The organism is Actinoplanes sp. M2I2 (assembly GCF_023544445.1).
In the GTDB taxonomy this organism is placed as follows: Bacteria; Actinomycetota; Actinomycetes; order Mycobacteriales; family Micromonosporaceae; genus Actinoplanes.
Genome location: NZ_JALPVJ010000009.1, coordinates 227,575 through 284,273, shown reverse-complemented (window position 1 = coordinate 284,273; position 56,699 = coordinate 227,575). Strand labels below are relative to the sequence as shown.

Sequence of the window (56,699 nt, the reverse complement as noted above, 5' to 3'; positions counted from 1 at the left end):
GCTTCCTGAAGGAGAAGCGTCATGGAGCCCATCACGCGGGGCATCACGCCCGCTCAACGTACCGTGCCACCTCTCAGCCGGCGACGGCTGCTGGCCGCCGCCCTGACCGTGCCGCTGCTCCTCGGCGCCGCGGCCTGCGGCGGGGACGACGAGGGCGGCAGCGGCGGCAAGACCGAGCTGTCGATCTACTGGTGGGGCGCCGAGAAGCGCGCCGAACTGACCGACCAGGCACTCGCCCTCTACACCCAGAAAAACCCGGACGTCACGTTCAAGAAGACCTGGCAGGGAAACCAGGGCTACTTCGACAAGCTGGCCACGCTCACCGCCGGCGGCAACGCGCCCGACATCTTCCAGATCGACGACAACTACATCTCCGAGTACGCCGGCCGCGGCGTCACCCTCGACCTGACCGAGTACACCGGCAACGGCAAGCTCGACGTCAGCAAGTTCCCCGAGAGCCTGCTCAAGTACGGCGAGGTCGACGGCAAGCTGGCCGGCATCGCCATGGGCGAGAACACGCAGGGCCTGGTCTACGACAAGACCCTGCTCAGCAAGAACAAGCTGCCCGAGCCCAAGACCGGCATGAGCTGGGAGGAGTTCATCGACTGGGCGGCGAACGTCTCCAAGACCGCCAATCTGCCCGGCACCCAGGACGCCAGCGCGGTCTACCAGGCGCTCTGGGTCTACCTGCGGCAGGGCGGCAAGGACCTGTACGCCGGCAAGCAGCTGGGCTTCGACGAGGCCGACATCACCAAGTGGTTCGCGCTCTGGAAGGGCGCACGGGACAAGGGCGCCACCCCGACGCCGGATGTCATCCACGAGGGCAACGCCAGCGACGTCAGCAAGCAGCTGGTCGCCACGGGCAAGGCCGGCACGTCGTGGGTGTGGGCCAACCAGATGCCCGAGCTCAAGAAGAGCACCGACAGCGAGCTGGGCGTCATCGCGTACCCGGGTGACCCGAGCGCGCAGTGGGCCCGGGCCTCGATGTACTTCTCGGCGTTCCGCGGCAGCAAGCACAAGGACGTGGCCGTCGACGTCATCAACTTCCTGGCCAACGACCCCGAGGCCGGCAAGATCCTGGGCACCGACCGCGGCCTGCCGCCCAACCTCGACGTCCGCAAGCAGGTCGCCGACACGGTGTCCGACCCCAACATGAAGCAGACCATCGCGGTGCAGGACGAGCTGGGGAAGAAGTTCGGCCCCAACCCGCCGACCGTGCCGCCGCAGGGTCACAGCAAGGTCCGCTCCGAGCTGGTCCGGGTGGCCGAAGAGGTCGTCTACGGCCGTCAGACGCCGGAACAGGGCGCGGCCTCCTTCGTCACCGCCGCCAAGGCAGCCATCGGGCAGAGCTGAGCACCGAAGTGACCATGGCACAGATGCCGGTCCGTCCGACCGACCCGGCCTCCGCCGCCCCCGCCGCCCCCGACGACCGGGGGCCGGGGCGGCGGGTCCGCCGGCGTCGCGAGAACCTGGCCGGGTACGTCTTCCTCTCCCCGTGGCTGCTGGGCCTGATCGGGATCACGGCGATCCCGATGCTGATCTCGCTGTACCTGAGCTTCACGGACTACAGCCCGCTGATCCCGCTGACCGAGGCGAACTGGATCGGCCTCGACAACTACCGCCGCATGTTCACCGCCGACCAGTCGTACTGGCACGCCGTACAGGTGACGGTGACCTTCGCCCTGGTGGCCGTGCCGCTCAAGCTGGCCGCCGCGCTCGCCGTCGCGATGCTGCTCAACCGCACCATGCGCGGCATCTCGGTGTTCCGGGGTCTGTTCTACCTGCCGTCCCTGCTCGGCGGCAGCGTCGCGCTGGCGATCGTGTGGGTCAGCATGTTCAACCGCGACGGCGCCTTCAACTCGTTCCTGGCGCTGTTCGGCATCGAAGGCCTGCCCTGGGTCAACGACCCCGACTGGGCGCTGTCCACCCTGATCCTGCTGGCCGTCTGGCAGTTCGGCGCGCCGATGGTGATCTTCCTGGCCGGGCTCAAACAGGTGCCGGTCGAGCTGTACGAGGCAGCCTCGGTCGACGGCGCGAGCGGGTGGCGCAAGTTCGTGCACATCACCCTGCCGATGCTGTCGCCGGTCATCTTCTTCAACCTGGTGCTCGAGACGATCAACGGCTTCCAGGGCTTCACGTCGGCGTTCGTGCTCTCCAACGGCACCGGCGGACCGGTCGACTCCACGCTCATGTACACGCTCAACCTCTACATCGCCGGCTTCGTCGACCTGGACATGGGCTACGCGTCCGCGATGGCGTGGGTCTTCCTCCTGGTGATCGGCGCGATCACGGTGCTGCTGTTCAACACGGGCCGCTTCTGGGTCCACTACTCCGACAACGAGGAGCGGTGATGCGACAAGGCGCGGTGATGCGACAAGGCGCGGTGATGCGACAAGGCGCGGTGACGGTCACGCGGGGTCAGGCTCTGCGCCTGGGCGCCCTGCTGCTGATCCTCGCGGTGGTGCTCTATCCGCTGGTGTGGATGGTCGGCACGTCGTTCAAGTCGCCGCAGGAGATCGTCAACAACATCGGGCTGATCCCGCGCACCTTCACGCCCGGCAACTTCAGCGACGGCTGGAACAAGTTCGACGTCGGCTTCGGCCGGTTCTTCGTCAACAGCGCGCTGGTCTCACTGATGACCGTGGTCGGCAACTCGGTCTCGTGCCTGCTGGCCGCCTACGCCCTGGGCCGGCTGCGGTTCCGATTGCGCGGGGTGTGGTTCGCCCTCATGATCGGCACGCTGCTGCTGCCCGGTCACGTGCTGATCATCCCGCAGTACATCCTGTTCCGCAGCCTCGGCTGGGTCGGCGGCGACTGGCCCTACCTGCCCCTGCTGGTGCCGCAGTTCCTGGCCACCGAGGCGTTCTTCGTCTTCCTCATCGTCCAGTTCATGCGCGGCATCCCCCGCGAACTCGACGAGGCCGCGGTCATCGACGGCGCCTCGCCCTACAGCATCTTCCGGCACGTGATCCTGCCGCTCTCCCGGCCGGCCCTGGTGACCACCGCGATCTTCTCATTCATCTGGACCTGGAACGACTTCTTCCGCCAACTGGTCTTCCTGTCCGACCTGAAGGACTACACCGCACCCGTGGCCCTGACCCTGTTCATCGACTCCAGCAGCGAAAGCGCAGTCGGCCCCATGTTCGCGATGTCCCTGCTGTCCCTGATCCCGGTGTTCCTGTTCTTCATAGCCTTCCAGCGCCTGCTCGTAGAGGGCATCAACACCAGCGGCCTGAAGGGCTGACGCCGTGCCTCCCCACGCCGTTGCGCACGACGACCCGACGATGACCCCGGCCGCCACCGTCAGACCCGGGGTCGACTGGCGCGACTCACTGCGACTCGCCGCCGACCTGGCCCTGCTCGGCGTCCTGGTCGTCCTGGCCTGCGCCCCGATCGTCACAGCCGGAGCAGCCTGCGGCACCGCCAGCGCCGCGGTGCACCGGCTGCTGACGATCGGACGGTGGCCGACCGCAGCCGAATGCTGGACCGACTTCCGCACCCGCCTGGCGCCCGGCCTGCTGTCCGGCCCACTGGTCCTCGCCGTCGGCTGGCTGGTGGCCGTCGACGTCGCCGCACTACGCCGCGGCGCAGTGCCAGGCGGCGCCCTCATGATCGCAGCCGTGCTCCTGATCGCGGCCGCAGCCGCCGGTTTCGCCGCGCTGGCAGCCGGCCTGGCCGGACAGTCCTCCGCCCATCCCGTACGCCGAGCGGCCGCTCTGGTCGCCGCCAGACCATCCGCCTTGGCCGCGACAACCGGCGTGGTCCTGGTCGCGGTGACCCTGGCCGCCTTCATCCACCCGGCCCTCGTACCGGTGCTGGCCGGCTACACCCTTTTCGCCGTGCATGCGGTTTTGCGGCGCCCACGGATGCGGTCGGAGGGCTGACGTCGCGTGGTGGCTCTGCTGGGGTTGCGGGTGCTGGGGTCGGAGGGCTGACGTTGCGCGACCTCTTCGGAACTCGCCCGGCGCGCCGTCACCCCGTCGGCCGCGGTGGCTCTGTGAGCGGTGGCCGGTGGTGGGTTTCGGTGGGCTGACGTCGGCGCTGGCTCCTCTGGAGAGTTGCCGGTGGTGCGTTTCGGTGGGCTGACGTCAGCGTTAGCTCGTTTGGAGAGTTGCCGGTGGTGGGTTTCGGCCGGCTGACGTCGGCGCTGGCTCCTGTGGAGAGCTGGCGGTGGTAGGTCTCGGCGGGCTGACGTCGGGCGGTCGCTCGTGTGGAGAGAGTGACGGGGTTGGGGTCTCAGCAGGCTGGTGCCCGCGGAACGCTGGTGCGGAGGACTCTGCGTGGTTGAGATTTCGGCTAACCGGAAGTCGAACCTGAGGCTTGGGCGCAGCCGGCGGCCGGAATGTCCTGGGCAAGCTCAGGGTGGACGTCCGTGAGCATGGCCGCCGGCGCTGTAGGCGTTCGGGAGGCTGATGTCGGGAGGGCGCTCGAAACCGGGCCGCGAGTGGCGAAATCGGGTTCGTGGTCTCCCGATGGCTGTTGGCGTCAGATCTATTGGCGTCAGATCTATTGGCGTCAGAGCTCTTGTCGTCTGGCGTCATGGCTATGGCGTCTGGCGTCATCACTATTGGCGTCGGTGGTAGAGGTTGCGGCGGGGTGTTCGCGTGGGGTCGACGGTTGGTGGAGGAATGAAGTCGGGATGTCGGTCGGCGCCGAGGCGGATCTGCCAGCCGGCGGTGGGGTGGTGCACGAGACGGTGATGGCGGCGGCAGAGCAGCACCATATTGTCCAAGTTCGTCGGGCCGCCGGCGGTCCAGCCGACGATGTGATGGGCGTCGGTCCAGCGGGGTGGCCGATCGCAGTCGGGGAAAGCGCAGCCCCGGTCACGGATGTGCAGGGCGCGGCGTAAGGCTCCGGTGGCCAGCCGGCGGGTGCGTCCGGCGTCCAGGATCTGTCCGTCGCCGCCGAGGACGATCGGCAGGACGCGGGCATCGCAGGCGAGCCTGCGGGCAGTGTCGCGGCTCAGGCGCCGGCCGGTGTCGGTGATCGCGGAGCCGAGGTTCCGGGTCAGCGGATCGTAGGCGACGGTGACAGCCAACTGGGGTGGCTCACCGCCGTCCTCGGGCAACTGTCCGGTGCGGAGCGCCAGCCGGCACACGTCGATCAGAGCGTCGGCACGCCGCTGAGCCGCCGTCCGGTCGTCGCCCGGCGTCGGGGCGCACAGCGGGTGCAAGGCGGCTTCCACCGTGGCGACATCTTCGGCTCCCAGGAACCCCGAGACTCGGACCAGTCCGTCGACCGGCAGGGACAAGGTGACACCGCGACGCTGGTGGGCGCGTGCTTCCTGACGGGCCGAGGTGGCTTCGTCGGCTCGGTCCGCCAGCTCCGGGGCGACGTGGACGAGGATGCGTTCGCCGATCCGGCGTAGCTGGTAGGCCGGAAGCCGGCCGGCCATGTCGATCATCGTGGTCTCGGCCTGCCGGGCGATCTGGGCGGCGTCGACCAGGCTGACCTCGTCGAGGCCGCTGATCTCGGCGGGCAACGCGGCGACCGTCGTCGAGATCACGGCGGCCTGGCGAAGGTCGATGAAGCCGTCGAGGACCGCCTGCTCCAGCGTGGGATGGTGAGTCAGCGCGGCAGCGTGTTCGGTGAGCTCGCGGGCCGGGTGCGGGTCGATCCGCAGCGTGCTGCGCAACCACGCAGCCATCTTGCGGTGGCCTTGCGTCGCGGGCAGGCCTCGGGTGCCCGCCTGCTGCACCAGCCGGGCCTGCAGTGCTGCGGCGGCCTGCTCCAGGCGGTGAGCCGTACGCAGAAGATCGGTGATCTCATCGTCGGCGAGCGGCCACAATGGGGCCGCGGCGAGCTTCGCCGCTTCCTCAGTCAGTCGCTGCACGTCTTCCATCACACGACCATCTTCGAACACACGTACGACAAGTTCCGGCCAGCGATGGCGACTGGCGAGATCCACATCCGCCATTTGAAAAGCCGACATCGCGGGGGCCCGTGGGGTACGCCGACCATGGGGCTTGCGGCGCGCCGACCATGGGGCTTGCGGCGCGCCGACCATGGGGCGTGCTGTGCTCCGATCAGGCAGCGCTGCGGTGCGCCGGTCAAGGGCGTGCGGTGCGCCGATCCGGCAGCCGTGCGGTGCGCCGGTGCAGGGGCGTGTGGTGCTCCGATCAGGCAGCGCTGCGGTGCGCCGGTCAAGGGCGTGCGGTGCGCCGATCCGGCAGCCGTGCGGTGCGCCGGTGCAGGGGCGTGTGGTGCGCCGATCAGGCAGCGCTGCGGTGCGCCGGTCAAGGGCGTGCGGTGCGCCGATCCGGCAGCCGTGCGGTGCGCCGGTGCAGGGGCGTGTGGTGCGCCGGTCAGCGGGCCGTGCCATGCGCCGGCGAGGGGCCGTGCGGTGCGCTGACCATTGGGCCGCTCTCGTGTCGCAACACCACCGAGGGACTTTTCATGGGCAGGCCTACGAGTCGTATGGTTCGGCACCGTGTCGTCGGCGGCATTGCCTTGCGTCAGGAGGCTGCCGCCTCATCTCGCGGCCCGGGCTCAGTGATGCCTCGCTCTGCCGGTCGAGGTGGTGTCGGCTCCGTGATGAGGAATCGGGGCGACACGTCCCTGCGTGGCAACGGATGCCAAGTGGGATCGCGGTGAGCACCGCCTGGAGGATCTGCAGTGGCTGCTCCGCCTCGACGGGCCCGCCGCCTGTTCCACGATCAGAACGGGGACACCTCCGCGATGGCCGGGCCACCAAGCAGCAGTACGAGGGCGTACGCGGGACCGAGCCAGCCCCTACGGTCGGCCTCACGCATCGTCGGCGGGTGATCGGGCGACTACGCCGCAGGTGCGCACTGGAGTTGGCCCTCATCGGCGACCAAAGTGCCAAGCATGCCGACTCGTCACGCCGACCCGATCGGGCACCGTACAGATCAGCGGCCTCAGATGGAGCTGATGCTGCGTCAGCTCCCGGCTCAGCACCGGGATGTCCTCGTCGCGACCTACTTCAGCCACCGGACGACACACGAGGCGGCGCGACTGCTCGGCCTGTCCCCGGAGGCGGCGAAGTTCCGCGTCTATCAGGCTATGCGGGCGCTCTCCGACATGCTTTCCGAGCGCGGCCCGGCACCGGTCCGGTCCCCAAAGCCAGCCTCGTCACACCGACGTGATCGATCGCCCCGGAGTCTTTCGGCCTGGTGGTGAACAGCGGGAGGCCGTGGCCCGTGGGCCTGCCCCGCCCGAATCGGTGCGGGCGGGGCGGCGGCTCCCACGGAAGGAGCGGTGGTCATTCCGTGGCGTCGACGAAATTGATCGCGGCCGCGGCGAACAGCGGGGACATGAACACGTTGTAGTGGGTCAGACCCGGCAGGATGGCGAGCGCGTGCCCGCCCTTGGGCCGGCCCTCGCCCATCCAACCGCCGTCGCGCTGGCCGCCGTCGAGCAGCGCAAACACCTCGACGAAGTGGCTCGGCGGGCACATGTCGGCGTCGGCGGCGAGGATCAGCGTCGGCACCTGGAGGTTACGGACCTCTTCGGTGTAGTCGTAGTCCTTCGCCATCGCCTCGCCGATCTTGCCGAGCAGGCGGGGGAAGTCCTCCGGCCGGGGAGCGACCCGCTGGTACAGCTCGTACATCGGGGTTTCTTTCATGAATTCCGCGGCCTCCGGGCCCACCTGGCCCTGCTGCTCGAGGATCTCGGGGTACGTCGCGCTGCGCCGGATGCCGGCCGAACCGGCGACCAGCCGGCCGACCTTCCCGGGGTGGCGGATGGCGAGCTGCAGGGCGACCCCGCCGCCGAGCGAATACCCGACGACATCGGGCTTGTCGAGGCCCAGGTGATCGATGAGCGCGGCCACGTCGTCGGCCATGAACCGGATGTCGAGCGGCCGGTCGATGTCGGCGGTGCGGCCGTGTCCCTGCAGGTCGACCAGGATGACCCGGTGGCCCGCGGCGAACTCGCCGATGATCGGGCCGAACATCTCGCCCGAGCCGAGCCCGCCGTGCACCAGGATCAGCGGACGCCCCTGGCCGTGCGACTCGTAGTAGAGGTTGATCCCGTTGACCTCGGCGTACTCGCCGTTCCCGAGGCTGTCAGCGGTCCAGTTCGTCATCGTGAGCTCCTGTGAGGTCTCGTTCCTGTGCGACAGCCTTAAGACCGGGCCCGCCCGGCGGACTCATCGGCGTGACGGAAGGTTTTTCTTGTCGTACCCCTCCACTAGGTTCGGACAGGTGAGCGACGTAGTGATCCCGATCGAGTCCCAGCTGGAGACGTTCCGCCCCGAGCTGACCGGTTACTGCTACCGGATGCTCGGCTCCGCCTTCGAGGCCGAGGACGCCGTCCAGGACACCCTCGTGCGCGCGTGGAAAAGCTATGAGGGCTTCGAGGGTCGCTCGGCCCTGCGGTCCTGGCTCTACCGCATCGCCACGAACGTCTGCCTCACGATGCTGGGCAGCGCCCAGCGGCGGGCCCGGCCGATGGATTTCGGCGGGCCCGGCGACGGCCACGCGACGCATCCGGGGGAGCCACGGCCCGACGAGATCTGGGTCGGTCCGGTGCCCGACGGGCGGGTGCTCACGGCGGTCGCCGACCCGGCCCAGGTGGTCGCCGACCGCGAGTCGATCCGGCTGGCCTTCGTCGCCGCGCTGCAACACCTGCCGGCCAAACAGCGGGCCGTGCTGATCCTGCGCGAAGTGCTCGCCTGGTCGGCCCAGGAGGTGGCCGATCTGCTCGAGACGTCGGTGCCGAGCGTCAACAGCGCCCTGCAGCGTGCCCGGGCCACGATCGCCGCCACCGACAAGGGCGCCCAGGTGCTCGAGCCTTCGGACGACGAGCAGAAAAAGCTGCTGGCCCGCTACGTCCAGGCCTTCGAGGCGTACGACCTCACGGCGCTCACCGCCCTGCTGCATGAAGACGCGACGCTGTCGATGCCCCCGCTGCCGTTGTGGCTGCGCGGCACCGGCGACATCACCGCCTGGATGTCGGGCACGGGCGCCGGCTGCGAAGGGTCGCGCCTTCTTCCGGTCGTGGCCAACGGGTTGCCGGCCTTCGCACAGTACCGGCCGAATCCGTCCGGGCCCGGCCATGTGCCGTGGGCGCTGATAGTCCTCGAGATCTCGGACGGCCGGATCACCGGGATCAACAACTTCCTCGACACCGCGCGGCTGTTCCCGCTCTTCGGCCTGCCCGCCCAGCTCACTCCGGAGGACTGACGCCGCTGGTGCTCGTTCACCGCCCGCGCTCGAAAGCTGCGGAACGGCGATCGCTGCTGAGCGGGTGGCGGCGGCCTTCGATCCGCCGGTGCCGCCGGTGCCTCGGGTGTCGCGGGTGTCGCGGGTGTCGCCGGTGCCGCGGGTGCGGCCGGTGCCGCGGGTGCGGCCGGTGCCGCGGGTGCGGCCGGTGCCGCGGGTGCGGCCGGGGACAGGGGAGTGCGGCCGGGAGGCGGATGCCGCCGGTGCGGGCCGGGGCGGCTATGTGGGCGGCGGTGGGGCAGCGCTGGCCTGCGGGGCGGTGGTTTGCGGGGTGGCGGTGGCTTGTCGGGTGGCGGCCTGCTGGGCGGCGGCGAAGAAGCCGCCCAGCCCCATCAGGCTGAACAGGTCGATCAGTTCGGGGCGGGCGCCGCGCACGGTGAGGCGCCAGCCGTGGCGGCCGGCGGTCAGGCGCAGCCGGGCGAGGGCCTCCACGGTGACCACGTCGGGGCGGGCCGCGGACACGTCGCAGACCACCTCGCTCGAGGGCGGCTGGTGGCCGGCCCGATCGACCTGCTGCCGATCGGGACGGGCACGCAGCAGGTCGGCGAGGCCCGAGCACAGGCACGGGATGTCCGCGCGGGTCACCTCCGCGCCGACGGCGAACAGGACCGTCATGTCAGCTTGGACTCGGCGAGCCCGTCGAACTCATCGCAACGTCAGCCGGATCGCCCGCGCGCCGTTGCGCCATGCGCGGTTCAGGTCGTCGACGTTCGGGTTGCCGCCCGCGTCCAGGCCGATCTTGTTGAACCTGGCGAAGCTGTGGTTGGCCCGGGCCAGGACGGCGTAGTCGGCCACCACCTCGTCCTCGGCGGCGTGGACCCGTACGCCGGCGGTCTTGATCTTGCCGAGGTGGCAGACCTCGAGCTGATCGCCGGTGCGCAGGTTGCGAGCCCAGGCGAACGGCGTGCCGATCAGCAGCGTGCCGTCGTGCCGCACGTAGGCGACCGGGATCGAGTAACGCTTGCCGGAGCGGCGGCCGATCACATAGAGCGTGATCAGGGAGCGGCCGATGCCGCGGGCAAGCACCGGCGTGCGCAGCAGACCGCGCGCGATGACGTTGACCACGCCCTGCGCGGCCATGGTGCGGGGTTGCTCCTCGGCCATCTCAACTCCTCGGCCATCCCAGCTCATCGGCCATCCCAGCTCATCGGCCATCCCAGCTCAACGGCCATCCCAGCTCATCGGCCATCCGGCTCACGCCTCCATCGGCCTTCCCGACCGTACCGCCTCGGCCACGGGGCTGCGGACTGTCCCGTTCCGGTCGGTTTTTGCAGTGGGTTCCGATTCCGGAGCTCCGGCCGGGCGGGCGGGCCTGCCGGTCGTACAGGTAGGCGATTTAGGGTGGTCGAATGAGCGAGCGAGTGACCAACTGGGCCGGCAACGTCGTCTTCGGCGCGAAGAGCGTGCGCCGGCCCGCCTCGGTGACCGAGGTGCAGGAGATCGTGGCCGAGGGTGGGCCGATCAAGGTCCTGGGCAGCGGCCACTCCTTCAACCGGATGGCCGACACCGACGGCACCCTGCTGTCGCTGGCCGAGCTGCCCCGGCTCGCCGAGATCAGCGCCGACCGCAAGTCCGTACGGGTCGACGGCGGCATCCGCTACGGCGTGCTTGCCGCCCACCTGTACGACAACGGCCTGGCCTTGCACAACACGGCCTCGCTGCCGCACATCTCGGTGGCCGGCGCGGTCGCCACCGCCACGCACGGCTCGGGCGTCCGCAACCGCAACCTGGCCACCGCCGTCTCGGCGATCGAGTTCATCGACGGCTCCGGCAAGCTGGTCACGCTGTCCCGTGGCGACGCCGACTTCCCGGGCGCGGTGGTCGGCCTGGGCGCGCTCGGCGTGGTCGTCGCCCTGACGCTCGACGTCGTGCCCGCCTTCGAGCTGCGGCAGTACGTCTACGACAACGTGCCGCGGGCCTCGGTCGAGCAGCACCTGCACGAGATGCTGGCCGACGGCTACAGCGTCAGCCTCTTCACCAACTGGACGAGCGTCGACATCAGCCACGCCTGGCTCAAGCGCACCGAGCCGATGACCGGCGACTGGTACGGCGCTTACCTGGCCGACGGTCCGCGCCACCCCGTGCCGGGCATGCCGGCCATGAACAGCACCGAGCAGGGCGGCGTCCCGGGCCCGTGGCACGAGCGGCTGCCGCACTTCCGGATGGAGTTCACCCCGTCGAGCGGCGAGGAGCTCCAGTCCGAGTACCACGTCGCCCGCGAGGACGGCCTGGCCGCCATCGACGCCGTGGCCGCGATCCGGCAGCGCGTTGCCCCGGTGCTCCAGGTCTGCGAGCTCCGCACCATCAAGGGCGACGACCTGTGGCTGAGCCCGAACTACCAGCGCGACAGCATGGCCCTGCACTTCACCTGGATCGCCGACACCGAGGAGGTGCTGCCGGTGGTGGCCGAGCTGGAGCAGAGCCTCGCGCCGCTGTCCCCGCGGGCCCACCTGGGCAAGGTCTTCACCCAGACGCCCGAGACGATCCGGGCGAGCTACGAGCACTTCGGTGACTTCCAGGAGCTCGTACGCCGTTACGACCCGGCCGGCACGTTCCGCAACCCGTGGCTGGCCGCGATCCTGGGCTTCTGACCGGTCGCCTGCGGGGCCGAGCGCAGCGGCAGCGCCGTCAGCAGCGGTCGCGCCGGACGACGTGCGCGTCGACCAGCGCGAGGAAGGCCTCGGCGGCCGACCCGGTTGCCGGCGACAGGCCGACGAACGGTTCGTCGGCCACGGCGGCCGGGGAGACGCTCGGCGCCGAGGCGAGAGGATGCCCGGCGGGCACGAGCAGGCGCGGCTGGAACGTGGCGAGGCCGTGCACGTGCAGCCCTGGAATCCTCGTCGAGGGGACGCCGACGAAGGCCAGGTCGAGCGTGTGCGCGCGCTGGTCGGCCAGCAGGCCGTCGGTGCCGGTCGCGGCCACGTTGAGGCTGAGCCGCACGACCCCGCCTGACCTGCTGTTTCGTCGAGGGTCGAGAAAGATCGTCTTAAGTGTTGCTTAAGCGGTCAACTCTCATGGGAGCGCTCCCGTATGGAAGGCCGAAGCCAATTTCGGTCCCCCGTCGCGGAAGGCGCAGCCCCAATGTACAGAGCCCGGTACAACAAGTCCCGCACGACCTCGCGCCGCTGGCAGATCGGTGCGGTCGTGGGGGTCGCGGTCGTCATCACCGGCGTCGGCCTGGGCGTCGCCTCGGCCGCGGAGGCGACGCCCACCGTGAACTGTCCGCAGCTGACCGCCCTGCCGGCCGTGCCCGCGCAGGCCCAGGCCGAGGTGCAGCGCAACCTCGAACTGCTCAACACGCAGATCGCCGAGGCCGACAACCGGCTGCGGACGTCGGTCGGTCAGGGCGGTGCCAACTTCGTCCAGAACGCGATTCTCGGGCCGCTGAAGGACAAGCGGTTCGCGACGATCAACCGGATCGAGACGGCGATCGGCCGCAACGCGGCCAAGCCCGACCTGAACGCCGAAGGTCTTTCGACCTGTTCGCTCAACCAGGACGGTGGCTCCTCGGCGCAGCAGCCGGTCGACGTGCCGTCCACTGGCGACAACGCCGGCGGTGGCGACAACGCAGGCGGCGCGGCGGTGCCGACGGTGAACTGCCCGTCGGTCGATAACCTGCCGGCCGTGCCGGCCCAGGCGCAGGCCGAGGTGCAGCGCAACCTGGAATTGCTCAACACGCAGATCGCCGAGGCCGACAACCGGCTGCGGACGTCGGTCGGTCAGGGCGGCGCCAACTTCATCCAGAACGCGATTCTCGGGCCGCTGAAGGACAAGCGGTTCGCCACGATCAACCGGATCGAGACGGCGATCGGCCGCAACGCGGCCAAGCCCGACCTGAACGCCGAAGGCCTGTCGACGTGCTCGCTCAACGAGAACGGCGGGAACGGCGAGGGCGGCGAGAACGGCGAGGGCGGCGAAGCCCCGGCCGAGCAGCCGACCGAGGTGCCCGGTGCAGGCGGCGAAGGTGACGGCGCGGCCGGCGGCGGCAACGTGGCCCTGCCGACCGTGAACTGCCCGTCGGTGGACAACCTGCCGGCCGTACCGGCCCAGGCGCAGGCCGAGGTGGACCGCAACCTCGCCCTGCTCGACACGCAGATCGCCGAGGCGAACAACCGCATCGCGTCGAGCGTCGGCCAGGGTGGCCCGAACTTCATCCGCAACGCGATCCTTGGCCCGCTGGAGGACAAGCGGTTCGCGACCATCAACCGGATCGAGACGGCGATCGGCCGCAACGCCGCGAAGCCGGACCTCGACGCCGAGGGCCTGGCCCCCTGCGACCTTCGGCAGTAAACCCTTCCCCTCAGGCAGGCGCGCGTCCGGACCCCCACCCGGGCGCGCGTCTTCCTGGTTCCGGTCCAGCCCCCGCCGCACCGCGATCTTGCAGGAAATTGGCAGGAGTCACGCGCGTCACGACGACGCATTTGTGTCACCCGTCAGGGGTAGCTTCGCGCCATGCCCGCCGATGCTCCAGACGCGAAGCCGTCGCAGCGCCCCCACCCGTGGAAGGTGGAGGGTGTGCCACCCACCCCCGCACCCGGTGGCCCGAAAAGGCCGCGTTCGTCCTGGATTCGATTCGGCGGCATGCTCGTCGTGCTGCTGGCCCTCAACTGGATCATCTCGTCGTTCTTCCTGGCGCCGCCCGAGCGCTCCCCGGTGTCGTACACGTTCTTCCTGAGCCAGGTCCAGGGCAACAACGTCGCCGAGATCACCTCGACCGCCGACACCATCGAGGGCCAGTTCAAAAAGGAAGTGGCCTACACGCCGACCGGTGACACCAAGTCCGAGCAGGTCGAGCGTTTCACCACGCAGCGGCCCTCGTTCGCCGACGACGACCTGTTCTCGTCGCTGCAGGCCGACAACGTGCCGGTCAACGCCAACCCGCCGGACGCGCCCGCGCCCATCTGGCAGCAGCTGCTGATCGGCTTCGGGCCGACGATCCTGCTGGTCGCCCTGTTCATCTGGATCAGCCGGCGCATGGCCGGCGCCGCGGGCGGGGGTGGCGTGCTGGGCAGCTTCGGCAAGTCCCGGGCCAAGCTCTACCAGCCCGAGGGCGGGCCGCGGACGACCTTCGCCGACGTCGCGGGCATCCAGGAGGTCGAGCAGGAGGTCACCGAGATCGTCGACTTCCTGCGCGAGCCCGACAAATACCGCAAGCTCGGCGCGCAGATCCCGCACGGCGTGCTGCTCTCCGGCCCGCCCGGCACGGGCAAGACGCTGCTGGCCCGCGCGGTCGCCGGCGAGGCCCAGGTGCCCTTCTTCTCGATCTCGGCGTCCGAGTTCATCGAGGCCATCGTCGGCGTCGGCGCCAGCCGCGTCCGTGACCTGTTCGACCAGGCCAAAAAGGTGGCGCCCTCGATCATCTTCATCGACGAGCTCGACGCGATCGGCCGGGCCCGGGGCAGCGCCCAGTCGCTCGGCGGCAACGACGAACGCGAACAGACGCTCAACCAGATCCTGACCGAGATGGACGGCTTCACGGGCAGCGAGGGCGTGGTCGTGCTGGCCGCCACCAACCGCTCCGAGGTCCTCGACCCGGCGCTGCTGCGCCCCGGCCGCTTCGACCGCCGCGTCGTGGTGAGCCCGCCCGACCTGGCCGGGCGTCACGCCATCCTCGTCGTGCACACCCGCGGTGTGCCGGTTGCCCCGGGCGTCGACCTCGACGGCATCGCCGCGTCCACGCCGGGCATGGTCGGAGCCGACCTGAAGAACTTGGTGAACGAGGCCGCTCTGCTGGCCGCCCGCCGCGGTCACAGCCAGGTGCAGAACAACGACTTCACCGACGCGCTCGAGAAGATCGTGCTGGGCACGGTCCGCGGCCTGATGCTGACCCCCGACGAGAAGGAGCGCACGGCGTTCCACGAGTCGGGGCACGCCCTGCTGGGCATGCTGACCCCGGGGGCCGACCCCGTCCGCAAGATCTCGATCATCCCGCGCGGCCAAGCCTTGGGCGTCACCTTCCAGAGCCCGTCAAGCGACCGGTACGGCTACTCGGCGATCTATCTGCGGGGGCGCATCATCGGGGCGCTGGGTGGGCGGGCCGCCGAGGAGGTGGTGTTCGGCGACATGACGACGGGTGCGGAGAGCGACCTCGACCAGGTCAGCAACATCGCCCGCCAGATGGTCGGCCGGTGGGGCATGTCCGACGCCATCGGGCCGGTCACGGTGCTGCCGCCGCCCGGGCAGGAGTCCCCGTTCGGGCTGGACGGCGTGGCTCCGGCCACCCGGGAGCTGGTCGATTCCGAGGTTCGCAAGATCGTGGAGGAGTGCTACACCGAGGCTCTGTCCTTGTTGCGCTCGCATCGGCCTCAGCTCGACAGCCTGGCCCATCGGTTGCTGCAGACCGAGACCCTGGACGAGGCGGACGCGTACGCCGCGGCCGGCATCAGCCCGTCCGAGGCTCCGGGGGCGGTTGCTCGGGGTGAGGCGCCGGGGTCTGCTCCGGCTCCGGGTATTCCTCATCCGGTCGCTACCGACGCTGCGTCTGCTAACGGGGTTGCTGCTTCCTCCTGAGGTGGGGTGGACGGTCGCTCGTCGGTCCTGCGCCTGGGGATGATCTTGGCTGGGTGGGGTTGCGGCGGCTTGGTGGGTTGGGGTTTGTTGCGGTGGACGGGCGGGCCCGGGGCCCCCCACCCTGCCCGTAAACCCACATTGGGCGGTGCTGGGCCCCCCCCGGCCCCGCCCTTGGGGGCGAGCAGGTGACGGCTTGTCGTTGGCTCACCGGCTGCTGGGTGCGTGATTGTGGCGGCGGTCACCTTGGCGGGTGTGGGGTCTGGCTGCCGCGCTGTGGTCGGGGGACTGTGGGGCGGCTTGGGCGGGCGGGCCTTTGTGGTGGGTTGCGGGAGCAGGACCGTGCCGGTTGCGGTCAGTACGTCGCGGTTGTGAGTCGGTCGAGCCGGTCTTCGACCTGCGGTCGGCGGCGTCGGCTCCTTGCTGGTCAGCGGAGGTTGAGCTCGCCGGGATGCGAGCGGAGCGGGATGGTCTGCGGATCGAACGGGTGCTGCTGATTGCACTGCACGGCGTCACCGGTGTGAAGCGGGGCGGGGAACCGGGACCGTTCTGGTCGCCGAGATGGGCGTCCGGTAAGCGTTCGGTTCCGAGTGAATTCGCCGGGTGCGGACTGGCGTGGCTTGAGCGACAACGCGTGGGTGGCCATCGTGACGATCGGAGTCGCCGTCGCTTCATGCGCGGGCCGGGTGGCGTGCGGATCGCTGGACAGGAACTGGGCTGGCGCCCGCTTCGGCGTGGGCGCATCTTGCGGGCCTCGCCGTGGCTGCCGTGGCCGCCGTGGCTGACGGGCATGGCTGGCGTGGCCGGGGTGGCCCGAGGGCATGGCTGGCGGGCGGGGCCGGCGGGGCCGATGGGCGCTGGCTGGCGGGCGGGGCCTGCGGGGCCGATGGGCGCTGGCTGGCGGGCGGGGCCCGCGGGGCCGATGGGCGCTGGCTGGCGGGCGTTGCCGGCGGGGCCGATGGGCGTGGCTTCAGGCGTGGCCACACGTGGTTGGGTGGCTTGGGTGGTGGGCGGCCGGCGTGGATGGGACAGGCCTCTTCGGCTGCTGTGGGTGTTCGGCGTCCGGGTCGGTCGTCGGGGGAGATCGGGGCGGTGACTGAGGCCGGAGCCGGGCAGGGTGGGGGTATGGGCGTGGAGGGAACGGTGGGCGGGGGGATGCACGCGCTGCCGGCTGACAGTCATGTGCACAGTGAATGGTCTTGGGATACGTGGGTGGGAGATATGGAGGGCACCTGCGCGCGGGCGGTGGAGATCGGGCTGCCGGCGGTGGCGTTCACCGAGCACGTCGACCACGTTGTCTGGACGGCGGATCGGGGGACTCTGGAGGCCAGCCGGGAGGTTCGGGCCTTTGCCGATGCGGCGGGGCGGGTCAGGGCGCCGGTGTTCGACGCGGCTGGGTATCTCGCGGGGGTCGAGCGCTGCCGGGAGCGCTTTCCCGGGCTGCGGGTGCTGAGCGGTGTCGAGATCGGTGAGCCGCATCTGCATGCTGAGGCTGTTGCGAGGATTTTGGGGGCTGGGCGGTTCGATCGGGTGCTCGGGTCGCTGCACGGGTTGCCGGTGGGGGTCACCTTCTACGAACCGCCGGGTCTGTTCGAGCACTACGGGCGGGATGCGGCGCTGCGGCGTTATCTGGGGCAGGTTCCGGCTGTCATCGCGGGGAGCGCGGTGTTCGAGGTGTTCGCGCACATCGACTACCCGGTGCGGGCCTGGCCGGTCGATGCCGAGCCGTTCGACCCGTGGGCGTTCGAGGAGGAGTTTCGTCTTGCCCTCGGGGCGATCGCCGCGGGTGATCGCGTTCTCGAGGTCAATACGCGCGTGCCGTTGCACCCGGAGATCCTCCGGTGGTGGCGCGAGGAGGGCGGCCGGGCCATCTCCTTCGGCAGTGACGCGCACCTGCCGGCGGCTCTGGCCACCGGGTTCCGGGAGGCCGCGCACGTGGCCGAAGCGCACGGCTTCCGCCCTAGCCGGCGGCCCGAGGACTACTGGATCTGCTGAGGGCCGGCGGTCGCCTACCGGTTTCCGGCGGCCGGTACGCCGGCCCCGCACCGGCCGGGACAGGGATGCGGCATCGCGCCCCTGTCGGCTGAATGCCCGGCCGAGTTGTCGGAGCGCGGCGCTCGGTGGGGTGTTGTCGGGTGCCGCGAGCGTGCGCCGGCTGGATGCCCGCCCCGGGTGTTGACGTGCGGCGTTCGGTCGGGTGTGGCGAGCGTGCTGGCTCGATGCCCACCCTGAGCGTTGGAGCGCGGCGTTCGGTCGGGTGTTGTGGGGTGCGGTGAGCGTGTGGGAGGCCCCCGGCGGCGATGCCGGGGGCCTCGGGGTGGTGGGGTGGGTCAGTGGCGGCCGGCCAGTTCGGGCTCGGGGGTCGGTGGGGCGGTTACCTCGGGGGCCTCGTGGCGGCCTCGGGGGCGCAGGAAGCGCGGCGCCCACCAGTTGGCCTGGCCCAGCAGTGTCATGGCGGAGGGCAGGACCACGGCGCGGATGATCGTCGCGTCCAGGAGGATCGCGGCGGCCAGGCCGATGCCCAGCTGTTTCATGTCGATGGTGGACAGGGTGGCGAAGATCGAGAACACGGCGACCATGACCAGGGCGGCGCTGCTGACGGTGCCGGCCGAGCCGGTGATGCCTTCGGCTACCGCCTCGCGGGTGGGGACGCCGCGCTGGACCGCCTCGCGGATCCGGGAGACCACGAAGACGTGGTAGTCCATGGACAGGCCGAACAGGACCACGAACAGGAACAGCGGTAGCCAGCTGACGATCGCGTCCATCGACGTGAAGCCCAGCGGACCCTCGGCCCAGCTGCCCTGGAAGACCAGCACCAGCAGGCCGTACGCGGCGCCGACGGACAGCAGGTTGAGCAGGATCGAGGTCAGCGCGACCACGACCGAGCGGAACGTCCAGGCCATCACCAGGAACGTGAGCACCAGCACGAACCCGGCCACCAGCGGCAGCTTCTTCCAGACGTGTTCGGCGTAGTCCTCGCTCGCGGCCACGCTGCCGCCGACGGCGTAGTCGAGACCGTTCAGCGCGGCCGGCGCCAGGGTGGTGCGGAGCTCGTGCAGGGAGTCGGCCGCCTCGTCGCTGCGGGAGGTGAACGGTGTCGCCAGGTCGAGCACGGTCACCGTCTTGTCGGGGGAGACCTCGATGTCGGGGCCGGTCTGCTCGGGCGGGGCGAACAGGCGGTTGCCCCGGGTGCTCTCGGCCAGGTCGGTGAGCGCGGCCTTGACGTCGCCGGCCGACGTGGCGGCGGCCTTCACGACGACCGTGTGGTTGGTGCCGTTGCTGGGGTACGCCGGGGCGAGCCGGTCGTAGGCCTGCATGGCCGGCGTGGTGCGGGGGAGGTCCTCCGTACCGGGGAACTTGAGCTTCATGCCGAGCGCCGGGGCGGCCAGGGTCAGCAGCGCGAGCACGCTGACCAGCAGGGTCGCCGCGGGCCAGCGCAGCGCCGGGTGCAGCACGGCCCGCCAGAAGCGGGAGCCGGACGCGCCGTCGGGACGGCGGGCGGTGAGGCGCCACAGGAACGGCACGCGGGGGCGGTCGACCCAGCGGCCCAGCTTGGCCAGGATCGCCGGCAGCACGGACAGCGAGCCCAGCACGGCCACGGCGACCACCAGGATGGAGCCCACGGCGAGCGACGAGAACGTGGTGTCGCCGGCCAGGAACAGCCCGGCCATGGCGATGATGACCGCCGTGCCGCTGACCACGACCGCGTGCCCGGACGTCTCGGCGGCTATCTCCACCGCGTCGACGTGGCCGCGGCCCTTGGCGCGTTCCTCCCGTTCCCGGCGTACGTAGAAGAGCGAGTAGTCGACGCCCACCGCCATGCCGATCAGCAGGATGACCGGGGCGGTGGTGTCGGTCGAGGGCACCAGGTGCGAGGCCAGCGTGGAGAGGCCCATCGCGGCGGCCACCGACGACAGCGCCAGCAGCACGGGCACGCCGGCGGCGATCAGCGCGCCGAAGACCACGATGAGGATGGCCAGGGTGACCGGCAGGCTGAGCAGTTCGGCCCGCTTGAAGTCGTCGCCGAGGGTGTCGTCGAGGGCCTTGGTGATCGACGGTTCGCCGACCTGTTCGACCCGCAGCTCGGGATGGGACTCCTGGACCCGGGCCGTCGCCGCGCGCAGCGGCTCGACGCGGTCCGAGGCGGTCTCGGGATCGCCGGCCATGGTGATCGGCACGAGCAGCGCCGAGCCGTCGTTGGCCGGGATCGGCTTGCCCACCGAGGCGACACCGGTGACCGACCGTAGCGTGGTGGTGGCGTCGGCCGCGGCGCGCTGGGCGGCCGCGGTGTCGAGCCGGCCGGAACGGGCGGTGATCAGAACGTTGTCGACGGCGGGCTGGTCGGCGAACCCGCCCTCGTCGATCATCACGTACGCGCGGCCGGCCTCGCCGATCGCGTCGTCCTGGGCGGTGGCCTCCTGCAGGCCGGCCGCGTTGCCGCCCAGGAAACACACCGCCACGAAGACCACCCAGAGCGCGATCGCGCGCCACGGATGTTCGGCGCTCCAGCGCGCCATGCGTACCGTCACCGGTCGCCTGCCCATCAGTTCCCCCCAAGCCCGAATCCTGTGTCGAACCTGAAACTAGGCAGGCAAGCAGCTGGGAACATCCGGGCCGGACCCCGGTCGTACCCGGACCCGGGAACGGGGCCGGAGCGTCGGAAAGGTGACGCGGGAAGCGGGGAAAAGCCGCGCACGCCGTCAAATGGCCTCCGCGACACTCAGGGTTCACCCGGGGTCTTCCCCGATTCGCCGGGGTTGATCGATCGGTCTAGGTTGTCCGAATGGGACAGAGGAAGAGATCGATTCTCGCCGCGTCCGGGGTGGTCGCCGCCGTGCTGTTCGGGTTCGCCGGGCCGGCCGGCGCGATCGCCAACGGTGAACAGGTCAAGCCCGGTCGGTACGCCTTCTCGGTCAAGCTGACGATGACCGGCATCCCGACGGCCGACGGCGGCAAGCGCAACAGCGCCTGCTCCGGTGCGCTGATCGCCCCGCAGTGGGTAATCACCGCGGGGCACTGCTTCCGGGACGCGAGCGGCGTCCGGGTCGAGCGCCCGGTCGCCGACTCGACGATCGCGACCGTCGGCCGCACCGACCTCACGAACACGAAGCGTGGTCATGAGGTCGAGATCGTCGCGGTCCGGCAGTCGACGACCGCCGATGTGTCGCTGGCCAAGCTGGCCGAGCCGATCCGGGACGTCCGCCCGATCCGGGTCGGCCGGACGGCGCCCGAGGCCGGGGACATCCTGCGGCTCACCGGCTACGGCTCCACGACCAGCACCAGCCCGGCGCCGGTGACCTGGCTGCGCACCGGAAAGATGGAGGTGGTCGGGCTCACCGACTCGGTCACGCAGCTGAAGGGCAACTCGCCGCAGGCGGACACCACCCCGTGCCCGTACGACTCGGGGGGCCCGTTCTTCGTCGAGCGGGGCCGCAAGGGCCCGGCGCTGGTCGCGATCGTCAGCAACGGCCCGTCGTGCCCGCACACCGAGATCGAGAGCGCGGCCCGGGTGGACAACCTCGCCGGGTGGGTCACTGAGGTCACTCGCTGAGGAAGAGCACGGAGAGGTTCGACGGCCGGTTACGGGGAAACCCGTAGCCGGCCGCTCCGTCTGCGGTAGGCCTGAAGGAAGCACCTGAAGGACGTCAACGCCCACTGTGAGGACCGCCACGGTCGGTCGCCGACCAGTCTGGTCCCTCACCGACTAGTCTGGTCCCCATGCCGCGGCCCACCAAGCAGCAGATCGACGACGAGATCCTCGAAGCCGCCGCGACCCTGTTCGCCCGGCACGGCTTCAAGGAGACCTCGATCCAGCGCATCGCCGACGCGGTGGGCTACTCCAAGACGGGCCTGTTGCACCGCTACCCGACCAAGGAGTCGCTGCAGCAGGCGGTGATCGACCGGGTCCGGCGCGACATCCGCGAGATCGCCGACGAGGTCTCCGCCCTCGCGCCCGGCCCGGTCCGCGACCGCGCGGTGATCACCAGCGTGGCCCGGCTCGCCGCGGACGGCCCGGGCACGGTGGCCCTGCTGCTCACCGGTCTGGCCAACTCGCTCGACAGCGAGTTCGGCGCGGCCATGGAGAGCATCGGCGAGCCGGTCTTCGAGGCCTTCGCGGTCGACCCCGAGGCCGATCCGGTCCGCGCCATCCGGGTGGTCGGCGCGCTCGGCGCCCTCGCCGTGGCCGGAGTCGCGCTGCGCGAGAAACCTCTCGGCGCGGACATCGGCGACCTCATCGACGTCAGTTATGACGCGCTCGGCCACGGGCGCGAGGCCCCTCAGCAGTAAGGAAACGACGGACATGGCAACGTTGCTGCACCGCTTGGGACTGGGCGCGGTACGCCACAAGGCGCTCGTCATGGTCGCCTGGCTGGTGGCCGTGATCGCTCTGGGCGCCGGCGCCGCCACGCTCTCGGGCACGATGGTCAACTCCTTCTCGATCCCGGGGCAGGAGTCGACCAAGGCGCTCGAGCTGATGGAGGAGCGGTTCGGCGCCGCCTCGGCCGGCGCGACCGCCCAGGTGGTCATGGAGGCCCCCGGCACCGGCCGGATCACCGACCAGGCGAGCGCGGCCCAGGTCGCCGCAGTCGTGGCGAGGCTTCAGAAGCTGCCCGGCGTGGTCGCGGCCAGCAACCCGCTCGACCCCAAGGCGCCGGCCGTGTCGCAGGACCAGCGGGCCGCGTACAGCACGGTGACCTACGGCGTCCAGGCGTCGGAGATCACCGTCGAGGAGCGTGAGGCGCTGACCGCCGTGGTCGACGAGTCCCGGTCGGCCGGGCTGATCGTCGAGGCGCGCGGCGAGGCGACCCAGGAGTCCGGGGCCGACATCGGCGGCACGGGCGAGATCCTCGGTGTCGTCGTGGCCCTGGTCGTGCTGGCCATCACGTACGGCTCGCTCGTGCTCGCGGGCATGAACCTGCTGACCGCCCTGGCCGGCGTGGCGATCGGCGCCCTCGGCATCACCACGCTGAGCGGCTTCACCGAGCTGCAGTCGACCACCCCGATCCTCGCGATCATGCTCGGCCTCGCGGTCGGCATCGACTACGCGCTGTTCATCGTCACCCGGTTCCGTCAGGAGCTGCGCCGCGGCCTGCCGGTGCCCGAGGCGGTCGCGCTCGCGGTCGGCACGGCCGGCTCGGCCGTGGTCACCGCCGGCCTGACCGTCGTGATCGCGCTGGCCGGCCTGTCCGTCGCCGGCATCCCGTTCCTGACCGAGATGGGTCTGGCCGCGGCCGGCACCATCGTCTTCGCCGTGCTGGTGGCCATCACGCTGGTGCCCGCGTTCCTCGGGGCCGTCGGCCTGCGGGCGCTGCCCCGCAAGGAGCGGGGCAACCCGGTCGCCACCCAGAAGAAGGACCGCGGCTTCTACCGCGGCTGGGCCCACATGGTGACCCACCAGCGGGTGCTCAGCCTGATCGTCGCGGTGGCGGCGCTGGCCGTGATCGCGATCCCGTTCTTCTCGATGCAGACCACGCTCATCCAGCGGCCGGCCGAGGGCAGCAGCCAGGAGAAGGCCGACCAGATCATCAGCGAGCGCTTCGGCCCGGGCTTCGCCGGCCCGCTGCTGGTGCTGGTGGACGGCTCCGGCGCCCCGGCGTACGCGGCGTCCGTACGGGAGAAGGTCGCCACCCTGCCGGATGTCGCCTTCGTGGCGCAGCCCCAGGTCAGCCAGGGTCAGAACGCCGCCCTGATCACGATCATCCCGGGCTCCGGTCCCGAGGACACGGCCACGATCGACCTGGTGCACGCCATCCGCGACGACGTGGCCGACGGCCCGGGCGCCGAGGTCTACGTCACCGGGCAGACCGCGGTCAGCATCGACGTGTCGGAGAAACTCGACCAGGCGCTGCCGATCTATCTGATCCTGGTCGTCGGTCTGGCCTTCGTGCTGCTGGTGCTCGTCTTCCGGTCGCTGCTGGTGCCGGTGGTCGGCGTGGTCGGCTTCCTGCTCACGATCGGCGCGGCGCTCGGCGCGACCACCGCGGTCTTCCAGTGGGGCTGGCTGTCCGACCTGGTCAACGCCCAGACCACGGGCCCGCTGCTGAGCCTGGCGCCGATCATCATCGTCGGCATCCTGTTCGGTCTCGCGATGGACTACCAGGTCTTCCTGGTCTCGCGGATGCACGAGGCGCACGCCCACGGGGTCGCGCCGCGCGAGGCGGTGGTGACCGGCTTCCGGCAGGCCGCCCCGGTGGTCGTGGCCGCGGCGACGATCATGTTCTCGGTCTTCGCCGGCTTCGTCCCCGAGGGCAACGACACGATCAAGCCGATCGCGTTCGCGCTGGCCATCGGCATCCTGTTCGACGCCATCGTGGTCCGCATGATCATCGTTCCGGCGGCCATCGCGCTGCTCGGCGGTACGGCCTGGTGGCTGCCGCGCTGGCTGTCCTGGCTGCCGGTGGTCGACGTCGAGGGTGCGGCCCTCGAGAGGACGCCGGAGAAGACGCGCGACGTCGAGGAGCCCGCCCACGCGGCGTGACGGCGGCCGGACGACCTCGGTCAGGCGCCCCGTTTCGGGGTGCCTGACCGAATTGCCGTAAATATCCGGAAGCACGTAGCCGAATCACCAGCGTGACGGGCGTCCGACTTGCTGAAATTGAGGCATGTGGCCGGATCATGAAGCGGATTCGAGTGGGATCCCAGGCGCCGACGTACGGTCGGCCCTGGAGAGCTGGCGTTCCGGCCTGGTCGATCTGACCGGCAGCAACCCCCTGCTCAACTTCGCCCGCGTCTCCTCGGGCGCCGTCGAGATCACCGGCCCGTCGCCGAAGATGATCGTGAAGGTGCTGCAGGAGGGCGGTGGCTACGCCTTCCACGACGAGGGCGACGCCACCGGGCACGTGCTGCGCACCGAACTGCCCGAGGAGCAGCTCGGCGCGCTGCTGCACCACTTCTGGCGCCGCAGCCGGCTCGAACTGCTCGACCGGGGGGTGTCCCCGCTCTATCTCGGCGTGGGCATGTTGCACTGGTCGGACGAGGACGGCCCGCACGAGAGCCCGATCCTGCTGGTCCCGGTCGAGATCGACGCGGCCGGGCCGCGGCTGGTCGCGCGGCCCGAGGACCCGATCGTCAACCCGGCGCTGGTCGTGCGGATGGCCGAGCTGGACATCGACATCCCCGAGATCAACTCGCTGGCCGAGCTCGACGTCACGGTGCTGTGGGCCAAGATCGATGTGGCCATCGGCGAGCGGCGCGGCTGGTACGCCGACGAGACGGTCACGCTGTCCTGCCTGAGCGTGCACCGCGAGGCCATGTATTACGACCTCTACGAGAACGAGCCGCACATCGTCGAGCACCCGGTCGTTCGCGCGCTGGCCACCGGCGACGCCGACCGGGCGTTCGCCTTCGAACCCACCCCGGTCGAACGGATCGACGTCGTCGCGCCGCCCGAGGACGTGCCGCTGATCCTGGACGCCGATGCCAGCCAGCGGGTCGCGGTCGCCGCCGCGGTGGCCGGTCGCAGCTTCGTGCTCGACGGCCCGCCCGGCACCGGCAAGTCGCAGACGATCGCCAACATGGTCGGCGGGCTGATGCACGCCGGCAAGCGGGTGCTGGTCGTCTCCGAGAAGGCCGCCGCGCTCGACACGGTGCAGCGCCGGCTGACCGACGCCGGGCTCGGCAACTATCTGCTCGCCCTGCACAGCGACCTAGTCGGGCGGCGTCAGGTGGCGGCCGCGCTGGCCACCGCGCTCGACACCGACCCGGTGCCGCTGGCCACCATGGATCCGATCGACCGGCGGGCGGTCCGGGAGCGGCGTGAGCGGCTCACCGCGTACGCGGAAGCCCTGAACCGGGTCCGGCAACCGCTCGGCCGGAGCCTGTTCGAGGTGCTCGGCCTCTCCGCACGCCTGCTCGACGTGCCGGCCGCGCCGGTCGCCGCCGTCGCGCCGCAGGAGCTCACCGGCGAGGCGCTCTATCGCCTGCGCGACGCGGTGGCCCGGCTGGGCCGGGTCCGCAGCGAGACGTACCTGTGGCGGGAGGCGATCGACCGCGAGCCGCTGGACGGCCGGCTGCGTCAGGCCCTGACCGCGCTGGGCAAGCTGGCCGAGACGGTGATCGCCAACTCCACCCTGGCCGACGCCTTCGACCTGCACGAGCCGTCCGGCGCGGCCCGCCTGGCCGCCCTCTCGGCGCACGCGGGCAAGCGGCCGCCCAAGGTCGAGGAGGACTGGCTCACCGTCGACAGCATCCACCCGGTGCAGAAGGCGGCCACCGACCTCACCCGCCACCTGGCCGCCCTGCGCTACGGCGGCATCCCGTGGTCGGAGCTGCCGTCGGCCGACGACCTGTCGGGCGTGCCGGACCTGTCGCACTTGGTGCCCGAGGCGGTCGACCTCAAGCCGCTCAACGCCGCCCAGGCCGACCACCTGGCCAACAAGTTCGCCGAGGAGGCCGACCGCCTGGAAGCGCGGCAGGAGAGCCTCGACCGGGTCACCGCCCGGCTCGGCCTGCCCAACGTGGTCACCTTCGGCGACTCGACCCGGGTCATCACCATCGCCGACCTGATCAACCGTGAGCACAAGCCCGAGCCGGCCTGGTTCGAGACCGGCGGGATGCCGGCCGCGCACGCCGCCGTCCGCACGCTGCGCCTGGCCATCGAGCGGGTACGCGAGACCGAGACGCAGGCCCGCCGGCACTTCGACGAGGGTGTGCTCGAGGAGCCGATCACCGAGGTGGCCGACCGGCTCACCCGGCACCGGGGCCCGCGCAAGCTCCTGCGGCCCTACCGCCGCGACAAGCAGAAGGCGGTCGAGGCGGCGCTGCCCGACGTCAAGCCGGCCCAGGCCGTGGCCAACGTCGAGGACGCGGCCGCGTGGAAGCAGGCCGTCGAGGATCTCAAGGAGGCCGAGGCCGAGCACGCCGAGCTGCTCGGACGGCACTGGAACGGCCTGGACACCGACTTCCACGCGATCCAGGAGGCCATGCACACCGCCGACGAGGTGATCCGCGAGGTGCCGGCCGAGGCGCTGCCCGCCGTCACCGTGCACGTCTGCGCGCCCCGGCCCAACAGCGCGCTGCTGCGCATCGTCAACGAGGCCCGCGACGAGTTCACCCGCTTCCGCACCACCCTGCGGTCCGCTCCGGCCCGGGCGCCGCGGCCCGAACTGGGCGAGGGCGCCATCGCCGACGCTGTGTCCTGGCTGCGCGCGCACATCAAACCGCTGCACGCGGCGGCCGAGATGATCCGGGCCTACGCCGCCCCGACCGGACGCGACCTCACGCTGGACGAGACGATGGAGATCGCCGAGCAGCGGCAGGCGGCCACCGACGCCGAGGAGGCGATCTGGGCCGAGGCCGCCGCGCACGCGGCCGTGCTGGGCTCGGTCTACCGCGGCGCCAAGACCGACGACGAGGCCATGAACGAGGTCGTCGCGTGGACCGTGCACGCCCGGCGGCTGATGACCGGCGAGGACGCGGCGATGTCGGCCGACCAGGCCCACGCCCTGATGATCGCCCAGCCCACCGAGGGGCTGGGGGCGACGGTGGCCGGCTGGGAGTCGGCCCGCGCCCAGGTGCTCGACGCGTTCGGCCCGGCCCGGCACGGTGAGCTCACCGAGCGGCTGGGCGACTACGACAACGCCCGCGACCTGCTGGTCGAGCTGCTGCACGACCCGGAGGGCCAGCACGAGTGGTTCCGGCACGAGGACGCCCGCCGGCTGCTGGTCGAGCACGGTCTCGAGGAGGCGCTGGACTTCTGCGCCGAACAGGAGATCCCGGTGGAGCGGGTCTGGCCGGTGCTCGAGCGCGCGCTGCTGCGGGGCTGGGCCGACGCGGTGATCCGCGACGACCCGGGTCTGCAACCCGTCTCGGCCGAGGACCGCAGCCATCTGGTCGAGGTCTACCGGCTGCTCGACCGTGAGCTGGCCGGGGCGGCGCTGGCCGACATCGTCTACGCCGTCGAGGCCCGGCGCCCGTCCGCCTCGTCGGCCGGCGAACCGGGCGTGATCCGGCGCGAGGGCAACAAGCAGTCGGGCCACCTGCCGGTGCAGGAGCTGCTCGCGCAGGCCCGGCACGCGGTCCAGGGTCTCAAGCCCTGCCTGCTGATGTCCCCGCTCGCGGTGAGCCGCTACCTGCCGCCCGAGATGGAGTTCGACACCGTCATCTTCGACGAGGCGTCCCAGGTGACCACGGCCGACGCGATCAACTGCATCTACCGCGGTGACGCCCTGGTGGTCGTGGGCGACGACCGGCAGCTCCCGCCGACCTCCTTCTACGACCGGATCGAGGACGACGTCGTCGACCACCCGTCGATCCTCGACCTGGCCCGCGAGACCTTCCCGATCCTGCACCTGGGCTGGCACCACCGCAGCCGGCACGAGGCGCTGTTCGCGTTCGCCGACCTCGCCTACTACCACGGCCGGCTGGTCGGGCTGACCCGCAGCTATCCCCGGGAGCCCGACCACGGCGTCGAGATGTTCCTGGTGGACGGCGTGTACCGGCGGCAGACCACGTCGGACAACCCGATCGAGGCGGACGCGGTGGCCGAGCGGGTGCTGCACCACTACGCCACCCGGCCGGACAAGACGCTCGGCGTGGTCACGCTCTCGGTGGCGCAGGCCGACGCGGTCGACGAGGCGGTGCGCCGGGCGATGGCCGAGCGCCCCGACCTCGAGCACCACCTGGACGACGGTGACCGGCTCACCGGCTTCTTCTGCAAGAGCCTCGAGGCCGTGCAGGGCGACGTGCGGGACGTGATCATCCTGTCGATCGGCTACGGCTACGACGAGAACGACAAGATCAGTACGAACTTCGGGGCGCTCAACCGTCCCCAGGGCTGGCGTCGCCTCAACGTCGCCATCACCCGCGCCCGCCAGCGCGTCGAGGTGGTCTCCTCGATCCGCTCGGGCGACGTCCCCGACATGGGCAACGAGAGCGTGCGGCATCTGAAGGCCTATCTCGAGTACGCCGAGCGGGCCGCGGCCACCCTGGGCCGGGAGGTCACCGACCGCGAAGACGCGTCGCCGTTCGAGGATGCCGTGCTCACCGCGCTGCTGTCGTGGGGCTATTCCGTACGCCGGCGGGTCGGCGCGGCCGGGCACTTCATCGACCTGGCCGTGCTGCACCCCGACCAGGACGACGACGTGTTCGCCATCGGCATCGAGTTCGACGGCCACGACTACCAGTCGATCGCGTCCACCCGGGACCGGGACCGCCTGCGCGAGGAGGAGCTGCGCGCGCTCGGCTGGCACATGCACCGGATCTGGTCGGTGGCCTGGTATCAGAACCCGGCCGAGGAGCAGAACCGGCTGCGCGCGGCGATCGACCGGGCGATGGCCGACCCGGTCGGCGTCGATCAGCTCGCCGTGCCGGAGTGGCCGCCGTACCGGGCCATCTCGGGGGAGCTGCTGCCCCCGGAGGTGCGGGACGCGGGGAACCGCTGACCCGAACGAGGGACCCCTTTAGGGTTAATCGTCGATATTCGCGCATGGTGATCTCTTCGGGGGGAACCCGTCGCCGCCTATGCCGAATCTTCGTTGGCCGGTCATGAACAGGCGTCAATCCTTCGGCCGTCCCGCGCCGCGCGACGCCGGCGGCAGCGTGCTCGTCACGGCCGACGCGGACACCGCGATCACGGTCGTCACCGTCCGCGGCGCCTGGGGGAACGCGCTGCGCGGCACCGTCTTCGAGGCGGTGAAGAAGGCGCTGGGCGGGCACCCGGCCGGGCTGATCCTCGACCTGTGCGATCTCGCCGACCCGCGCGCGGAGGGCGCGTCGGCCTGGCTGACCGTGTCGCGGGTGGCCGCGACGATGGCGCCGCCGGTGCGAATCGCGGCCTGCCTGCCCGGGCGGGCCGCCCTGGCCGACCGGTTGCGGCGGCTCGAACCGTCGTACTCGCTGCCGCTCTTCGACGAAATGGGGGCGGCCCGGGCCGCGGTGGCCGCCGGCCCGATCACGAACCGGTTCCGGCTCGCGCTGCCGGTGCACCCGGACACGCCCGCGCTGGCCCGCAACCTGGTCACCGACGCGTGCGGAGCCTGGACGCTGTCCGAGGTGCTCTATCCGGCCCGGCTGGTCATGAGCGAGCTGGCCGGCAACGCGATCGAGCACGCGCGTACCCCGATCGCGGTGGCCGTGCTGCGCCGCGGCGCCGGCGTCCATCTGACCGTCTGCGACGGCGACCCGCGCCTGCCGCAACCGATCGACCAGACGAAACCGCCGGGCAACCTGTGGGAAGCCCGCGGCCAAGGGCTGCGGACGGTCCAGGCTGCCTCGGCGGCTTGGGGAGCGTTGCCGACCCGCGAGGGCAAGATGGTCTGGGCGACCGTCCGCCCCCGCTGATCGGGGCTATTTGCCGACGGTCGCCTTCTCCGGCGCGACTGTCGCCTTCTCCGGCGCGGCCACGCCGGCCGGGTGCTTCTCGGCGGGCATGCCGGCCGACACGTCGGCGTCGGTCGGCGCCGGGTTGATCTGCCCGGCGGCGTCGGCCTCGTGGGCCGCGCGCACCAGCTGGTACGGGTCGCCGTAGTGCTTCATGGCCCGGCGGGCGAAGGCCTGCTGCTCGGTCGCGACGCGCTCGGAGCGGCCCCGGCCCAGGAAGCTGACCGCCCAGTGCAGCACCGTCGTGAACCTGTTCTTGAAGCCGACCAGGTAGAACACGTGCACGGCGAGCCACATCAGCCAGGCGAAGAAGCCGGACAGGCGGAACTTGCCGACGCTGGCCACCGCGGAGAACCGCGAGATCGTGGCCATGCTGCCCTTGTCGAAGTACTTGAACGGCTTGGGCTCGGGCTTGCGGCGCAGCCGGCGCTCGATGACGTCGGCCGCGTACTTGCCGCCCTGGATGGCGACCTGGGCGACCCCGGGCAGCGGGCGCCCGTCCGGGCCGGCCAGGTTCATCATGTCGCCCAGCACGAAGATCTCGGGGTGCCCGGGGATGGTCAGGTCGGGCTGCACCAGCACCCGCCCGGCCCGGTCGGTCTCGGCCCCGGCCGACTCGGCGAGCTGCCTGGCCAGCGGGGGAGCGGCGACGCCGGCCGCCCACACCTTGGTCATCGACGGGATGCGCTGGTGGCCGCGCTCGGACTCGACCTCGATGCCGTTCAGGTCGACGTCGACCACCTTGGTGTTGAGCTCGACCTCGACGCCCATCAGGTGCAGCTGGCGCAGCGCCCGGGTGGACAGGTGGTCGCCGAACGTGTTGAGCACCGCGCCGACCGCGTCGACCAGGATGATGCGGGCCTTGCGCGGGTCGATGTGCTTGTACTGGCCCGGCAGGTTGCGGTGGGCGAGCTCGGCGATCTGGCCGGCCATCTCGACCCCGGTCGGGCCGGCGCCGACCACCACGAAGGTGAGCCAGCGCTCCTGCGCCTCGGGGTCGGTCTGCAGGTCGGCGATCTCGAACGCGCCGAAGATCTTGGCGCGCAGCTCGAGAGCGTCGTCGATGCTCTTCATGCCGGGCGCGTAGTCGTTGAACTGGTCGTTGCCGAAGTAGGACTGCGAAGCGCCGGCGGCGACGATCAGCGTGTCGTACTCCACCGTGTAATCGATGCCCGGGCCGGACACGGACACGACCTTGTTCTCCGTGTCGACGTGCTGGGCCCAGCCGAGCTTGACGTCGACGTTGTCCTGGCGCTTCAGCACCTCACGGATCGGCGGGGCGATCTCGCCCTCGGAGAGCACGCCGGTCGCCACCTGGTACAGAAGAGGCTGGAACAAGTGGTACGCCGTGCCGTTGATGAGCGTGATGTCGACCGGTGCGTTGCGCAGCGCCCGGATCGCGAACAGACCCCCGAAACCGGCTCCGATAACTGCCACCCGATGCCGCTGCATTACCACTCCCTCGGTGCTCGGTGTCTCGTTAAGTAGAGCACCCTGACCAGGCCGATTATGCCGTGAGTATCAACACTGTGGAGGCCTGGTGGGCAAACCCCGCAAGGCTCTCGAACGGCTACATTCCCAGCCCGCCAAGGGGAAAACGCGGATACGGCCATCATGCCGCACATCACCGGGTTATGGTGAGCGATCACGGGTAGATCGGCCCGCATGGCAGAAGTGCGCACCAACGTGCCGGCGCGGCTCGACCGCCTGCCCTGGGCCCGTTGGCACTGGATGATCGTCATCGGCCTCGGGACGGTGTGGATCCTCGACGGTCTCGAGGTCACCATCGTCGGCAACCTCTCCGGGCGGCTGGCCGAGCCCGGCAGCGGTCTGGACATCACCCAGAGCCAGGTCACCGGCCTCGGTGCGGCCATCTACGTGCTCGGCGCGTGCTTCGGCGCCCTCTTCTTCGGCTGGCTGACCGACCGGTTCGGACGCAAGCGGCTCTTCATCCTCACGCTGGCCGTCTATCTCTTCGGTACGGCGATGACCGCGCTTTCCTTCGACGCGTGGTGGTTCTTCGTGTTCCGGTTCGTCACCGGCGCGGGCATCGGCGGCGAGTACGCGGCCATCAACTCCGCGATCGACGAGCTCATCCCGGCGAAGTACCGCGGCCGCATCGACATCGTGATCAACGGAACCTACTGGGCCGGGGCGGCGTTCGGCGCGCTGCTGACCGTCCCGATCCTCACCGCGCTGCCGGTCAGCTGGGGCTGGCGGGTCGCCTTCGGGCTCGGTGTCGTGCTCGGCTTCGTGATCCTGCTGGTACGCCGGCATGTGCCCGAGAGCCCGCGCTGGCTGTTCATCCACGGCCGTGGCGACGAGGCCGAGAAGCTGGTCGGCGAGGTGGAGCAGACGGTCGAGCGTGAGGACAAGGTCACGCTGGCGCCGGCCGACAAATACATCACCATCCGCCAGCGCCGCACGATCGGCTTCGGGGAGATCGCCAAGACCCTCGTCCGGCAGTATCCGAAGCGGGCCGCGCTGGGGTTGTCGCTCTTCGTCGGCCAGGCCTTCCTCTACAACGCCATCACCTTCGGGTACGCGCAGATCCTGCAGACGTTCTTCGACGTGCCACCCGGCCGCACCGGCTACTACTTCGCCGTGATCGCCGTGGGCAACCTCTTCGGCCCGTTGCTGCTGGCCCGCCTGTTCGACTCGGTCGGCCGCAAGATCATGATCACCGGCACGTACGTGCTCTCCGGGGTTTTGCTCCTGGTCACCGCGTGGCTGTTCAGCCAGGGCGTGCTCAACGCGGTGACCATGACGGCCTGCTGGTGCGTGGTGCTGTTCTTCGCCTCGGCCGGCGCGAGCTCGGCGTACCTGACCGTCTCGGAGATCTTCCCCATGGAGACCCGCGCGCTGGCCATCGCCTTCTTCTACGCCATCGGCACCGCGGTCGGCGGCATCACCGGCCCGCTGCTCTTCGCCGGCCTGGTCGGCACCGGTCAGGTCGGCGACACCGTGCTGGCCTTCGTGATCGGCGCCTGCCTGATGATCGCCGCCGGCCTGGTCGAGGCGGTCCTCGGGATCAAGGCCGAGGGCCGGAGCCTGGAGGACCTGGCCACCCCGCTGACCGCCACGGACGGCAAGCCGACGGCGACCTGAGCTTCAGAATTCGTGACGGGAGCTTCAGGACTCGTGGCGCGAGCTTCAGAATTTGTGGCGCGAGGTTCAGAACGAGTACGGGCCGAACCGGCCCCAGGCCACGATGGCGGCGAGGATCAGCAGCACCGCGTTGATGCCGATGGGCTGGTTCTCCTTGCGCCGCGCGTGCACCACGATCGCGCCGATCATGACGAGGACCAGGCCGAGGGCGGCCAGCGGGACCAGGACCGGCGCGATGTCGAGCGCCGCCGGCAGGATCAGGCCGATCGCCGCCAGCACTTCGAGCGCGCCGATCAGCTTGACGGTGCCGGCGCTGAAGTCGGTCGCCCACCCCATGCCCGACGCGGCCAGCTTCTCCCTCGGTTGCACGATCTTCAGGACGCCCGAGGCCAGGAAGGCCGCGGCCAGCAGGCCGGCGATGATCCACAAGACGACGTTCACGGGGCCCTCCGGCCGATCGATGACTTAAAGCGTTGAGTCAAACTAGGGCAGCTTCACTTCAAGTCGCAAGTCATCAGTCGAGAAGATCACTTTAGTTGTGAAGTTATGATCGGGGCATGGGTACGGGTGACGAGCCGCGCTGGCTCACCGACGAGCAGCAGCAGTCCTGGCGGGAGATGATCGGGCTGCTCATCCGGTTGCCGGCCGCCCTCGACACGCAGATGCAGCGGGACGCCGGCATCAGCCACTTCGAGTATCAGGTGATGGCCGGCCTGTCCATGTCGCCGGAGCGGACGCTGCGGATGAGCGTCCTGGCCGCTTTCGCCGAGGGTTCGCTGTCCCGGCTCTCGCAGGTCGTGGCCAAGCTGGAGAAGCGGGGCTGGATCAGGCGTATCCCCGACCCGGCCGACGGCCGCTACACGCTGGCGATCCTCACCGACGACGGGTGGGACAAGGTCGTCGCGGCCGCCCCCGGGCACGCCGCCGAGGTGCAGCGCCTCGTCTTCGATCCGCTCACCAAGGGGCAGCAGCGTCAGGTGGGCGAGATCGGCCGGCGGATCCTGCGGACCATCGATCAGGACGGCGCCTGCCCGGCCGACGGGTGAGAGCGGCACGTCAAGGACCGGTCCGGCGTATCACGGGCGTAGTACGCTGGGGGTGTGCCGTACGAGTGGGATGACTGGGCGCTGGCCGCCCTGCTGGGCATCCGGCATCACAGCATCCAACATCACGAGGTGCGGCAGGCACTGGAGGCTCAGCGGCGGTGGCCCCGGCGAGCGGTCAGCGCCGAGGGCGTCCCGGTCCTGACCGTGTGGAGCCGGACGGCGGCGGGCCGCCCGCTGATCGTGGCGGTCTACCACGCCGGGGAGCTCACCTGGAAGATCATCGGTGCGCGCGACATGACGGACGAGGAACTGACGGAGTTCAGCCGGTGGGAGGGGTCCCGATGAGTCACGACAACGACATACCGCAGTCGGCCGAGCAGCTGGCCACGTTCATGGAGGGCCTCACCTTCCAGCCCCCGCCCGCGCCCGAGGACGAGCAGGCCCTGCTGGAGTCGTTGCCGCCGGTCGGCTCCCCGGTCATGGTCGTGCGTTCCCTGCGCCTGCCGACCGAGCTCGACCAGGCCGTCGCCGCTGCGGCCAAGGCGGCCGAAGTGCCCAAGACGACCTGGATCAGGCAGGCGATCGAGATGGCCCTGGCCGTCCAGGCCGAGGACGACCAGCCGATCTCCCGGGCCGAGGCGCTGCGCGCGCTGACCCTGCTGCGCCCGGCCCGACACGTCGCCTGACCCGGCACGTCGCCTGACCCGGCACGTCGCCTGACCGGGCACGTCGCCTGACCGGGCACGTCGCCTGACCCGGCGACCCCGGCATCTCTGCCGGGTGCCGCCGGGTGCGGGCGACGGTCTAGCTGCTGCGGCTGATGCCGACCATCTCGTGGCGGGGCACGACCTTGACCCGCTTACGGCCGTGCGGGCTGCCCAGGCCGACCTCGTGCTCGTCCAGGCGCTTCCAGCCGTCCCACGTGGTGTAGTCGAGACCGCGCTGGTCGAGGTAGCCGAGCACGTCGGCCGGGTCGCGGTGGACGGCCGCCGGCAGCGTGTCGGCGTCGGCCAGCAGGCTGGTGACCGTCTCGTTCGCGTCCTTCTTGGTGTGGCCGATCAGGCCGACCGGGCCGCGCTTGATCCAGCCGGTCGCGTACAGGCCCGGGACCCGCTCGCCGTCGAGGTCGAGCACGCGGCCGGCGTCGTGCGGGATGGTGCCGGTGGTCGCGTCGAACGGCAGGTCGGCGATCGGGCGGCTCAGATAGCCGATGGCCCGGTAGACGGCCTGCACGTCCCAGTCGGTGAACTCGCCGGTGCCGCGCACCGAACCGTCACCGGTCAGCTCCTGCGTCTCGGTGCGCAGGCCGGTCACGCCGGTCTCCTCGCTGCCCAGGACCGCGGCCGGCGCCTGCAGGAAGTGCAGGTGCAGACGGCGCGGCCGGTCGCGCGGGTCGCGGGCGCACCAGTTCTGCAGGGTGTCGACGCACATCTTGAGCGAGCGCCGGGCCCGGATCGCGGCCAGGCTGCCCTCGTCGAACTCCATGCCCTCGGGGTGCACGACGACCTCGACGTTGGGTGACTCGTCGAGCTCGCGCAGCTCCATCGGGGTGAACTTGACCTGCCCCGGGCCGCGCCGCGAGAACAGGTGCACGTCGGTCACCGGGCTGGCCAGCAGACCCCGGTACACGTTGTCGGGGATCTCGGTCTCGAGCAGCTCGTCGGCGGTCTTGGCCAGGATCCGGGCGACGTCGACGGCGACGTTCCCGGCTCCGAGCACAGCCACCTTCGTCGCCGTCAGAGGCCATTCCCGCGGTACGTCCGGATGGCCGTCGTACCAGGAGACGAAGTCGGCCGCGCCGTGGCTGCCCGGCAGCTCGATCCCGGGGATGTCGAGCTCCCGGTCACGGTCGGCGCCGGTCGCGATCACCACGGCGTCGTAGAACGGGGTGAGCTCCTCGGGCTTGACGTCGACGCCGTAGTCGACGTTGCCGATGAAGCGGATGCGCGGATCCTCCAGCACGTGGTGCAGCGCCGTGATGATCTCCTTGATCCGCGGGTGGTCGGGCGCCACCCCGTACCGGATCAGTCCGTACGGGGTCGGAAGCCGGTCGATGATGTCGACCGTGGCGGCCGGGGCCGCCTTGGTGAGAATGTCGGCCGCGTAGATGCCGGCGGGTCCGGCGCCGACGACGGCGACGCGCAGGGCGCGATCCATATATGTGTCCCTCAGGCGTTCTTGGTGGCCCAGAAGATCGTCGAGATCTCCTCGATCTTGGCGAGCAGGCGGTCCCCGACCTCGGGGTCCGCGGAGCCCTTGGCGCCGGACGCGCCGGCGAGCTTGGTGGCCTCGTTGAAGAGCTGGTGCAGGTTCGGGTACTTCTCGAAGTGCGGGGCCTTGAAGTAGTCGGTCCAGAGCACCCACAGGTGGTGCTTGACCAGCTCGGCGCGCTGCTCCTTGATGATCAGGGCGCGCGTCCGGAACTCGGGGTCCGAGCTGGCCTGGTACTTCTCGCTGATGGCCTTGACCGACTCAGCCTCGATCCGCGCCTGGGCCGGGTCGTAGACGCCGCAGGGCAGGTCGCAGTGGGCGCTCACCGTGGTGGCGGGCGTGAAGAGGCGGGGCAGTCGCATCGCGGTCCTCAATCTCGGTCGTTCATGTGCAAAGGGTTGCCTTACCAACCTAGAACCTCAACCAGACTTCAGGTCAACGCAAGATCGGGCGACCCTGGTCACAAAAGTGGCCGAACCGGAGGGCAGTTGATGCAGGCACAGCGATTCGTCGTTCAGTCGGTCTCCCGGGCGCACGCTTCGGTGCGTCCCGATCTGTGGGGTGCCCGGCCGCGGTGGCGGGGCGGCTGGTGCCTCTTGTTCCGCAGGCTTGGGGGTGCCACAAGGGCGGAGAGTGGAGGCGTCGATGACCGAGATCATCGCTGGGGTCGAGATTCCGGATACCGGGCTGGTGCGGGCGGCCACGGATCTGGTGCGGGAGAGCGCCGACCGGGTGTTGTTCGACCATTCGCGGCGGGTGTACCTGTTCGGGAGCCTGAAGGCACGGGGCCGAGGGCTGAAGGCGGACCCCGAGCTCACGTACGTGGGGGCGATGTTTCACGACCTCGGGCTGACCGGGCGCTATCGCCGTACGGATCAGCGGTTCGAGATCGACGGCGCCGACCTGGCCCGCGACTTCCTGCTCGACCACGGGCGTACGGCGGACGAGGCCCGGGCCGTCTGGCTGAGCATCGCGCTGCACACCACGCCGGGGATCGTCGAGCACCTCGAGCCCGAGGTTGAGCTGGTCACGCTCGGGGTGGAGACGGACGTGCTGGGGTTCGGCCTCGACGAGATCGGCGCGGGGGAGCGGGCGGCGGTCGTGGCCGCCCATCCGCGGGCGGGCTTCAAGGAGGACATCCTGCGGCGGTTCGCCGACGGGATGAGAGAGCGGCCGGACACGACGTTCGGGACCATGAACGACGACGTGCTGGCGCACTTCGTGCCGGGATTCGAGCGGGCCGACTTCGTGGAGATCATTCGCGGCAACTCCTGGCCGGAGTGACCGCGCGCGCGTGCGATCCTGGTCGGGTGCACCGGGTCACGGCTCTTGTCTTCGACGGGCTGAAGATGCTGGACCTGGCCGGTCCGTTCGAGGTCTTCGCCGAGGCCAACCGGTTCGGGGCGGACTACGCGCTGGAGGTTCGCTCGACCGACGGGCGGCCGGTGCGGGCGTCGACCGGGATGCCCGTCGCCGTCGACGGTGCGGCCGGGGACGCGGCCGGCATCGGCACGGCGGTCGTGGTCGGGGGCGACGACCTGCCGATCAGCCCGATCAGCGCGGAGCTGACGGAGGCCGCGGCCTTCCTGTCCCGTCACGCCGGTCGTACGGCTTCGATCTGCACCGGCGCCTTCGTGCTCGCCGCGGCCGGGCTGCTGGACGGGCGGCGGGCCACCACGCATTGGCGGCATGCCCGGCTGCTCGCCGCCGCGTACCCGAAGGTGGTTGTCGCCCCGGACGCGATCTTCGTGGCGGACGGCCCGGTCTTCACCTCGGCCGGGGTGTCCGCGGGCATCGACCTGGCGCTGGCCCTGGTCGAGCGCGACCACGGCGAGGAGCTCGCGCGCTCGGTGGCCCAGTCGCTCGTCGTGTTCCTGCAGCGGCCCGGCGGGCAGTCGCAGTTCTCGCCGTCGCTGTCGCTGCCCCGGCCCAGCACCCCGGCCCTGCGCGAGGTGACCGACGCCGTGGCGGCCGACCCGGCGGGCGACCACTCGGTGACCGCGCTGGCCGCCCGGGCGCACCTCAGCCCGCGCCACCTGTCCCGGATGTTCCGGCAGGAGCTGGGCAGCACCCCGGGCCGGTACGTCGAGGGCGTGCGGGTCGACGCGGCCATGCGCCTGCTGCACGCCGGTCAGTCGGTCACCGCCACCGCCCGGCAGGTCGGCATCGGCAGCCCGGAGACGCTGCGCCGGCTCTTCGTCGCCCGCGTCGGGGTCTCACCCCGCGCCTACCAGCAGCGCTTCCGAAGCCGATGACCGGCACCCGGGCCGGCGACGGCGCGGTCGTCGGCAGGCGGCTTTCAGCGCCGGCGGGTCGCCACCCGGGCCGCCGCGCCGGCGACCAGGAGCACCAGGCCGAACAGGGCCACGGCGGCGGTGTCACTGCCCGTGATCGGCAGGCTGCCGCCTCCACCCTGGCCGCCTCCGCTGCTGTCGTCGCTGTCACCGCCGTTGTCGCCGTCGCCGCTGCCTCCGGTGTTCGGGGCGGAGGCCTTGATCACGATGGCGGCGGTGTCGTCGGCCGGGACGGGGTCGCCGGCGGGTGGCGGGCCGGAGCGCTCGGCCTTCACCGTGCCGCGCAGGGTGCCGGGCTTGTCGAGGCGCAGGGTGAAGTCGAAGGTGACCGTCTTGCCGGGTAGGTAGGGCACGCCCTCGACGGGCGAGGTGAAGCAGTAGTAATTGCCGTCGTCGAACGAGGCGCCGTCCGGGAACGGCACGCCGGGAGCGGGGTTGTTGATGCTGAACTGCTCGCACAGCGGCGAGTGCTTGACCACTGTGGTGCCCGCGGGCGGGGTCACGGTGACCGCCACATAGGAGCCCTGAGGCGCGCCGTAGCCCTCGATGCGCGCCGGGCCGTTGTTGCGCACGCCGACGCGTACGGCCACGGTCTTTCCGACCTTGCCCTTCGCCGTGGCGCCCTTCGCGGTGAAGTTGGACTGGTTGACGCCGGTGACGACGATGCGCCAGGTGTCGGAGTTGTCGTTGCGGCCGGTCTCGGTCTCGGTCTGCGGGTCGGCCAGGCTCGTCACCGTCCCGGCCGGCTCGAGCTCGAGCTCCGGGCCGGAGCCGGAGGGCACCGGGTGGCCCAGATCGACCCAATCCTGCGTGGTGTGCCAGGTGAGGTTGCCGAACCACTCGCTGGGCGCCCACACCGCGGGGGCGGCGGTGAGCTGCCACGGTGTGGCGAGCCGATAGGTGCTGCCGGGGGCCAGCTCCGTGTCGAAGAAGCAGGCGGCGCCGAACTCGACGGGCGCGCAGTTGCTGTGCGCGGCGGTGGCGAAGCCGCGGACCGTGCTCAGTTGAAGGACCACGCCGGTCACCGGGTCGGTCCCGGTGTTGCGGACGCTCGCGGCCAGGCCGGTGGACGCGCCGGTCTGGAGGGAGATGTCACTTTGGACCTGCAGCGCGGACAGCGACACCTGCTCGGCGATCGTGACCCGGCCGGTCGCGGTGGCGCGCGTGCGGCCGTCGACGACGGCCCGCGCTGTCACCTGCGCGTTCGCGCCGAGCGTGGCGCCGGGCTGGGCGGCCACCGTGAGCGCGGCCTCGGTGATCGTGCCGGGGCAGGTGAGCGTCGTGCCGCTGGTGGTGCACCCGGACCCGGCCCACGGCGTGACCGTGGCGATGGCGCTCACCGCGGCCAGGTCGAACACCAGGGTTCCGCCCGGCTCGCCCGCGGGCGAGGTCATGGAGTAGAAGAACCTGAGGGCCTTGGCCTCGCCGCCCGGCTCGACGCTGACACTGGCCAGGTCGAGCCGCCACACCGGGGCGGCCTGAGCGGCCGCCGAGGGCAGGGCGGCGAAGCTCAGGGCTGACAGGGCGACGCTGGCGAGTCTGCGCATCGACGGGCTTCTCTCGTCCGGCCGGTTCGGTGGGCGCAGCGTACTGCTCAATCAGAATGCATGCGGCCCGGTCCGCGGGTGGCGATCCGGGCGACCGCGCCGGCGATCAGCAGCGTGAGGCCGATCAGAGCGACGGCCGGGGAGTTGCTGCCCGTGATGGGAAGGCCGCCACCCTCACCGCCGTTCCCGGCGGCGGGCGCGGTCGCGTCGACGACGATGGCGGCTCGCTGACGGTCCGGGCCGGCGGGGGTGCCGGCGTCGGCCAGCAGCGTCGTGAAGTCGCCGCGGAGGGTGCCCGGCTCGGTGATGCGCAGGGTGATGTCGTACGTGTAGGTCCGGCCCGGCAGGTAGGACGGGAAGAAGAAGTCGCCGGGCCAGCAGTAGACCTTGCCGTCGCCGATCTCGGCGTCGAGCGGGAACGGCGGATAGGGCGCCGGGTGGCCGATGCTGAACGGGTGGCACGACTTGCTGTGCTTGACGATCGTGGTGCCGCGCGGGGGCGTCACCACGGCGATCATGGAGGAGCCGGGCGGCTGTTCCGTGCCCTCGAGCCGGGCCGGGCCGTTGTTGCGCACGCTCGTGCGTACGGTGACGGTCTGGCCCACCCGGCCGCTGACGGTGTCGCCCTCGACCGTGAAGGTCGAAGCGTTGCGGCCGGTGACCAGCAGGGTCCAGTCGTCGTCGTTGTCGCCGTTGAGCGCCGGCTCGGTCTGGGGGACGGCCCGGGCCGTGGGAGCGTCAGCGAGTTCCAACCGAGGGCCGCTGCCACCGGTCGGCAGCTCGCCGCCCTGATCGAGGAAGTCCTGCGTGGTCCACCAGGTGAACGACGAATACCACCCGCTGGGCGCCCACACCTGGTCGGTGACGGTGACCCGCAGCGGAGTCTTCAGCCGGTAGGACCGGCCGGGCGCGAGCTCCTCGTCGAACAGGCAGACGGCGCCGGAGGCCGGCGGGAACTGGTAGGGGGCTTCGACCGGGACGCAGTTGGCGTACTCGGCCGGCCGGATGCCGTTGGCCGTCCGCAGCCGGGCGATGACACCGGTCACGGGCTTGTCCCCGGTGTTGCGCACGCCGGCGGCCAGCCCGGCCGTGGCGCCACTGGCGATCGGCAGGTTGTCCTGCGCGTCGATCGCGGCGATCGTGACCTGCTCGGCGATGGTGATCGTGCCGGTCGCGCCCGCCACCGTCCGGCCCTCCTGCACGATGCGGCCGGGCAGTCTCATCGTCGTGCCGACCGGGGCGCCGGACCTGGCGGCCACCGTCACGTGAATCGACGCGTCCAGGCCCGAGGCCGGGCAGCTCACCGTCGTGGCCGTGGTGACGCAGGCGGAGCCCGGGAGGCTGACCGTGACCAGGTCTCTGGTCGCCGTGATGTCGAAGACCAGGTCGAACTTCTGCCGGTCGTTGCCGGCGCCGGCGACGCGGTAGCTCAGCGGGAGTGATTCCCGGCCGCCGGGCGGGACGCTCTCCTGGCCCATTGTCATGGCCCACGTGAGGGGCGCGGCGTGGGCCGCTGCCGCGGGCACGAGGGCGGCGAGGAGGGCGGTCAGAACGGCGCCGGCGAGCCTGCGCATCAATGGGTTCCCTTGTCCGGGCGGCGGTCAGCTGCGCCCGGAGCGTACCGCCTGATCACGATGCATTCCGGACATTGCCGGTCACCACCCGTACGGGCTGTCGGCCGGGCGGTCCCAGCCGTCGCAGGCGTCCTCGTCGTCGACCGTCTCGCGCAGCGCGTCGAACAGGTCGGGCCCCTCGTGGCCGGTGTCCACCGACCGGCCGGTCAGGCCGAGCTGGGCGGCGCAGTCGCGACCGAAGCCCTTGACCATGCGGTCGGCGCGCGTCGGATGCCCGCACCGGGGACACCGCCGCATCGCCACGGGACGTTCCATGACCCCAGTATTCCGGACGTTCACGAACCACGTGGCGCCCACGTGCGGGTGCGGGAAAGCTGGGTTAGGGTCGTGATCGTGGGAGTCAAGACCTGGATCGAGGGGTGGCCGGTCTACCGGCAACTCACCGGCAGCGACCCGCTGGGCCGCGGCGCCGCCGCGCAGTCGGCGAGGTCCAAATCGCTGACCGCCCGCACCGAGACCGCCGACCGGGTCGCCAAGTCGGTCTGCCCGTACTGCGCGGTCGGCTGCGGGCAGCGCATCTTCGTCAAGGACGAGAAGGTCGTCCAGATCGAGGGCGACCCCGACAGCCCGATCTCGCGCGGCCGGCTCTGCCCCAAGGGCTCGGCCAGCCTCAGCCTGGTGACCAGCGACCGCCGCCAGCAGAAGGTGCTCTACCGGCGGCCCTACGCGACCGACTGGGAAGAGCTCGAGCTCGACACGGCGATGGAGATGATCGCCGACCGGGTGCTCGCCGCGCGCGACGCGACCTGGGAGGACAAGGACGACGAGGGCCGGCCCCTCAACCGCACGCTGGGCATCTCGAGCCTGGGCGGCGCGACGCTCGACAACGAAGAGAACTATCTGATCAAGAAGCTCTTCACCGCGATCGGCGCCATCCAGATCGAGAACCAGGCCCGTATTTGACACTCCGCCACCGTCCCCGGTCTGGGGACTTCCTTCGGCCGTGGCGGGGCCACCAACTTCCTCCAGGATCTTGGTAACGCCGACTGCATCATCATCCAGGGCTCGAACATGGCCGAGGCGCACCCGGTGGGCTTCCAGTGGGTGATCGAGGCCAAGAACCGCGGGGCGAAGGTCATCCACGTCGACCCGCGCTTCACCCGCACCAGCGCGCTGGCGCACACCTACCTGCCGGTGCGGGCCGGAGCCGACATCGCGTTCCTGGGCGGCGTGGTCAACTACATCCTGAGCAACGAGAAGGACTTCCGGGAGTACGTGGTCGCGTACACCAACGCGTCCATGATCGTCAGCGAGGACTTCCAGGACACCGAGGACCTCGACGGGCTGTTCTCCGGCTACGACCCCGAGACCAACACGTACGACCAGTCGAGCTGGCAGTACGCCGGTCAGCAGGACGAGGGCCAGGGACAGGGGGAGTCGCACGTCGACCGGGAGACCGCCTCGGGCCTCGAGCAGGAATCGCACGGCCCGCCGATCCCGGCCGACGTCCCGCGCGACCCGACCCTGCAGGACCCGCGCTGCGTCTACCAGGTCCTCAAGCGCCACTACGCCCGGTACACCCCGGAGGTCGTGGAGCGCCTGTGCGGCGTACCGCAGGAGAAGTTCCTCGAGGTCTGTGAGGCCTGGACGGCCAACTCGGGCCGCGAGCGGACGACCGCGCTGGTCTACTCGGTGGGCTGGACGCAGCACAGCGTGGGCGTGCAGTACATCCGCACCGGCGCCATCATCCAGCTGCTGCTGGGCAACATGGGCCGGCCCGGCGGCGGCGTCATGGCGCTGCGCGGGCACGCCAGCATCCAGGGCTCGACCGACATCCCGACGCTGTTCAACCTGCTGCCCGGCTACCTGCCGATGCCGCACTTCAAGCAGCACCAGTTGTTCGACCAGTGGATCGACGCCATCCGGCATCCCGAGCAGGCCGGCTTCTGGGCCAACGCCAAGTCGTACGCGGTCAGCCTGCTCAAGTCCTACTGGGGTGACGCGGCGACGGCCGAGAACGACTACGGCTACGGCTGGATGCCCCGGCTGACCGGCGACCACGGCACGTACCAGCAGGTTCTCGACATGATCGACGGTAAGGTCAAGGGATACTTCCTGCTTGGGCAGAACCCGGCCGTCGGCTCGGCTCACGGCAAGGCCCAGCGTCTGGGCATGGCCAACCTCGACTGGCTCGTCGTCCGCGACCTCTTCATGATCGAGAGCGCCACGTTCTGGAAGAACGGGCCCGAGATCGGCACCGGCGAGATCGTGCCCGAGGAGTGCAAGACCGAGGTCTTCTTCATGCCGGCCGCCTCGCACGCCGAGAAGTCCGGCACCTTCACCCAGACCCAGCGCATGCTGCAGTGGCGCGAGCAGGCCGTCGAGCCGTCGGGCGACGCCCGCAGCGAGCTGTGGTTCTTCTACCACCTGGGCCGCATCATCCGGGAACGGCTGGCCGGATCGACCCGCCCGCGCGACGCGGGCATCCTCAACCTGACCTGGGACTACGAGCTGCACGGCGAGCTCGAGGAGCCCAGTGGCGAGGACGTCCTGAAGGAGATCAACGGGTACGACGTGACGACCGGCAAGCTCCTCAGCAGCTTCACCGAGATGAAGTCGGACGGCTCCACCTCGGGCGGCTGCTGGATCTACACCGGCGTCTACAAGGACGGGGTCAACCAGGCCGCCCGGCGCAAGCCCGGCAGCGAGCAGAACTACGTGGCCCGCGAGTGGGGCTGGGCCTGGCCGGCCGACCGCCGCACCCTCTACAACCGCGCCTCGGCCGACCCCGACGGCAAGCCGTGGTCCGAGCGCAAGAAGTACGTGTGGTGGGACGAGGCGAAGGGCGAGTGGGTCGGCGACGACGTGCCCGACTTCGAGAAGACCAAGCCGCCGTCCTACCGGCCGGCCGAGGGCGCGACCGGCGTCGAGGCCATCTCCGGCGACGACGCGTTCATCATGCAGGGCGACGGGAAGGGCTGGCTGTACGCGCCGAGCGGGCTGATCGACGGCCCGATGCCGACCCACTACGAGCCGGCCGAGTCGACGGTGCGCAATCCGCTCTACGGCCAGCAGGCCAACCCCACCCGCAAGGTGTACGAGCGCTCGGACAACCTGACCAACCCGAGCCCGCCCGAACGCCACGCCGAGGTCTTCCCGTACGTCTTCAGCACCAGCCGCCTGACCGAGCACCACACGGCCGGTGGCATGAGCCGGCAGCTCGCCTACCTGTCCGAGCTGCAGCCCGAGATGTTCGTCGAGGTGTCGCCGGAGCTCGCGGCCGAGCGCGGCCTGGAGCACATGGGCTGGGCCCACATGGTCACCGCCCGCGCGGCGATCGAGGCGCGGGTGATGGTCACCGACCGGCTGGCCCCGCTGCGCATCGACGGGCGCGTGGTGCACCAGCTCTGGATGCCCTACCACTGGGGCAGCGAAGGCCTGGTCACCGGCGACTCGGCCAACGACCTGATCGGCATCACGCTCGACCCCAACGTGCTCATCCAGGAGAGCAAAGTGGGCACCTGCGACATCCAGCCGGGCCGCCGCCCGACCGGGCCGGAGCTCCTGACGTACGTGCAGGGCTACCGTGACCGGGCGGGCCTGACACCCGGGCACCGCACGCCGATCGAGACCCCGAGGGACGCAGACGATGGGCAGCAATAGCCTGTACGGCCCGCTCGATCCGGCGCCGGACGCGGGATACACCGACGCGCCGCCGCGGATGGGCTTCTTCACCGACACGTCGGTGTGCATCGGCTGCAAGGCCTGCGAGGTGGCCTGCAAGACCTGGAACGCCGTGCCTGACGACGGTTTCGACCTGCTTGGCCACTCCTACGACAACACCGGCGGACTGACCGCGAACTCGTGGCGGCACGTCGCCTTCATCGAGCAGCCGCGCTCCTCCTCCGGCGCCGGCACCGACGTCCCGGGCGCCTTCGCGGGCCTGCCGGTCGGGCCGTCGTCCGTCCCGGCGACCAACGTGGTGGCCGCCCGTGCCGGCGCCGACACGGGCACCTCGCCGGGCATCCGCCCGGCGGTCGACGCGCTCGCCGCGGCGGCCACCGCGGGCACCGAGTTCCTCGGCACCGCGCCCGCCACCCAGGCCTCCCCGGCCGGCGGCGCCCAGTTCCTCGGCATGCCGATGACCGACCTCCCCGGCCGGGTCAACGAGGCGCCGCGCACCGACTTCCGCTGGCTGATGATGTCCAACGTGTGCAAGCACTGCACGCACGCCGGCTGCCTCGACGTCTGCCCGACCGGCGCGCTCTTCCGCACCGAGTTCGGCACGGTCGTGGTGCAGGAGGACATCTGCAACGGCTGCGGCTACTGCATCTCGGCCTGCCCGTACGGCGTGATCGACCGGCGCGAGGACGACGGCCGGGCCTGGAAGTGCACGCTCTGCTACGACCGCCTCGGCGACGGTCTCGAGCCGGCCTGCGCCAAGGCCTGCCCGACCGAGTCCATCCAGTTCGGTGAGCTCTCCGAGCTGCGCGAGCGGGCCGCCCGCCGGGTCGAGACCCTGCACGAGAACGGCGTCGCCGAGGCCCGGCTCTACGGCAACGACCCGTCCGACGGCGTGGGCGGCGACGGCGCCTTCTTCCTGCTGCTCGACGAGCCCGAGGTGTACGGGCTGCCGCCCGACCCGCACGTGCCGACGCGCGACATCGTGTTGATGTGGAAGCGCGCCGGGCTCGCCGCCCTGACCATGGCGGCCACGGCGGTCGTCGCGTTCGCCGGGAGGCGTCAGTGAGCTCGGTCTCTCCGCCGCCGGCCGGGCACCCGGGCAGCGGCCTGTCCCGCGACGAGGCCCCCGGCGGCCCGACCCGTTCCCCGCGCAAGCGGGGCGGATCGTCGCGCAAGCGTGGTGGCGGCGACCGCTCGATGGTGCCGGAGGCCGACTTCCAGTCCTACTACGGCCGGCCGATCGTGCGCCCGCCGGTGTGGACCCACGACATCGCGATCTACCTGTTCACCGGCGGTCTCGCCGCCGGGTCGTCGCTGCTCGCGGCCGGCGGGCAGGCCACCGGCAACGCGGCGCTGCGGGTCGCCGGCCGGACGACGGCGCTGGGCGCGCTCGGCGCCAGCACGTTCTTCCTGATCAAGGACCTGGGCCGGCCCGACCGCTTCCTCTACATGCTGCGGGTGGCCAAGCCGACCTCGCCGATGTCGATGGGCACCTGGCTGCTCAGCCTGTTCGGCGGCGCGGCCGGGGTGGCCGCCGCGGCCGAGGTGGCGCCGTTCCTGCCCGACCACGGGGTGCTCGGGCTGGCCCGCAAGGTGCTGCCGCCGGTCGGCTCGGCCGCCGGGTACGGCGCCGCCGTGCTCGCTCCCGGCCTGGCCACGTACACCGCGGTGCTGTTCGCCGACACGGCGGTGCCCAGCTGGAACGCCGTCTACCCCGATCTGCCGTTCATGTTCGCCGGGAGCGCGCTGGCCAGCGGAGCCGGGGTCGGGCTGATCGCGGCCCCCGGCCGGCCCGCGCGGCGGATGGCGGTGGCCGGCGCCGCGATCGAGCTGGCCGCCGGTCATCGGGTGGAGCACGGCTACGGGATGCTCAGCGAGCCCTACACAACCGGCCGGCCAGGCAAGCTGCTGCGGGCGGCCCGGATCCTGACCGTGGCCGGCGCGGTCGGTGCGGTGGTCGGACGCCGCAGCCGGGTCGTGTCCGCGCTGGCCGGGGTGTCGCTGCTCGCCGGTTCGGTGCTGACCCGGTTCGGGGTCTTCGAGGGCGGGGTGCACTCGGCCGAGGACCCGCGCTACACGGTCGTACCGCAGCGGGAAGGTTTGAACAAGGCGGGCGGGAACAAGGTCAGCGGGCCGGCGCCGACGACGTGACCTGCTCCTGCTCCTGCTCCTGCTCGCGCTGGATCTGATCCATCTCGCCGTACAGCGCGATCTTGATGTCGAGCATCGCGAGGTCCTGCCGCAACTCGTCGATCCGGCCGAGCACCCGCTCCCGGTGCTCGACGAAGAGCCGCAGCCGGTCACCGACGGTGTGATCACCCGCCCGCACCATCTCGGCGTAGCGGCGCATGTCGCGCACGGGCATGCCGGTGCCGCGCAGCCGGATCAGCAGCCGCAACCAGTCGAGGTCACGGTCGCAGTAGCGCCGCCGGCCCGCGCTGTCCCGCTCGATCGGCTCGACCAGGCCTTCCTGCTCGTACCAGCGCAACGTGTGCACGCTGAGCCCGACAACCTCGGCGGCCTCGCCAACCGTGAGTCCGTTCGCCATGCGTCCACCCTCGCAGCTCGAGTGCACTCGAAGTCAAGCGGTGACGACGAGGGTCTTCCCGTCCGGCCGCCCGGCGATCAGCTCGCCGATGACCGGGTAGCCCGGCACCTCACCGGCCACCAGCAGCCCACCGGAGGTCTGCGCGTCGGCCAGCAGGAGCAACTCGTCCTCACCGACGCCGGCCTCCAGATGCGGCCGCACCCAGTCGAGGTTGCGCCGGGTGCCCCCGCTGACGTACCCGTCGGCCAGGGCCTGCCGTGCCCCGTCGAGGTAGGGAACCGCCCGGGCGTCGACCCGTGCCGTGACACCGCTGGCCCGGGCCAGCTTGTGCAGGTGCCCGAGCAACCCGAACCCCGTCACGTCGGTGGCACAGACCGCGCCCGCGCCCAGCGCCTTCGCCGACGCGGCCCGGTTCAGCGTGGTCATGGCCGCGACGGCGTGCTCGAAGACCTCGCCGGTGGACTTGTGGCGGCTGTTGAGCACCCCGATGCCGAGCGGCTTGGTCAAGGTGAGCGGCACTCCCGCCACCCCCGCGTCGTTGCGCATGAGCCGCTCCGGGTCGGCGATGCCGGTGACCGCCATGCCGTACTTGGGCTCCGGATCGTCCACGCTGTGCCCGCCGGCCAGGTGACAGCCGGCGTCCCGGGCGATGGCCAGGCCACCGGCCAGCACCTCGGCGGCCAGCTCCATCGGCAGCAGATCCCGGGGCCAGCACAGCAGGTTGACCGCCACCACGGGCGTGCCGCCCATGGCGTAGACATCGGAGAGAGCGTTGGCGGCGGCGATGCGCCCCCAGTCATAGGCGTCGTCCACCACCGGCGTGAAGAAGTCAGCCGTGGCCACGACGGCGGTGCCGTTGGCCAGACTCACGACGGCAGCGTCGTCCCCGTCGTCCAGCCCGACCAGCAACTCACCCGGCCCCTTGGGCAGCCCCGTGCCCACCAGCCCGGCCACGACGGCCTCGAGCTCCCCGGGCGGAATCTTGCAGGCGCAGCCGCCGCCGTGCGCGTACTGGGTCAGCCGAGGCGCATCAATAGCCGTCACGGATCCCACTGTGGCACGGCGGTGATCGAAGCGCCCGCCGGGGCGGCTAGTGTCGGGGGCGGAGGCGTTCAGGTGGCTGGTGCCCCTCCCGGTCTTCAAAACCGGTGTGGCTCGGTATCCGGGCCAGGCGGGTTCGATTCCCGTCCGCCTCCGTTTTCACCAGCCGGCCGTTCTCGACGGTGTAGCCGCGGCGAACCTGCCTGGGGCGGGAGCGCTGATGCGCTATGAAGGTCGGCATGGCGGAAGGACCTTCGGTTGGGCGGGCCGGTCGTGGCATGGCGGTGGCGACGTTGGCATCGCGGGCTGCCGGCTTTGTGCGGCTGGTGGTGCTGGCCTCTGCGCTGGGGCTGGGTGGCGCGCTGCTGGACAGCTACAACGTAGCGAACACGCTGCCCAACGCCGTCTATGAGCTTGTCGTCGGGGGCGCTATGGCCAGCGTGGTGGTGCCGCTGCTGGCCCGGGCGGCGCTGACGGAAGCCGATGACGGGGTGGCCTACGCCCAGCGGCTGCTGTCGCTGATGGTCTATGGCCTCGGTGCGGTCACTGTGCTGGCCATGGTGTCGGCGCCCTGGCTGGTCGCGGTCTACACGCCCGGGTTCACCAGCGAGCAGCGGGAGCTGGCGGTCGTGTTCAGCCGGTTCTTCGTGCCGCAGATTCTGTTCTACGGGGTCAGCGCCACCGCCGGGGCCGTGCTCAACATCCGGGGGCGGTTCGCCGCTCCGATGTGGGCGCCGCTGGTCAACAGCCTCATCGTGATCGCTGTCGGCCTCGTCTACCTGGTGATCGGCGGTGCCACGAGCATCGCGTCGATGACGTCCACGCACCTTCTGCTGCTCTCGGTCGGCACCACGGCGGGTGTGTTCGCTCAGATGATGGTGGTGGTGTGGGCCCTGGCCCGCACCGGGTTCGCGTTGCGGCCCCGGCTCGACCCGCGGGGCATCGGGATGCGCCGGATCGGGCGGCTCGGTGGGTGGGTGCTGGTGTCGGTGGTCGCCGCTCAGGTGTTGCTCGCGGCGGCCACGCGTGCCGCGTCGATCAGCGGGCCGGGTGGGATCAGTGCCTATCAGAATGCGCTTGCGGTGTTCCAGATGCCGTTCGCGATCATCGCTCTGTCGGTGATGACCGCGATGCTGCCCCGGCTCAGCCGCCACGCCGCCCGGCTCGACCACGCCCGGATCACCGAAGACCTGTCCCGGGCCGTCCGGCTCGCCGCCGTGGCCCTCGCCCCGGTCGCCGCGGCCATGCTCGTGCTCGGTCCGCAGATCGCCACCCTGCTGTTCGCCCACGGCCGCAGCTCACCACCGGCGATCGCCCTGCTCGGGGCGGTGGTGGCCGCCTTCGGGGTGGCCCTGGTGCCCTTCACCGGCTACATGATTTTGCAACGCGGCTTCTACGCCCTGCAGGACACCAGGACCCCGGCGCTGATCACCACGGGGGTGACAGTCGTCGGCGTGGCCGGGTGCCTCGTCGCGACCTGGCTCCTGCCTCGCGCGGACATCGTCGTCGGGATTCCCCTCGCCTACGCTGCCGCCTACACCGTCGGCCTCATCGCCGCCGCCGCCATCCTGCGCCGCCGCCTGGGTCGCATCGACGGACATCGGCTGCTGCGCACCCACGCGCGGGTGGCCGTCGCCACCGGGGTCGCGGGCAGCTGCGGCGCCGTCACCGCGTTCGCCCTCAGACCTGTGATCGGCTCCGGCTTCAGCGCGGCGCTCATCACGCTGACCACAGCTGGAGTCGTGGGCGCCGCCGTCTACGTTGCCGTCGCCCGGCTGATTCGCCTCACCGAATGGAAGCAACTCGTGGCCACCAGCCTCGCCGGTATCCGCCGGTGACAAATGAGGAGGCGGACCGGGATGGCTCTCGGTAGCGCGCAACGGCGTACGGAACGCAGGCCCGCCATCGAAGCGGCTTTTCCCGGCGGTCAGGTCGAGGCCGCGCTGGACCTCCTGCACCTGGCCGATCTGGCCTGGCACGACTGCTACGGCCCGGCTGACCTCGCCTTGCCGGCCCGCGTCCTCGAAGACGTCCTGCTGCTGGCTGACGGCGATCTGGCGGTTCTGGTCCGCGTCGCGCTGCTGGCCGTCCGCGATTTCCGGGACGTCCGGGTGGCCGCCGACGGTCGTCGGGACCGGTCCGGAGGTCGCTGACGGCCGCTGTCCCGGGTCGGCTCAGCGAGCCCACAGAGGATCGACGGAGGACGTCAGGTGGGGCAGGAAGCCCGCGACCGCCGGGGGTGGGGTGCGGCCGGCGAGCGTGGCCAGGTGGATGCGGCGGGTCGGCTCGTCGTCGCGGTGCAGGCGCAGCAGGATGATGTCGGTGGGGGTGCCGCGCATGGCCAGGGCGGGGACCAGGGCGACGCCCAGACCGGCGGCCACGCAGCCGAGCTTGCCGGTCCACTCGGCGGCGACGATGTCGATGCGGGGGCGGAAACCCGTGGGCAGGCTGGCTCGTAGCAGGGTCTCCTCGGCGTCGGCGGAGCCGGCTATGAACGAGTCGTCCTCCAGGTCGGACAGCCGGACGGTGCGGCGGCGGGCCAGGCGGTGGGTTCGGGAGACGGCTACCAGCAGGCGCTCGTCGAGGATGTGGTGCAACGTGTAGCGGTCGGGGTCGATCGGGCCGGCGGGGGACTCGCTGACGACGGCCACGTCGGCGTCACCGGTGGCCAGTCTCTCCAGCAGGGTGGGGGTCAGGCCCTCGACCAGGCTGACGGCCACTTCGGGGTACGCCCTGCGGAAGCTGGCCAGGGCCCGCGGGACCAGGGCGGCGACGGCGGTGGGGAAGGCGCCCACGCGCAGGCGGCCGGCGTTCAGGGTGTGCAGGTCGTCGACGGCCCGGTGGGCGGCGACCAGGCGGTCGAGGATCGCGTCGGCGTGGGGGAGCAGAGCCCGGCCTTCCTCGGTCAGGGCCACGCCGCGCGGCAGGCGGTCGAAGACTCGGGCACCCACGTCGGCCTCCAGCGCGGCTATCTGGCGGGAGACGGCCGACTGGGTGAATCGCAGACGGCGTGCGGCCGCGGTGATCGAGCCCAGGTGCGCGACGGTACGGAAGACGTCGAGCAGGATCGTGTCCATGACCGGCAAGCATGGCAGGCATGCGTGACATTCGCTGGTGGCATGGGTGGGTCGGAGCTTAGCGTCGCGGCATGGTGAAAATGACGCTGGACAATCCGGCTTCGGTCGCGGCGCCGTTCGGTGACCGGTTCGCCCATGTGGCCCGGCTCGACCTGGGCGGTGGGGCGTTGCTGTTGCTCGCCGGGCAGGTCGCGGTCGACGACGCCGGTGAGGTGGTGGCGCCGGGGGACGCGGCAGCTCAGGCCGAGCGGATCTTCGAGATCGTCGGCGGGCTGCTCGCGGCGCATGGGGCGGGCCTGGCCGACGTGCTGTTCATCCGGACGTTCATGACCGACCTGGGTGATCTGCCGGCGTACGGCGGGGTCCGGCGACGGCTCTTCGCGGCACCGGGCCGCACGCCGCCGGCCAGTACGACGGTCGAGGTCAGCCGGCTTTTCCTGCCGGGCGCCGTGCTCGAGGTGGAGGTCACCGCGGCGGTCCGCTGTGAGTAAGCAGGTGGAGGTCACCGCCTCGGTCCGGGCGCCTGCGGAGGGGGCTGCCGTCGGCGGCGGCGGAGTCAGCGCACCTGGCGGCGGTCGTCGGGGAGCCGGTGGGTGAGGCCGCGGCGGTCGAGCAGCTCCAGGAGGGGAACCGCGACCCGGCGGGTGGTGCCCAGGGCCCGCCGCGCCTCGCTGAGCGTGAACGGCTGCGGCAGGCCGGCCAGCACCTGGGCGGCCCGCTCGACCGCACCGGTCGCCAGCACGACCTGCGGGGTCACGGGGACGACCAGGCCGGTGCGGGCGGCGGCGGCCAGCTGCCGGGGTCCCAGCCCGAGCGCCACCAGGTCGTGGGCCTCGGGGGCGGCGAAGGGACTCAGACCGTCGAAGGCCCGGCCGACCAGGGCGACCAGCTCCGCGGGCGGGCCGGCGGCGGCTGGGGCGACGCGGCCGCCGCGCATCGACAGGGGCGGGCGGATCAGGGCCGTGACCAGCGCGCGATCGGGCAGGCCGAGGCGGTGGCGCAGGGCGTCCAGCGGCATCCCGGGCTCGAGCGGGTTCTCCTTGGCGTAGGCGGCGACCTCGGCCGGCAGGCGTTCGACCAGCGCGGCCCAGTGGGACGGGTCGGCGTACCAGTCTCCGGCCACCGGGGTTGCCGAGGCGGGGACGGGGACGCCCATCGTGGCCAGGTCGCCGGCTCGCAGCAGACGGCGGCGGGACAGCTCGCCGGCCAGGTCGGGACGGCCGTCGAGCTTGGCCAGCACCTCGGCGCGGGCGGCCGCGGCGCCCCGGCGTTGCAAACCGGGCGGCGCCACGTCGAGGACGGTCACGCCGCCGGCCACGTGGTGCAGGCCGGGATCGCGCAGCAGGGCCCGGTCGCCGATGCGCAGGGGCAGGGGGCGGGACAGACGCAGGCGTACGGTGTCGTCGCCCAGCGGACGGACCCGGACCGGGACGGCGGCCGAGCCCGCGTGCAGGGTCATCGTCGCGGGCAGCGACGCGGCCGGGTCGCCGTGGACCCGTACGTCGATGAGGTCGGTGTGGCGGAACCGGCCGGGGCTCAGCAGGGCGTCGCCGCGGCCGACGTCGTCACGGGGGGTGCCGCGCAGGTTCACGGCCACCCGGGCCACGGCGGGCACCGCGGCGGCCGGCCGGCCCAGCGACTGCAGGCCCCGGACCCGCACCACCGCGTCGCCCAGGGCCAGTTCGTCGCCGACCCGCAGGACGCCCGCGCCGAGCGTGCCAGTGACCACCGTGCCCGCGCCCTTGACCGTGAACGCCCGGTCGATCCAGAGGCGCACGGGCTCGTCCGCGGAAGGGGCGGGCAACCCGGCCACCAGCTCGTCGAGGGCTGACCGCAGCTCGTCGAAGCCGGCGCCGGTGCGGCCGCTGACGGCCACGGCGGGCACCCGGCCCAGCGGCGTCGCGGCGATCTCGGCCAGGGCCTGCTCGGTCGCCGGGCCGGGATCGGCCAGGTCGCTGCGGGTGACGACCAGCAGACCATGGCGTACGTCGAGGGCGGCCAGCGCGGCCAGGTGCTCGGCCGACTGCGGCATCCAGCCCTCGTCCGCGGCTACCACCAGCATCGCCGCCGGGACCGGGCCGATGCCGGCCAGCATGTTGGGCACGAAACGCTCGTGGCCGGGCACGTCGACGAAGGCGACCGTCTCGCCCGAGCCCAGCGTCGTCCAGGCGAACCCCAGGTCGATCGTCATGCCCCGGCGGCGTTCCTCGGCCCACCGGTCCGGTTCCATGCCGGTGAGCGCCCGCACCAGCGTCGACTTCCCGTGGTCGACGTGCCCGGCGGTGGCCAGCACGTGCATGTCAGCCCGCAACCGAGGCGACGGCGGCGACCATGTCCACCACGATGGGGTCGGACGCCGGCGGGACGCACCGGAGGTCCAGCAGGAGACGGTCACGCTCGACCCGGCCGACGACGGGAGTGGCCGCGGTGCGCAGCCGGTCCGCGTACGCCGGGGGCAGCGAGAGGGACCACGACGGGAGGGTGAGTTCCGGCGCGCCGCCGCCGCCGACGACCGCCTCCGACGCGACGATGCCGGACTCGACGCCGACCTCGGCCAGCCGGGCCTGAACCTGCCGGGTGCGGGCCAGCAGTTCCTCCGGTGCCAGGCGCAGCGCTTCCCACGTCGGCGTGGCCGGGCCGGTCAGGGTGGCCTGGAGGGCGGCCAGCGTGAGCTTGTCGACGCGCAGGGCGCGGGCCAGGGGATGGCGGCGCAGGCGTTCGATCAGCGGGGCGGTGCCGAGCAGCAGCCCGGCCTGCGGCCCGCCCAGCAGTTTGTCGCCGCTGGCGATGACCAGGTCGGCTCCCTCGGTCAGCGTCGAGGCGGCGTCGGGCTCGTCCGGGAGCAGGGGGTCGGGAGCGAGCAGTCCGGAGCCGATGTCGGCGACCACGGGGGCGGGCAGGGCGGCCAGGCCGGCGATCGACGCCGCGCTGGTGAAGCCCCGGACCACGAAGTTCGAGGGGTGCACCTTGAGGATGAAGCCGGTCGCCGGGCCGATCGCGCGCTCGTAGTCGGTCACGGACGTGCGGTTGGTCGTCCCCACCTCGCGCAGCCGGGCGCCGGTGGACTCGAGCAGGTCGGGCAGCCGGAAGCCGTCGCCGATCTCCACCATCTCGCCGCGGCTCACGATGATTTCGCGGCCGCCGCCGGCCAGGGCGGTCGCCGCGAGCACCAGCGCGGCGGCCCCGTTGTTGACCACGTGCACGTCGCCCGCGTCCGGGACCGCCCGGTGCAGAGCGGCCAGGGCGGTCCGGCCCCGCTTGGCGCGACGGCCGGTGGTGAGATCGAGCTCCACATCGGTGTGACCGGCGGCGGCCGACACAGCGTCGCGGGCGGCGGGCGAGAGCGCGGCCCGGCCCAGGTTGGTGTGCAGGACGACCCCGGTCGCGTTCAGCACCGGCCGCAGACCTCCGGGCAGGGCAGCCAGCGCGGCGCCGACGACCGCGTCCGGGTCGAGCTCTCCCTCCCGTACGCGCTGGAGCGTCGCCACGACGGCGGCCTTCACGGCCGCCCGGCCCTCGCGCGCGGTCGCCTCGGCCAGGCCGGGATCGGCCAGCACCACATCCGTCCGCGGCACCCGCCGCCGACGGTCCACCGTGGCCTCACCCATAGCCGCCTCCCTCACCGCCCGCATGCCCGTAACGAGGGCCGCCATGCGCCCGGCCGCACCGCCGAACCCGACGCACCGAAAGCTACCCGTCCGCGCGACGGCCCTCGTCCGCCGGGCGGAAGTTGCGAGTCATCGCAGGTCAGACGCATAGGACGAGCGTCAGCGGGTACGTCCGGACCATGACGATCTTCGCCAACCGGGACGAGGCCGGGCGGCAGCTCGCCGAGGCGGTCGCCGCGCAGGTGCGTAAGCATCCGGGGCCGGCGCCGCTGGTGCTGGCCCTGCCGCGCGGGGGCGTTCCGGTCGCCGTGCGGGTCGCCGCGCGCGTCGGCGCCGAGCTCGACATCGTGATCGCCCGCAAGCTGACCGCGCCGGGCCGGCCCGAGTTCGGGGTCGGGGCGATCGCCGAGGACGGGCCGCCGGTCTTCGACGAGGACAGCCTGGCCGACCTCGGGCTGGCGCCGGAGGACTTCGCGGAGAGCGTGACCGCCGGGCGGGCCGAGCTCACCCGGCGTACGCGGGAGTACCGCGGTGACCGGCCGCCGCCCGACCCGACCGGCCGTGAGGTCGTGGTGGTCGACGACGGGCTGGCCACCGGGGTCACCGCCCGGGCCGCCCTGCGGTGGCTGCGCGGGCATCACCCGGCGCGGCTGGTCTTCGCGGCGCCGGTCTGCGCGCCGGAGGCCCACGACCGGCTCGGTGGTGCGGCCGACACGGTGATCTGCCTGAGCGAGCCGCCGGACTTCCACGCGGTCGGTCAGTGGTACGAGGACTTCGGGCAGCTCTCCGACGCCGATGTCGACCAAGCGCTGAGAGGCTTCGCTCACACCTGACCATCGCTATGTACGGACGTACACATCGTGTGTACGCTCGTCCGCATGACGACTCTGGCTGCCGTGCCCACGCGGCAGGCTCGCTCGGCCCGCGCCGCCGTGGCTGCGCTGTTCCTG

General features: G+C 71.6%; 48 protein-coding genes and 1 tRNA gene (2 of these 49 only partly in view). 31 read left to right on the top strand and 18 right to left on the bottom strand.

Going from position 1 to position 56,699, the window contains the following annotated elements:
* The 5 genes in view from HJC40_RS20435 to HJC40_RS20415 are tightly spaced (at most 35 nt apart) and all read left to right on the top strand, a layout consistent with a single transcriptional unit that may run on beyond the window.
* Positions 1–9, top strand: the 3' end of a protein-coding gene (locus HJC40_RS20435; protein WP_250002854.1) for a LacI family DNA-binding transcriptional regulator. 1,026 nt of this gene lie to the left of the window's left edge; 9 of the gene's 1,035 nt are visible here — the last part of the coding sequence; its start codon lies off the left edge, out of view; it ends in the stop codon at positions 7–9.
* A 12-nt stretch (positions 10–21) separates the two neighbouring features.
* Positions 22–1,353: an ABC transporter substrate-binding protein gene (locus HJC40_RS20430; RefSeq protein ID WP_250002853.1), complete on the top strand. Its 1,332-nt coding sequence runs from the start codon at positions 22–24 to the stop codon at positions 1,351–1,353.
* 23 nt (positions 1,354–1,376) lie between these two features.
* On the top strand, positions 1,377–2,351 hold the full coding sequence (locus tag HJC40_RS20425; RefSeq protein ID WP_250002852.1) for a carbohydrate ABC transporter permease: 975 nt from the start codon (positions 1,377–1,379) through the stop codon (positions 2,349–2,351).
* A gap of 35 nt (positions 2,352–2,386) precedes the next feature.
* Complete coding sequence (locus tag HJC40_RS20420) at positions 2,387–3,244, top strand: carbohydrate ABC transporter permease (protein WP_250002851.1); 858 nt, start codon at positions 2,387–2,389, stop codon at positions 3,242–3,244.
* Between the two features lie 4 nt (positions 3,245–3,248).
* Positions 3,249–3,884 (top strand): hypothetical protein, encoded by a 636-nt coding sequence (locus HJC40_RS20415; RefSeq protein WP_250002850.1) that lies wholly within the window; start codon positions 3,249–3,251, stop codon positions 3,882–3,884.
* A gap of 680 nt (positions 3,885–4,564) precedes the next feature.
* On the opposite strand, the gene HJC40_RS20410 is transcribed toward HJC40_RS20415, so the two are convergent.
* Positions 4,565–6,007, bottom strand: a complete 1,443-nt coding sequence (locus HJC40_RS20410) for an HNH endonuclease signature motif containing protein (protein WP_250002849.1) — start codon at positions 6,005–6,007, stop codon at positions 4,565–4,567.
* Positions 6,008–6,828: 821 nt separating this feature from the next.
* On the opposite strand from HJC40_RS20410, the gene HJC40_RS20405 reads away from it, so the two are divergent.
* Complete coding sequence (locus tag HJC40_RS20405) at positions 6,829–7,140, top strand: sigma factor-like helix-turn-helix DNA-binding protein (RefSeq protein ID WP_308200921.1); 312 nt, start codon at positions 6,829–6,831, stop codon at positions 7,138–7,140.
* An 82-nt stretch (positions 7,141–7,222) separates the two neighbouring features.
* On the opposite strand, the gene HJC40_RS20400 is transcribed toward HJC40_RS20405, so the two are convergent.
* On the bottom strand, positions 7,223–8,047 hold the full coding sequence (locus HJC40_RS20400) for an alpha/beta fold hydrolase (RefSeq protein ID WP_250002848.1): 825 nt from the start codon (positions 8,045–8,047) through the stop codon (positions 7,223–7,225).
* 118 nt (positions 8,048–8,165) lie between these two features.
* Here HJC40_RS20400 and HJC40_RS20395 point away from each other — a divergent pair, with 118 nt between their 5' ends.
* Complete coding sequence (locus tag HJC40_RS20395; RefSeq protein ID WP_250002847.1) at positions 8,166–9,146, top strand: sigma-70 family RNA polymerase sigma factor; 981 nt, start codon at positions 8,166–8,168, stop codon at positions 9,144–9,146.
* Positions 9,147–9,404: 258 nt separating this feature from the next.
* Here HJC40_RS20395 and HJC40_RS20390 read toward each other — a convergent pair whose 3' ends face one another.
* Both HJC40_RS20390 and HJC40_RS20385 read right to left on the bottom strand, forming a co-directional pair.
* Positions 9,405–9,800 (bottom strand): STAS domain-containing protein, encoded by a 396-nt coding sequence (locus HJC40_RS20390; protein WP_250002846.1) that lies wholly within the window; start codon positions 9,798–9,800, stop codon positions 9,405–9,407.
* Between the two features lie 30 nt (positions 9,801–9,830).
* Positions 9,831–10,289, bottom strand: coding sequence for a hypothetical protein (locus tag HJC40_RS20385; RefSeq protein WP_250002844.1), 459 nt, complete (start codon positions 10,287–10,289; stop codon positions 9,831–9,833).
* 245 nt (positions 10,290–10,534) lie between these two features.
* On the opposite strand from HJC40_RS20385, the gene HJC40_RS20380 reads away from it, so the two are divergent.
* Positions 10,535–11,776, top strand: a complete 1,242-nt coding sequence (locus tag HJC40_RS20380) for an FAD-binding protein (protein WP_250002843.1) — start codon at positions 10,535–10,537, stop codon at positions 11,774–11,776.
* Positions 11,777–11,813: 37 nt separating this feature from the next.
* Here the strand turns inward: HJC40_RS20380 and HJC40_RS20375 are convergent, their stop codons facing one another.
* Positions 11,814–12,125, bottom strand: coding sequence for a LysR substrate-binding domain-containing protein (locus tag HJC40_RS20375; protein WP_250002841.1), 312 nt, complete (start codon positions 12,123–12,125; stop codon positions 11,814–11,816).
* 141 nt (positions 12,126–12,266) lie between these two features.
* Between HJC40_RS20375 and HJC40_RS20370 the strand changes: the two genes are divergently transcribed.
* The 3 genes from HJC40_RS20370 to HJC40_RS20360 all read left to right on the top strand — a co-directional run bounded on the left by HJC40_RS20370 (position 12,267) and on the right by HJC40_RS20360 (position 17,687).
* Positions 12,267–13,475: a hypothetical protein gene (locus HJC40_RS20370; RefSeq protein WP_250002839.1), complete on the top strand. Its 1,209-nt coding sequence runs from the start codon at positions 12,267–12,269 to the stop codon at positions 13,473–13,475.
* A gap of 291 nt (positions 13,476–13,766) precedes the next feature.
* Complete coding sequence (ftsH, locus tag HJC40_RS20365; protein ID WP_250002837.1) at positions 13,767–15,695, top strand: ATP-dependent zinc metalloprotease FtsH; 1,929 nt, start codon at positions 13,767–13,769, stop codon at positions 15,693–15,695.
* A 1,122-nt stretch (positions 15,696–16,817) separates the two neighbouring features.
* Entirely contained in the window at positions 16,818–17,687 is an 870-nt protein-coding gene (locus HJC40_RS20360; protein ID WP_250002835.1) for a PHP domain-containing protein, read from the top strand.
* Between the two features lie 335 nt (positions 17,688–18,022).
* Here the strand turns inward: HJC40_RS20360 and HJC40_RS20355 are convergent, their stop codons facing one another.
* Positions 18,023–20,221 (bottom strand): MMPL family transporter, encoded by a 2,199-nt coding sequence (locus tag HJC40_RS20355; RefSeq protein WP_250002833.1) that lies wholly within the window; start codon positions 20,219–20,221, stop codon positions 18,023–18,025.
* Positions 20,222–20,475: 254 nt separating this feature from the next.
* On the opposite strand from HJC40_RS20355, the gene HJC40_RS20350 reads away from it, so the two are divergent.
* The 5 genes from HJC40_RS20350 to HJC40_RS20330 all read left to right on the top strand — a co-directional run bounded on the left by HJC40_RS20350 (position 20,476) and on the right by HJC40_RS20330 (position 29,972).
* Positions 20,476–21,243: a trypsin-like serine protease gene (locus tag HJC40_RS20350; RefSeq protein WP_250002831.1), complete on the top strand. Its 768-nt coding sequence runs from the start codon at positions 20,476–20,478 to the stop codon at positions 21,241–21,243.
* Positions 21,244–21,410: 167 nt separating this feature from the next.
* Positions 21,411–21,980, top strand: coding sequence for a TetR/AcrR family transcriptional regulator (locus HJC40_RS20345; RefSeq protein WP_250002829.1), 570 nt, complete (start codon positions 21,411–21,413; stop codon positions 21,978–21,980).
* A gap of 13 nt (positions 21,981–21,993) precedes the next feature.
* Complete coding sequence (locus HJC40_RS20340; protein WP_250002827.1) at positions 21,994–24,171, top strand: MMPL family transporter; 2,178 nt, start codon at positions 21,994–21,996, stop codon at positions 24,169–24,171.
* 124 nt (positions 24,172–24,295) lie between these two features.
* A complete protein-coding gene (locus tag HJC40_RS20335) occupies positions 24,296–29,074 on the top strand; it encodes a DUF4011 domain-containing protein (RefSeq protein ID WP_250002825.1) in 4,779 nt (1,592 codons plus the stop codon).
* 103 nt (positions 29,075–29,177) lie between these two features.
* Entirely contained in the window at positions 29,178–29,972 is a 795-nt protein-coding gene (locus tag HJC40_RS20330) for an ATP-binding protein (RefSeq protein WP_250002823.1), read from the top strand.
* A 6-nt stretch (positions 29,973–29,978) separates the two neighbouring features.
* On the opposite strand, the gene HJC40_RS20325 is transcribed toward HJC40_RS20330, so the two are convergent.
* Entirely contained in the window at positions 29,979–31,463 is a 1,485-nt protein-coding gene (locus HJC40_RS20325) for an NAD(P)/FAD-dependent oxidoreductase (protein ID WP_250002821.1), read from the bottom strand.
* A 213-nt stretch (positions 31,464–31,676) separates the two neighbouring features.
* On the opposite strand from HJC40_RS20325, the gene HJC40_RS20320 reads away from it, so the two are divergent.
* Positions 31,677–33,119 (top strand): MFS transporter, encoded by a 1,443-nt coding sequence (locus HJC40_RS20320; RefSeq protein ID WP_250002819.1) that lies wholly within the window; start codon positions 31,677–31,679, stop codon positions 33,117–33,119.
* A gap of 66 nt (positions 33,120–33,185) precedes the next feature.
* Here HJC40_RS20320 and HJC40_RS20315 read toward each other — a convergent pair whose 3' ends face one another.
* Positions 33,186–33,560, bottom strand: coding sequence for a DoxX family protein (locus tag HJC40_RS20315; RefSeq protein WP_250002817.1), 375 nt, complete (start codon positions 33,558–33,560; stop codon positions 33,186–33,188).
* 116 nt (positions 33,561–33,676) lie between these two features.
* On the opposite strand from HJC40_RS20315, the gene HJC40_RS20310 reads away from it, so the two are divergent.
* The 3 genes from HJC40_RS20310 to HJC40_RS20300 are packed head-to-tail and all read left to right on the top strand — an operon-like array spanning position 33,677 to position 34,851.
* Entirely contained in the window at positions 33,677–34,165 is a 489-nt protein-coding gene (locus tag HJC40_RS20310) for a MarR family winged helix-turn-helix transcriptional regulator (protein ID WP_250002816.1), read from the top strand.
* A 54-nt stretch (positions 34,166–34,219) separates the two neighbouring features.
* Positions 34,220–34,510: a hypothetical protein gene (locus HJC40_RS20305; protein WP_250002815.1), complete on the top strand. Its 291-nt coding sequence runs from the start codon at positions 34,220–34,222 to the stop codon at positions 34,508–34,510.
* Positions 34,507–34,851, top strand: a complete 345-nt coding sequence (locus tag HJC40_RS20300) for a hypothetical protein (RefSeq protein ID WP_250002813.1) — start codon at positions 34,507–34,509, stop codon at positions 34,849–34,851. The genes HJC40_RS20305 and HJC40_RS20300 overlap by 4 nt, the downstream gene beginning before the upstream one ends.
* 118 nt (positions 34,852–34,969) lie before the next feature.
* Here the strand turns inward: HJC40_RS20300 and HJC40_RS20295 are convergent, their stop codons facing one another.
* Positions 34,970–36,322 carry an FAD-dependent oxidoreductase gene (locus HJC40_RS20295; protein WP_250002811.1) on the bottom strand — a complete coding sequence of 451 codons (1,353 nt, stop codon included), beginning with the start codon at positions 36,320–36,322 and terminating at the stop codon, positions 34,970–34,972.
* An 11-nt stretch (positions 36,323–36,333) separates the two neighbouring features.
* A complete protein-coding gene (gene sodN / locus HJC40_RS20290; protein ID WP_250002809.1) occupies positions 36,334–36,738 on the bottom strand; it encodes a superoxide dismutase, Ni in 405 nt (134 codons plus the stop codon).
* A gap of 283 nt (positions 36,739–37,021) precedes the next feature.
* Here sodN and HJC40_RS20285 point away from each other — a divergent pair, with 283 nt between their 5' ends.
* Positions 37,022–37,660: an HD domain-containing protein gene (locus HJC40_RS20285; protein WP_250002807.1), complete on the top strand. Its 639-nt coding sequence runs from the start codon at positions 37,022–37,024 to the stop codon at positions 37,658–37,660.
* Positions 37,661–37,686: 26 nt separating this feature from the next.
* Positions 37,687–38,631 carry a GlxA family transcriptional regulator gene (locus HJC40_RS20280; RefSeq protein WP_250002805.1) on the top strand — a complete coding sequence of 315 codons (945 nt, stop codon included), beginning with the start codon at positions 37,687–37,689 and terminating at the stop codon, positions 38,629–38,631.
* Between the two features lie 44 nt (positions 38,632–38,675).
* Here the strand turns inward: HJC40_RS20280 and HJC40_RS20275 are convergent, their stop codons facing one another.
* The 3 genes from HJC40_RS20275 to HJC40_RS20265 form a co-directional block, all read right to left on the bottom strand.
* Positions 38,676–40,217, bottom strand: coding sequence for a hypothetical protein (locus tag HJC40_RS20275; protein WP_250002803.1), 1,542 nt, complete (start codon positions 40,215–40,217; stop codon positions 38,676–38,678).
* Between the two features lie 47 nt (positions 40,218–40,264).
* Positions 40,265–41,791: a hypothetical protein gene (locus HJC40_RS20270; protein WP_250002801.1), complete on the bottom strand. Its 1,527-nt coding sequence runs from the start codon at positions 41,789–41,791 to the stop codon at positions 40,265–40,267.
* Between the two features lie 81 nt (positions 41,792–41,872).
* A complete protein-coding gene (locus tag HJC40_RS20265) occupies positions 41,873–42,106 on the bottom strand; it encodes a hypothetical protein (RefSeq protein ID WP_250002799.1) in 234 nt (77 codons plus the stop codon).
* Positions 42,107–42,184: 78 nt separating this feature from the next.
* On the opposite strand from HJC40_RS20265, the gene fdh reads away from it, so the two are divergent.
* The 3 genes from fdh (at position 42,185) to nrfD (ending at position 47,626) form a co-directional block, all read left to right on the top strand.
* The gene (gene fdh, locus HJC40_RS20260; protein WP_250002797.1) at positions 42,185–45,454 is read left to right on the top strand and encodes a formate dehydrogenase; all 3,270 of its coding nucleotides are present in this window, start codon (positions 42,185–42,187) and stop codon (positions 45,452–45,454) included.
* Positions 45,441–46,541 (top strand): 4Fe-4S dicluster domain-containing protein, encoded by a 1,101-nt coding sequence (locus HJC40_RS20255; protein ID WP_250002795.1) that lies wholly within the window; start codon positions 45,441–45,443, stop codon positions 46,539–46,541. The genes fdh and HJC40_RS20255 overlap by 14 nt, the downstream gene beginning before the upstream one ends.
* A gap of 131 nt (positions 46,542–46,672) precedes the next feature.
* Positions 46,673–47,626 (top strand): NrfD/PsrC family molybdoenzyme membrane anchor subunit, encoded by a 954-nt coding sequence (gene nrfD, locus HJC40_RS20250; RefSeq protein ID WP_250002986.1) that lies wholly within the window; start codon positions 46,673–46,675, stop codon positions 47,624–47,626.
* On the opposite strand, the gene HJC40_RS20245 is transcribed toward nrfD, so the two are convergent.
* Both HJC40_RS20245 and selD read right to left on the bottom strand, forming a co-directional pair.
* Positions 47,601–48,023, bottom strand: a complete 423-nt coding sequence (locus HJC40_RS20245; RefSeq protein WP_250002793.1) for a MerR family transcriptional regulator — start codon at positions 48,021–48,023, stop codon at positions 47,601–47,603. The genes nrfD and HJC40_RS20245 overlap by 26 nt on opposite strands.
* A gap of 33 nt (positions 48,024–48,056) precedes the next feature.
* Complete coding sequence (selD, locus tag HJC40_RS20240) at positions 48,057–49,076, bottom strand: selenide, water dikinase SelD (RefSeq protein WP_250002791.1); 1,020 nt, start codon at positions 49,074–49,076, stop codon at positions 48,057–48,059.
* Positions 49,077–49,127: 51 nt separating this feature from the next.
* Between selD and HJC40_RS20235 the strand changes: the two genes are divergently transcribed.
* From HJC40_RS20235 to HJC40_RS20225, 3 genes are all read left to right on the top strand, one after another.
* Positions 49,128–49,220 (top strand) — tRNA-Sec (locus tag HJC40_RS20235).
* A 122-nt stretch (positions 49,221–49,342) separates the two neighbouring features.
* Positions 49,343–50,902 (top strand): murein biosynthesis integral membrane protein MurJ, encoded by a 1,560-nt coding sequence (gene murJ / locus HJC40_RS20230; RefSeq protein ID WP_250002789.1) that lies wholly within the window; start codon positions 49,343–49,345, stop codon positions 50,900–50,902.
* Positions 50,903–50,923: 21 nt separating this feature from the next.
* Entirely contained in the window at positions 50,924–51,217 is a 294-nt protein-coding gene (locus tag HJC40_RS20225) for a hypothetical protein (protein ID WP_250002787.1), read from the top strand.
* A gap of 21 nt (positions 51,218–51,238) precedes the next feature.
* Here HJC40_RS20225 and HJC40_RS20220 read toward each other — a convergent pair whose 3' ends face one another.
* Positions 51,239–52,141: a LysR family transcriptional regulator gene (locus HJC40_RS20220; RefSeq protein WP_250002785.1), complete on the bottom strand. Its 903-nt coding sequence runs from the start codon at positions 52,139–52,141 to the stop codon at positions 51,239–51,241.
* Between the two features lie 71 nt (positions 52,142–52,212).
* On the opposite strand from HJC40_RS20220, the gene HJC40_RS20215 reads away from it, so the two are divergent.
* Positions 52,213–52,632: a RidA family protein gene (locus HJC40_RS20215; RefSeq protein ID WP_250002783.1), complete on the top strand. Its 420-nt coding sequence runs from the start codon at positions 52,213–52,215 to the stop codon at positions 52,630–52,632.
* A gap of 65 nt (positions 52,633–52,697) precedes the next feature.
* On the opposite strand, the gene selB is transcribed toward HJC40_RS20215, so the two are convergent.
* Positions 52,698–54,440 carry a selenocysteine-specific translation elongation factor gene (gene selB, locus HJC40_RS20210; protein WP_250002781.1) on the bottom strand — a complete coding sequence of 581 codons (1,743 nt, stop codon included), beginning with the start codon at positions 54,438–54,440 and terminating at the stop codon, positions 52,698–52,700.
* A gap of 1 nt (position 54,441) precedes the next feature.
* Positions 54,442–55,749 carry an L-seryl-tRNA(Sec) selenium transferase gene (gene selA / locus HJC40_RS20205; protein WP_250002779.1) on the bottom strand — a complete coding sequence of 436 codons (1,308 nt, stop codon included), beginning with the start codon at positions 55,747–55,749 and terminating at the stop codon, positions 54,442–54,444.
* Between the two features lie 179 nt (positions 55,750–55,928).
* On the opposite strand from selA, the gene HJC40_RS20200 reads away from it, so the two are divergent.
* Positions 55,929–56,582: a phosphoribosyltransferase gene (locus tag HJC40_RS20200; protein WP_250002777.1), complete on the top strand. Its 654-nt coding sequence runs from the start codon at positions 55,929–55,931 to the stop codon at positions 56,580–56,582.
* Between the two features lie 45 nt (positions 56,583–56,627).
* A protein-coding gene (locus tag HJC40_RS20195; RefSeq protein ID WP_250002775.1) for an MFS transporter crosses the window boundary here: on the top strand, positions 56,628–56,699 show its beginning. It continues 1,125 nt past the right edge of the window; the window shows 72 of its 1,197 coding nt (coding positions 1–72); its start codon is at positions 56,628–56,630; its stop codon lies beyond the right edge, outside the window.

What these genes read in the sequence shown, in the direction of transcription:
- HJC40_RS20430 (WP_250002853.1), top strand. Translation starts at nt 22, where the DNA reads ATGGAGCCCATCACGCGGGGCATCACGCCCGCTCAACGTACCGTGCCA.
- HJC40_RS20425 (WP_250002852.1), top strand. Translation starts at nt 1,377, where the DNA reads ATGCCGGTCCGTCCGACCGACCCGGCCTCCGCCGCCCCCGCCGCCCCC.
- HJC40_RS20420 (WP_250002851.1), top strand. Translation starts at nt 2,387, where the DNA reads ATGCGACAAGGCGCGGTGACGGTCACGCGGGGTCAGGCTCTGCGCCTG.
- HJC40_RS20410 (WP_250002849.1), bottom strand. Translation starts at nt 6,007, where the DNA reads ATGGTCGGCGCGCCGCAAGCCCCATGGTCGGCGCGCCGCAAGCCCCAT.
- HJC40_RS20405 (WP_308200921.1), top strand. Translation starts at nt 6,829, where the DNA reads ATGCCGACTCGTCACGCCGACCCGATCGGGCACCGTACAGATCAGCGG.
- HJC40_RS20400 (WP_250002848.1), bottom strand. Translation starts at nt 8,047, where the DNA reads ATGACGAACTGGACCGCTGACAGCCTCGGGAACGGCGAGTACGCCGAG.
- HJC40_RS20390 (WP_250002846.1), bottom strand. Translation starts at nt 9,800, where the DNA reads ATGACGGTCCTGTTCGCCGTCGGCGCGGAGGTGACCCGCGCGGACATC.
- HJC40_RS20385 (WP_250002844.1), bottom strand. Translation starts at nt 10,289, where the DNA reads ATGGCCGAGGAGCAACCCCGCACCATGGCCGCGCAGGGCGTGGTCAAC.
- HJC40_RS20380 (WP_250002843.1), top strand. Translation starts at nt 10,535, where the DNA reads ATGAGCGAGCGAGTGACCAACTGGGCCGGCAACGTCGTCTTCGGCGCG.
- HJC40_RS20370 (WP_250002839.1), top strand. Translation starts at nt 12,267, where the DNA reads ATGTACAGAGCCCGGTACAACAAGTCCCGCACGACCTCGCGCCGCTGG.
- ftsH (WP_250002837.1), top strand. Translation starts at nt 13,767, where the DNA reads ATGCTCGTCGTGCTGCTGGCCCTCAACTGGATCATCTCGTCGTTCTTC.
- HJC40_RS20360 (WP_250002835.1), top strand. Translation starts at nt 16,818, where the DNA reads ATGGGCGTGGAGGGAACGGTGGGCGGGGGGATGCACGCGCTGCCGGCT.
- HJC40_RS20350 (WP_250002831.1), top strand. Translation starts at nt 20,476, where the DNA reads ATGGGACAGAGGAAGAGATCGATTCTCGCCGCGTCCGGGGTGGTCGCC.
- HJC40_RS20345 (WP_250002829.1), top strand. Translation starts at nt 21,411, where the DNA reads ATGCCGCGGCCCACCAAGCAGCAGATCGACGACGAGATCCTCGAAGCC.
- HJC40_RS20340 (WP_250002827.1), top strand. Translation starts at nt 21,994, where the DNA reads ATGGCAACGTTGCTGCACCGCTTGGGACTGGGCGCGGTACGCCACAAG.
- HJC40_RS20335 (WP_250002825.1), top strand. Translation starts at nt 24,296, where the DNA reads ATGTGGCCGGATCATGAAGCGGATTCGAGTGGGATCCCAGGCGCCGAC.
- HJC40_RS20330 (WP_250002823.1), top strand. Translation starts at nt 29,178, where the DNA reads ATGAACAGGCGTCAATCCTTCGGCCGTCCCGCGCCGCGCGACGCCGGC.
- HJC40_RS20325 (WP_250002821.1), bottom strand. Translation starts at nt 31,463, where the DNA reads ATGCAGCGGCATCGGGTGGCAGTTATCGGAGCCGGTTTCGGGGGTCTG.
- HJC40_RS20320 (WP_250002819.1), top strand. Translation starts at nt 31,677, where the DNA reads ATGGCAGAAGTGCGCACCAACGTGCCGGCGCGGCTCGACCGCCTGCCC.
- HJC40_RS20310 (WP_250002816.1), top strand. Translation starts at nt 33,677, where the DNA reads ATGGGTACGGGTGACGAGCCGCGCTGGCTCACCGACGAGCAGCAGCAG.
- HJC40_RS20300 (WP_250002813.1), top strand. Translation starts at nt 34,507, where the DNA reads ATGAGTCACGACAACGACATACCGCAGTCGGCCGAGCAGCTGGCCACG.
- HJC40_RS20295 (WP_250002811.1), bottom strand. Translation starts at nt 36,322, where the DNA reads ATGGATCGCGCCCTGCGCGTCGCCGTCGTCGGCGCCGGACCCGCCGGC.
- sodN (WP_250002809.1), bottom strand. Translation starts at nt 36,738, where the DNA reads ATGCGACTGCCCCGCCTCTTCACGCCCGCCACCACGGTGAGCGCCCAC.
- HJC40_RS20285 (WP_250002807.1), top strand. Translation starts at nt 37,022, where the DNA reads ATGACCGAGATCATCGCTGGGGTCGAGATTCCGGATACCGGGCTGGTG.
- HJC40_RS20275 (WP_250002803.1), bottom strand. Translation starts at nt 40,217, where the DNA reads ATGCGCAGACTCGCCAGCGTCGCCCTGTCAGCCCTGAGCTTCGCCGCC.
- HJC40_RS20270 (WP_250002801.1), bottom strand. Translation starts at nt 41,791, where the DNA reads ATGCGCAGGCTCGCCGGCGCCGTTCTGACCGCCCTCCTCGCCGCCCTC.
- HJC40_RS20265 (WP_250002799.1), bottom strand. Translation starts at nt 42,106, where the DNA reads ATGGAACGTCCCGTGGCGATGCGGCGGTGTCCCCGGTGCGGGCATCCG.
- HJC40_RS20255 (WP_250002795.1), top strand. Translation starts at nt 45,441, where the DNA reads ATGGGCAGCAATAGCCTGTACGGCCCGCTCGATCCGGCGCCGGACGCG.
- nrfD (WP_250002986.1), top strand. Translation starts at nt 46,673, where the DNA reads ATGGTGCCGGAGGCCGACTTCCAGTCCTACTACGGCCGGCCGATCGTG.
- HJC40_RS20245 (WP_250002793.1), bottom strand. Translation starts at nt 48,023, where the DNA reads ATGGCGAACGGACTCACGGTTGGCGAGGCCGCCGAGGTTGTCGGGCTC.
- murJ (WP_250002789.1), top strand. Translation starts at nt 49,343, where the DNA reads ATGGCGGTGGCGACGTTGGCATCGCGGGCTGCCGGCTTTGTGCGGCTG.
- HJC40_RS20225 (WP_250002787.1), top strand. Translation starts at nt 50,924, where the DNA reads ATGGCTCTCGGTAGCGCGCAACGGCGTACGGAACGCAGGCCCGCCATC.
- HJC40_RS20220 (WP_250002785.1), bottom strand. Translation starts at nt 52,141, where the DNA reads ATGGACACGATCCTGCTCGACGTCTTCCGTACCGTCGCGCACCTGGGC.
- HJC40_RS20215 (WP_250002783.1), top strand. Translation starts at nt 52,213, where the DNA reads ATGGTGAAAATGACGCTGGACAATCCGGCTTCGGTCGCGGCGCCGTTC.
- selB (WP_250002781.1), bottom strand. Translation starts at nt 54,440, where the DNA reads ATGCACGTGCTGGCCACCGCCGGGCACGTCGACCACGGGAAGTCGACG.
- selA (WP_250002779.1), bottom strand. Translation starts at nt 55,749, where the DNA reads ATGGGTGAGGCCACGGTGGACCGTCGGCGGCGGGTGCCGCGGACGGAT.
- HJC40_RS20200 (WP_250002777.1), top strand. Translation starts at nt 55,929, where the DNA reads ATGACGATCTTCGCCAACCGGGACGAGGCCGGGCGGCAGCTCGCCGAG.